Source organism: Pseudomonas sp. MYb185, assembly GCF_002979975.1.
In the GTDB taxonomy this organism is placed as follows: domain Bacteria; phylum Pseudomonadota; class Gammaproteobacteria; order Pseudomonadales; family Pseudomonadaceae; genus Halopseudomonas.
The window spans coordinates 1-56,739 of the sequence record NZ_PCQD01000016.1 but is presented as its reverse complement, the minus strand read 5'-3'; the positions used below and the strand labels follow the sequence as shown (position 1 = coordinate 56,739).

Here is a 56,739-nt window from a genome sequence, read left to right as displayed (position 1 = left end):
TATAGCGCGCTGACCAGGCGCTCGATCTGTTCGCGTTTCATCCGTGCATTGTTCAGGAACAGGCTGGCCACCAGTGCCGGCAATGCCACCAGGTGCAGGATGTTGTTGCGGTACCAGGTCATCAATACCGCTTGCGGCTCATCCAGATAGAGGATCTCGCCCAGGGCGTCGGACTGGCGGTCGATCATGCCCATGGCTTCGACATGGCGGATCTGCTCGGCGCCACTGATGCTGGGCAGGGTGATATTGGCGCTGTAGGGTACATCGCCCAGCAGGCCGGTGAAGGTGTCCAGGGTGCGGGCCAGGGTGGCTTCGTCCAGGGCCAGCCGGCGGGTGGAGAGCATCACCAGGGCCACCAGGTTGACCGGGTTGGCATCCGCCGCCGCATTGATCGAGGCACCGAGGGTGCGCGCCAGTTGCCGGGTGGTTTCGGACAACCATTCGGGCTTGTACTCCGGTGCGCCAGCCTGGCTGCGCCAGTCGGGTTGCTGGCGGTCGAGAAAGTCATTCAGCGCCAGGGGTTCGCCGAAGTTCACCGCCACCTGGCCGAACTGTAGCTTGAGCGCTGACAACACGCGGAAGATGTCGAAGAAGGACTCCTTCTTCTTGGCCTTGCCGCGCAGCTCTCCCAGGTAGGTACGGCCTTCCAGCACCCGTTCATAGCCGATATACACCGGCATGAACACGATCGGGCGCCGCGATGAGCGCAGGTAGCTGCGCAGGGTGATCGCCAGCATGCCGGTCTTCGGGTCGAGCAGGCGACCGGTACGCGAGCGCCCGCCTTCGATGAAGTACTCCACCGGGAAGCCGCGGCTGAACAGCGTGTGCAGGTACTCGTTGAACACCGCGGTATACAGCTGGTTGCCGCGGAAGCTGCGGCGCATGAAGAAGGCGCCGCCGCGGCGCAGGATGCTGCCGATGACCGGCATGTCCAGATTGATGCCGGCGGCGATGTGCGGCGGGGTCAGGCTGTGGCGGAACAGCAGGTAGGAGAGCAGCAGGTAATCGATGTGGCTGCGGTGGCAGGGCACATAGATGATCTCCTTGCCGCGGGCGATGTCCTGCACGTTGTCCAGGTTGTTGACCTTGATCCCGTCGTACAGCTTGTTCCAGAACCAGGACAGGACGATTTCCAGGAAACGGATGATGGTATAGGTGAAGTCCGAGGCGATTTCATCGGCATACCGCGCCGCGCGCCCGCGTGCCCGTTCCAGACTGATGTTCTGCTCGGCGGCTTCGCGCTCGATCGCCTCGCGCACCAGCGGGCCGTGCATCAGCCCCTTGAGCAGCGTGCGGCGATGGGACAGGTCCGGGCCGACCACGGCGCCGCGCTGTTCACGGAAGTGCACCCGCAACAGCCGGTGGATCTTGCGCAGGTTGCGGTCATGCCCGAGGTTCTCGTCGGTCAGTTGGCGCAGCGACAGCGGCTGGCCGAAGCTGACGCGGATCTTGCGCCCATGCAGCATGATCGCCAGGCTTTTGCGCAGCTTGCCGCCGACTCCCCAGTTATGCGCGAACAGCAACTTCAGCGGCGAGGATTCCACATCCGGCGACTGGCCCCAGAACACGCTGACCGGCACCACCTTGACGTCCGGGGTGACCCGCAGCTCCACCGCGGTCAACGCACGTAGCAGGCGTGGCGATCGCTGGCGCGGATCGGGGCGACCGCTCCAGGCCAGTTCATTGGTCAGGTGAAAGAAGGAGGCCTCTTCTTCCAGGGTGCCGCCCGGTTCGAGAGTCGGCCGCGGCAGGCCCAGGCGGGTACATTCGTGATCCAGCACCAGCAGGTCGGAGAAGGAGCGGCCGGGCAGTACATAGAGAATCGACTGATCGCCGGACGGCGCGATTTTCGCCAGCGGATCACCAATGCTTTCCGAGCGGGCCCACAGGTACAGCAAGCGACGCATCAGGCCAAAGCGCAGGCGGCTGAAAAGCGAAGAATTGGCAGATGACATGACTATTCTCTGAACAGGGCGGGCATGTCCAGATTCTACCTTTTTTAATACGCTGTTACATTCCGCTACCCATGCGATTACCTTGAAACCGGTAGGCTCGATTCTTATATTCGCAAGCAGCAGGATGCATTGCCTGCTGCGCACGGGCGCAGCAGGTCAGTGACTGGTTTGGAAGTTTGCGGGCATTTACGGAACACCGGCATGTCTCGATTGTCCTTTTCCCGTGCGCTGGTAATCAATGTATCCTTGCGCTTTGCGGTGCCCCGCCTGATTGCGGTGCGCCAGTATTCCGGGGGAAGTGGAAGAGGCCATGATAAAGATAAACAGCCTGACCAAACGTTTTGGCGAGCACGTCGCCGTGGACAATTTGTCCTTTGAGGTAAAACCGGGGGAAGTACTGGGGTTTCTCGGCCCCAATGGTGCCGGCAAGTCCACCACCATGAAGATGCTCACCGGTTTTCTGACGCCGGACGGCGGCAGCGCCTCCATCTGCGGTTTCGATATCCGCAGCCAGATTCTTCAGGCCCAGCGGCAGATGGGCTACCTGCCCGAAGGCGCGCCCTGCTATGGCGACATGCGGGTCAAGGGATTTCTCGAATTCATTGCCGAGGTGCGCGGCCTGCGCGGTGCCGACAAGCAGCGTCATGTGGCACGCGCGGTCGAGCAGGTGGAACTGCAAGGGGTGCTCGGGCAGAGCATCGACACCCTGTCCAAGGGCTTCAAGCGTCGGGTGGGCCTGGCCCAGGCGATTCTGCATGACCCGCAGGTGCTGATCCTCGACGAGCCCACCGATGGGCTGGACCCCAACCAGAAGCACCAGGTGCGCCAACTGATCCAGCAACTGGCCAGCGGCAGCAACAAGATCGTGGTCATCTCCACGCACATCCTCGAAGAAGTCAGTGCCGTATGCAGCCGGGCGGTGGTGATTGCCCGTGGCCGTCTGCTGGCCGATGGTACGCCCGACGAGCTGGAAGCCCGCTCGAAATACCACCAGGCGGTGACCGTGTCGTTGCAGCAGCCGGTGGACAGCCAGCCGCTGCTGGCGCTGCCCGGGGTGAAGGAGGTCGAAGTCGAGCGCGAGGGACACCAGCTGACGGTGATTGCCGAGCCGGATGCGGTGATCTTTCCCGTGGTCGGCGAATATGCCCGCCAGCATCAGTGGCAGGTCAAGGAACTGTCGGTCGAGCGGGGGCGCCTGGATGAGGTCTTCCGTCGCCTGACTGCGGAGGAGGCCGCATGAAAAGTCTTGGTGTGATCTTCAAGCGCGAGCTGGGCAGCTACTTCGCGACCCCGCTGGCGTATATCTTCATCGTCATCTTCCTGGTGCTGTCGGCGGTCTTCACCTTCTACCTCGGCGGCTTCTATGAAGGCGGCCAGGCGGACCTGATCCCGTTCTTCAATTTCCATCCCTGGCTGTACCTGTTCCTGGTGCCGGCGGTAGCCATGCGGCTGTGGGCCGAGGAGCGCAAGTCCGGCACCATCGAGCTGCTGATGACCCTGCCGGTGTCGCGTGCCGACATGGTGCTGGGCAAGTTCCTCGCCGCCTGGGTGTTCGTCGGTATCTCGCTGGTGCTGACCTTCCCGATCATCATCACGGTCAACTACCTGGGTTCGCCGGACAACGGTGCGATCTTCACCGGTTACCTGGGCAGCTGGCTGCTGGCCGGGGGGTACCTGGCCATCGGCTCGTGCATGTCGGCGCTGACCAAGAACCAGGTGATCGCCTTCATTCTCAGTGTAGTGGCCTGTTTCGTGTTCATTGTCAGCGGTTTTCCGCTGGTGCTGGATTTGTTCAGCGGCTGGGCTCCCCAGTGGCTGCTGGACGGCATTGCCTCCCTCAGCTTCCTGATTCGTTTCGATGCCATCAGCAAGGGCGTGCTGGACCTGCGTGACCTGCTGTATTTCATATCGTTGATGGCAGTCTGGTTGCTGGCCACGGCGATTGTCATCGACCTGAAGAAGGCCGATTGAGGCAAAGGAGAACAACAATGAAACGATTGATGTATTCAGGTACCGGTCTGCTGGTACTGCTGCTGGCCTTCGTCGCCTTCAATATCACTACCGGGGTGTTGCTGCCCGGGGCTCGGATCGACCTGACCGAGCAGAAACTGTTCACCATCTCCGATGGCACGCGCAAGATCCTGCGCGATCTGGATGAGCCGGTAACCCTGTACTTCTTCTTCTCCGACCGTGCCAGCAAGGACATGGTGGTGCTGCGCAACTACGCCCGCCGGGTCGAGGAAATGCTCCGCGAATACGAGCGCGTGGCCGATGGCAAGCTGAAACTGCAGATCATCGATCCGCAGCCGTTCTCCGAGGCCGAAGACCGTGCCGCCGAGTTCGGCCTGCAGGCGGTGCCGCTGACGCAGACTGGCGAGCAGCTGTATTTCGGTCTGGCCGGCACCAACGAACTGGCCCAGCGTGAGGTTATCCCGTTCTTCGCCCTGGAACAGGAAGGCCTGCTCGAATACGAGCTGAGTCGTCTGATCAACAGCCTGGCGCAGCCGGAAAAACCGCAAATCGGCCTGATCTCCGGGCTGCCTCTGGCCGGCGGCATGAACCCGATGACCGGCCAGCCCAGCGCGCCCTGGGTAGCCTTCGAGCAGATGCAACAGATGTTCAGCGTGCAGGAGCTGGACAGCGATATCGATACCGTGCCGGACGACATCGAGGTGCTGCTGCTGGTGCATCCCAAGACGCTTAGCGAGGCGGCCTTGTTCGCCGTCGACCAGTTCGTGCTGCGCGGCGGCAAGCTGCTGGCCTTCATCGACCCACTGGCCGAGTCCGACCAGAGCATGGAAGCGATGATGGATGGCATGGCCGACGGCAAGTCCTCCGATCTCGGGCCGCTGCTGGCGGCCTGGGGCGTGGCCTACGACCCTGAGCAGGTGGTTCTGGATGCCCGCTTGGGCATGTCGGTCAGCAGGGGGCAGGGGCAATTGCCGGCACGACATATCGGCTGGCTGGAAGTGGAGCAGCAGTTCATGAGCCGGGATGATACCGTCACCGCGCCGCTGCAACTGCTGAACGTCGCCACCGCCGGTGCGCTGCAGCCTGTGGAAGGCGCCAGCACGCAGTTCCTGCCGTTGCTGTCGAGCAGCGCCAACAGCGCGCTGACGCCCAGCAGCCGGTTCAGCGGTATGCAGGACCCGGAGGCGCTGCTCAACGGCTTCAAGGCCGATGATCAGGTCTACCATTTTGCCGCGCGTCTGCAGGGGGCGGCACGGACTGCCTATCCCGACGGGCTGGAAGGCCGCGAGGCGGAGCTGACCGAGGCGGACAACATCAACGTGCTGCTGATCGCCGATACCGACATGCTCACCGACCGCATGTGGGTGCAGGTGCAGGACTTCTTCGGCCAGCGCATTCCCCAGCCCTGGGCGGACAATGGCGGCCTGCTGATCAATGCGCTGGACAACCTGTCCGGTTCCGAGGCACTGATCAGTGTCCGTTCGCGCGGTGATTTCAGCCGTCCGTTCACCGTGGTCGAGGAGCTGCAACGCAAGGCCGAGCGCCGCTACCGCGCCAGTGAGCAGCGTCTGCAGCAGCAACTGGAGCAGACCGAGCAGCGCCTGCGTGAACTGCAGCAGGGCCAGGACCCGTCGCAGTTGACCGAACTGAGCGCCGAGCAGGAAGCAGCGATCCAGGGCTTTCTCGATGAGAAGCTGGCGATCCGCAAGCAGCTGCGCGATGTGCGTTATGAACTGAACGCCGATATCGAGCGCCTGGGCAATCTGCTCAAGGTGATCAACATCGCCCTGGTGCCGGCCCTGCTGACGCTGGGTGTGCTGCTGTGGTGGTTGATCGGCCGGGCGCGTCGCCGCACTACCTGAGGAGAATCGACATGCGTAACAAACCGTTGATTTTCACGGTGGTCCTGACGCTGGTGCTGGCTGCTCTGGCCCTGCAGATGCGCGGCAAGGATCGGGTCGAGGAGCTGTCCAGCCGTAACCTGCTGTCACCGATGCAGGAGAAGCAACTGGCGCAGCTGGAGCGAATCAGCCTGGCGCGGGGCGAAGGGCAGGTCGAACTGGCCCAGCATGATGGCAGTTGGGGCGTCGTCAGCCACGCCGGTTTCCCGGTCCAGCGCGAGCGCCTTGCCGCGCTGCTGCATGCGTTGCGCGGGGCGCGGGTAGTCGAGGAGAAGACCAGCAATCCCGGACATCATGCACGGCTGGGGCTGGATGTCGGGCCGGCGGACAGCGAAGCACTGCAGGTCAGCCTGCACAGTCCTGCCCTGGATTTCGGCGTGATCTATGGTAACCGGGTGGGCAACGGACAACTGGTGCGCTTTATCGACGAGGACCAGGTCCTGTTGGTCAACCGCCCATTGAGCATCTCGGTCAGCCCGCATGACTGGCTGGCACTGGATGTCATCCGGATTCCCATGCCAGAGGTGGCTACGGCCCGCTGGACCCATGCCGATGGCGAGACCCTTGAGCTCGACAAGCAGTCCGAGGGCGATTACAACCTGCGCCTGGCCGGCCTGGACGCGTCGCAGCAGGGTGGCAACGAACGCTGGATCAACAGCATGGTGCTGGCGCTGGTCAACCTGACGGCGCAGAACGTGGTGCCGCGCGACGAGCTGACGTTGCCCGAACCTATGCTGCGCATGCAGGTGAGCACCTGGTCTGGCGCCGAGCTGGAGGCCTCGTTGCACGACATCGACGGGCGCTACTGGTTGCTGATCGACGGTTTCAACACCCCGCAGACCGATGACGAACAGCTGCAGGTCTATGCCGATCCGCGCTGGGCCTATCAGATCGGTATCGGCCAGATGGAAAATCTCAACAAGCGGCAGGCGGATATCGTACGTTCGCCGTAGCAAAATCCTCTTGCAGCGCTGCGGTGTTTGACTAGAATCGAGACACGGCCTCTATAAACAGTATTCCAGGTGGGGCGCGTCCGGTTGTCCGGCAGCGCCCCCCTTACCGGGAGCATTGCCGCGTCAGGTTCGCACCAGGTACCGAATCAAGGTTGAACGGAGTGTCGCTATCGCCACTTCGGACTTCCCGGGTGGTGGGATCATTGGTGATGGAGATTGTGGGAATGACTGATCGGCAAACCGGTACGGTTAAATGGTTCAACGACGCCAAGGGGTTTGGCTTCATTCAACGCGAGTCGGGCCCGGATGTATTCGTGCACTTCCGCGCCATCCGTGGCGATGGGCACCGCACGCTGGTCGAGGGCCAGAAGGTGGAGTTCAATGTCACCCAAGGGCAGAAGGGCTTGCAGGCTGAGGATGTAAGTACCCTTTGAGTGCCGAGGCGAGATCGTCCTGGTATTGTCTTGCGCTGGGTGATGGGCTGCTGGCCAGTGTCCCGCTGAACGATATCGAAGACGCTTTCAGGCAGCTGTATCCGGATGCGCAGGCGCCACCGGATACAGCTGTTTTCAGCCGTCACCGGCTGGATGGCCTGCAATGCCAGGTCACCGTGTTCTTTTCCCCTGCGCTTGCCGAGCTGGCGCGCAGCTTCCATGCACACCCGTGCGCCAAACCCGGCTCGCATGAGCTTGAGTTGCTGGTGGGCTCGGCACAGGCGCTGCAGCTCTGAATGATGCGCCGTTACAGTTTCGGCAGATTGCCGCTCAGCCAGCGCTGAAATTCCGCAGGCGGTAGCGCGCCATTGAGGCGGGCGATTTCCTTGCCCCTGTGCATGATCAACAGTGTCGGAATACTGCGAATGGCGAAGCGGGCGGCCAGCTCCTGAGCCTCTTCGGTGTTGACCTTGGCCAGACGCGCCCGGGGTTCCGCCGTACCGGCGGTCTGGGCGAATACCGGGGCGAACTGCTGGCAGGGCCCGCACCAACTGGCCCAGAAGTCGACCACCAGTGGCAGGTCGGCATTGGCGTGGGCATTGAAGTTACTGTTTAGAAGGTCCACCGGGGCGCCGGTAAACAGCGCTTCCTTGCAGGCTCCGCAACGCGGAGCCTGATCGAGACGTTCCGTCGCCAGCCGGTTGCGGCGGTGGCAGTGTGGGCAGGCCAGCGTCATCGGTTCACTCATGTGCAGGCTCCTGTTGTCAAATCGGATGGGGCAATCCGGCGGGCAGCGTCACGCCTCAGGGCTTCAGCGCCCAGGTGAACTCTTCCTCACCTTCGGTCGTCACCTTGTACCAGCGATCGGCATCCGCCTCGCCCTGTGCCTCTTCCCAGCCGCCGATGGAGCACCGTACTTCCCGGTTGATGCCTGCGGCCACCGCACGGGCGCAGTCAAGGTCGGTGGCCCAGGGCGTCGCTTCACTCTCGAACCAGATGCTGGCCCACTTGCCGGCCGCCTTGCGGACGATCATCAGCGGAATCGCGGCGTCGCCATGCAGCGTGCCGCGGCGGGTGGTGCCGGACCAGGGGCCGAGGTCGACGCGGCCGACATGCTGTTCCAGCCAGCCATTCAGCTCGTCCAGAAAGTCTTCCTTCAGATAAATCTCGATATCCGGTTGGCGCACGCAAATTCCTCTCAGTGGCGTTGCAGCATCACCATGCGCATGGCGACTTCCAGCCCGGCCAGGCCGCTCTCACGCAGTGCTTGCTGGCGTTCGGGGCGGCTGCGAAAGCCATGGGGCGTCATGCCGATCAGGTTATCCAGCGCGGCTGGTTCCAGCTGCAGAGCATAGCGCAGGATCTGGTCATTGACGATTGTCATGCCCTCCGGCAGCGCCTTGATCAACTCGGGGGTGGGGTGGATGCTGTCGTACAGCTTTTCCCGCAGCGCCAGCAGGTGATCGGCATGCGGGCCGACCAGCAGCAGGTGGCCGCCGGGCTTGAGCACCCGCAGGCACTCTTCCCAGGACCAGGGGCTGAACACGCACAGCGCCGCATCCAGGCTGGCATCGGCCAATGGCAGCCGGGCACTGGAGCCGACCAGCCACTGGATGGCACGGTTGCGGCGGCAGGCCCTGATCACCGCGTCCTTGCTGATATCCAGTCCGGTGCAGTCGAGCCCGGGCAGGGCGCGGGCCAGGCGATCGGTGTAGTAGCCCTCGCCACACCCCATATCCAGCAGCGCTGCCGGAGCCTGTTCGGCAAACAGCCGGTTGATTGCATCGCTCACCGGCTGGTAATGGCCGCCATCCAGGAAGGCCTGGCGGCAACCGAGCATGGCCGGGGTGTCGCCGGGCTGGCGGCTGTTCTTGTGCTGCACCAGCAGCAGGTTCAGATAGCCCTGGCGAGCCTGATCATAACTGTGGCCGTTGGCGCAGGACCAGGTGCGGCCTTCGGCGCTCAGCGGGCCCTGGCAATGTGGGCAGAGGAGCTGCGGCATCAGGCAAGCAACCGTTGCAGGGTGGTGAAGTAGATATCGGTCAGGGTATCCAGATCGCTGGCGCTGACATGCTCGTTGAGTTGATGGATGGTGGCGTTCACCGGGCCCAGCTCGACCACCTGGGTACCCATGGTGGCGATGAAGCGGCCGTCGGAGGTGCCGCCGGAGGTGGACGCCTGGGTGTCGCGGCCGGTGACCTGACGGATCGCCGCGGCCACTCCATCCAGCAGTTCACCGGGTTCGGTGAGAAACGGCAGGCCGGACAGGGTCCAGTCCAGTTCATAGTCCAGGCCATGTCGGTCGAGAATGCCGCGCACCCGCTCCTGCAGGCCCGCGACGGTGGACTCGGTGGAGAAACGGAAATTGATCAGCGCCTCCAGTTCACCCGGCACCACATTGGTGGCGCCGGTGCCGGAATGGACGTTGGAGATCTGGAAGCTGGTCGGTGGGAAGAAGTCGTTGCCCTGGTCCCACACCTCATCGGCCAGCTCGGCCAACGCCGGTGCTGCCAGGTGGATGGGGTTGCGCGCCAGATGGGGATAGGCGACGTGACCCTGACGCCCCTTGACCAGCAGCCGGGCATTCAGCGAGCCGCGCCGGCCATTCTTCACCACATCGCCGACCAGCTCGGTGCTGGACGGCTCGCCGACGATGCACCAGTCGACCGGTTCGTTGCGGGCGACCAGCGTCTCCACCACCTTGACCGTACCCTCGGTGGCCGGACCTTCCTCGTCACTGGTGATCAGCAGGGCGATTGAGCCGCGGTGCGTCGGGTGCGCGGCGACAAAACGTTCTATTGCCACCACCATGGCGGCCAAACTGCCCTTCATGTCCGCCGCGCCGCGGCCATACAGCATGCCGTCGCGGACTACCGGCTGGAAGGGGGCGCTGTCCCAGCGCTCCAGTGGGCCGGTCGGTACCACGTCGGTATGCCCGGCAAAGCACAGTACCGGCTGCGTTGTACCCCTGCGCGCCCACAGGTTATCCACCTCACCAAAGCGCATGGGCTCCAGATGGAAGCCGCAGGCGGCCAGGCGCTGACCGATCAACTGCTGGCAGCCGGCATCATCCGGGGTTGTGGAGTCGCGGGCGATCAGCTCGCAGGCAAGGGAAAGAGTCGCGGATTGGGGTGTGGTCATAGTGGCCGGCCAGGTCTGAAATCGGCGGTCATGATAGCAGAAGTGGCCGGCGTATTGATGGGGCTGGCGCTTGGCAACAGCCCCTAGGGATTGTGCGGATCGCGTTCGTGGCCCATCGGCGTGGTGTCTGGCAGGCCGGTCTCGGGGTCCCGGAAATCCGGACTGCGCACTTCGGAGTCGAGTGGCATATGGCTGTAGCGGGCGATATCGTTGTCCGGGTCGTCATGCTGCGCGCATAGCTTGTCCTTCAGCTCGCAATGGCCGGTAGCGCCGCGCAGCAGCGCCATGCCACCCACGGCGATCTGCACCAGGCCGGCCCAGCCGCCATGGCGCAGACCGCAGCCCACCAAAGCCAGGCCACCAATCACGGATACGGCGCGTTCCACGCCTGCTACATTCTTCACTGTGCTGTGCTGCATGATGACTGGTCCTCGGGCAGGATATGAACGGGGTGTGGTCCCGCGCCGATCAGGCGCGGGTATGGTCCGGTTGGTTTATCGACGGGCTGGCACAGCCTTGGCGTCATGGGAGATGGTCACTTCGACGCGGCGGTTCATGGCCCGTGAAGCAGCTGAGTCATTGTCGGAGACCGGATGCGCCTTGCCCAGCCCGACAGTGCTGATACGGCCGGGGTCGACACCTTCGCGCACCAAGGCATGCCGCACGGAATCGGCACGTGCCTGCGATAATTGCAGGTTGTACGAGTCGGAGCCGGTGCTATCGGTGAAACCTTCGATCATCACCTTGCGCTGGGGGTTTTCCTGGAGAAATGTTGCCAGGCTGCGGATATCGGACATGGCGGCCGGTTTCAAATCAGCCTTGTTCAGGTCGAACAGGACATTACCGAAGGGGACCACCGAGCCGCGCTCGGTCTGCTTGGCGTTCAGCTCTTCCTGTAGTTTGCGGATCTGCGCATCGCGTGCCTCCAATCGAGTGCGGGCGCGCTGTTCGGAGATGCCCTCCAACTGCTGCTCCGTTGAGCGCAATGCGATGGTCTGGCGCGCCAGTTCGACCCGGCGCTCGGCCAGATAGGACAGGTGGTCGACTTCGTGGGGCTTGGCACCTTCCTTCATGGCGAACTCGGCGCGGCCCAGGGCCTTTTTCGCGTCTTCGGTTTCGACAGCGGCCAACTGGCGGGCCTGCGGATGGTTCTGCAGTTCGGTTACCTGCGCGCGCGCCTGTTCCAGATTGGGGTTGATGTCATTGGAAGCACAGGCCGTCAGCAACAGGCCCATGGCCAGGCAGGCGGGTAAGGTGAGATGAGTACGCATGGGACTACTCCTTGCTATTGAACAGGTTGCCTGGTGATCACTGGAGATTGCGCAGACTTTCTTCGCGCAATTCCTGAGTGCCGCGCTCGGCTGATTCCAGGCCGCGTCGCGCTTTTTCCGCCTGGGCTTTGCGTTCGGCGACGCGGGCATCCCATTCGGCCTCCTCGGCAAGATAGCGGGCCCGATCGTATTCTTTCTCGACGTTGGCCTGCTCGGCCTGCAGCAGTTTTTCCCGGGCGGTACGCAGCTCGAGTGGCGCATATTCGGCACCCTGTGCAGTATCGGCGGCATTCAATGCCTGCTGGGCAGTTGCCAGTTGGCTGGTCGGCGGGGGAGTGCTTGCGCAGCCGGTAAGGGCTGCGGCCACACCAAGGGTGGCGATGACAAGCAGATGCTTGGGAACATGCAAAACGTGTCTAGACATAGTTACAGCTCCAGTTTGAACATTGCATCAACATCCACAATGACTGCGGACAACTGCACTGTGCTTCGCTTACTGGCGGGCCCCTGTCCAGGCCATGGCATGCTTTGCCGATGGACTGTAATTGACCAGCTTGAAACTGTTGCAATCACAGTACGTACTCAAGTTCTGACCGCGGGCGATTGCGACTGTTCAACAAAATGTTTCCGCGCCCCGTCATTAGTTTCGCTCATGAGCGTGACTGGTCAGTCTTTGTACAAGGCAGGTCAGTTGTGAGGAGCGGCGTCCCAGCGAGCCCGACGCCAGGCGCGGCGTTGTTTCTTGTCGAGGAAGGTCCAGGCCAGCAGGCGGCTGTGCTTGTTTCCCTGGGCCATGGGGATGAGGCGGACATCCCGGGCCGAGAATGTCGCCAGTTGTTGTTGTAGCGCGGGCAGGTTGGCGGCTTTGGATACCAGGGTGGTGAACCAGAACACCTGCCCGGCGATCTGTGCGCTGTCTTCGATCATGCGTTCCAGAAAGCCGGCCTCGCCGCCGTCGCACACCAGTTCGTTGGCCTGGCCACCGAAGTTGCGCTGTGTCGTGGCAGCGGCGCGGACCTTGCCCAGATTGCGCCATTTGCGCTGGCTGCCGCTATTGGCCACGGCATGGCTGGGATGGAAGGGCGGATTGCACAGGGTGAAGTCGACGCGCTCCTCGGCACCGAGGATGCCGCGCAGCACGCTCGATGGCGTCGGTTGCTGTCGCAGCTCGATACCCGAGGCCAGCCCGGGATTGGCCGCCAGAATGCGTGCCGCGTTATCCAGCGCCAACGGATCGATATCGACGCCGATGAAGCGCCACTGATATTCCACCCGGCCCAGCAACGGATAGATCAGATTGGCGCCGGTGCCGATATCCAGGCCGGTCAAACCCTCGCCTGTGGGTATGTTACCGCCGTGGCTTTCGCCAAGCAGATCGGCCAGGGCATGGATGTAGTCGGCACGGCCGGGCACCGGCGGGCACAGATAGCCCTCGGGAATATCCCACTCGGTGATCCGGTACTGTTGCTGCAACAACGCCCGATTCAATAGCCTGACCGCCTGTGGGTCAGTGAAGTCCAGCGTCGAGGAACCGTCGGCAGCCCTGATGATATGGGGCTTCAGTGCCGGGCAGGCGCGTGTCAGGGCGTTCAGATCGTAGCGGCCCTGATGCCGATTGCGCGGGTGCAGGATGGTTGCTGTGGTGCGGTGAGGAGATGGTTTGCGGGGCATGTTGTGGTCCGGGCGCTGGGCCGGTGGATTGTCCCACAAATGGCGCGGCGGGATCATCCGGGTTGTGCACAATTGGCGTGGATAGTTCTGTGGATAACCTCAGGGTAGAGTGGAGTAGCGCACAGCCGGCCTGGCTTTGCCAGGTCTGGTCATTTATTGAGCAGCGCCGGGTAATGCCGGCATGGGGTATACTGCGCCGCCTGATTTCTGCGAGGTTGACATGTCCGTTGATGATCCCCGGTTCGGTGGCATAGCCCGGCTCTATGGCCGCGACGCCCTGGCGCGCCTGCAGGCCAGCCATGTGGCGGTGGTCGGTATTGGTGGTGTCGGCAGTTGGGCAGCCGAGGCGCTGGCACGTACCGGGCTTGGTCGCATCACGCTGATCGACATGGATGATGTCTGTGTGACCAACACCAATCGCCAGTTGCCGGCGATGAAGGGCAATATCGGACGCCTGAAGGTGGAGGTCATGGGCGAGCGTCTGCAGGCGATCAACCCGGGCTGCGAGGTGCGTCCGATCATGGGCTTCGTCACGCCCGATACGCTGGCCGAGTACATCACCGGGGATATCGACTGTGTGGTGGACTGTATCGATAGCGTGGCTTCCAAGGTGGCGCTGATCGCCTGGTGCCGTCGCCAGCGCATCCAGATCGTCACCACCGGCGGTGCCGGCGGGCAGATCGATCCGACCATGATCACCGTGGCCGACCTGTCGAAGACGGTGAACGATCCGCTGGCAGCCAAGGCGCGCTCGCTGCTGCGCCGCGACCACAACTTCCCCCGGGCGCAGAGCAAGCGCAGCTTCGGGGTGCCCTGCGTGTATTCCACCGAGCAGCTGCGCTATCCGAAGCCGGATGGTTCGGTGTGCCAACAGAAGGCGTTCGTCGGTGAGGGCGTGAAGCTGGACTGTTCCGGCGGCTTCGGTTCGGTGACCATGGTCACTGCGACCTTTGGCATGGTAGCGGCATCGAAGGCGGTAGAGCGGATTTTGCGCTGAGCGTGGTAGCTGGAATAAAAACCCGGCGAACCGTAGTGAAGTTATCGGAGCAGCTCTACGGTTCACCGGTAAACCGGTTTGGGTATCTTCACTGGCTCTGGTTTTGTACACCTGAGGTGGTGATCCCGTTAACAGGGGCAGCAAGCCAGATGGCGTCGCACTGGTGGAAGGTATCGAACTGCGCTGCGGGCACGCTGCCGGGCTCCGGTGGCACCAGATTCAGCATGGTCTCGCTCGAACCGGCTACGAAGGCGTTCCACATCGGTGAGGTGCCGGAGGTCGGGTTCGGGTCGCCATAGGTGGCGAAGCTGGTCCAATAGTCGGCCATGTGCTCGGCCAGCTCGATCTGTGCGTCGGTGGCGCCGAACTGGGCCATTAAGTCCTCGCTGGCCAGCAGGTAGCCGATTTCCAGCGCATGCGCCGCGCCGAAATCGAAGCCCGGCACAGGCGCCACGGTCAGGGGCGCATTGCGGTCGGCGAACTCGTAGAAGTAGGTATCCACATCCGCCGCCAGATGGCGTACCTGGGCCAGGGTATTGCAGGCGAAGATGGCGTCCGTGCCCAGCGCGCTGAGCGCCTGGGCGGCACTGTCGTAGCTGGCTGCCGGATAGGCCAGGGCCAGTTGCGCGGCGGTGGCCGGATCGACGCCGAGGGTGATCTGGATGAAGGTCTCATAGGCCGGTTCGGGAACCGAGCCGCCGCTGGCCAGATACAGCCCGACGAAGAACCGCCACTCATCCAGGTTGCCGCCGATCAGTACCGGCTTGCGGTTGAAGCTGCCGGCCTGCAATGCCTCGGCGATGGACGCCGGCAGCAGGCTGGTGCCCGTGACCGGCAGGTGGCGCGTGGGCATGAAGCCGGTATTCAGCGGCGTATCGCTGGTAGACATCCATTGTTGCAGGGCGATGAGCTGATCGGCGCTAAGTGCGCGCAAGCAGGCCGCGACCTCGTTGTCCCCGGTGCAACCGGCATGCTCGGCGAGGATTTCGCCGCGCGCCAGCGCCTCGGCCAGCGTGCGCTGGTTCGGGGCATAGGAGCCGCTTTGCACGATGGCCTTGTCGAACAGCTCGCTGGAGCCCGGCGATACCAGGTGGGTCAGTACGCTGTGACCACCGGCGGATTCGCCGAACAGGGTGATATTGGCCGGATCGCCGCCGAACTGGCCGATGTTGGCGCGCAGCCAGGCCAATGCCGCCTGCTGGTCCATGATGCCGTAGTTGCCCGACTCGTTCTCCGGCGATTCGTCCGACAGGGCCGGGTGGGCGAGAAAGCCCGGCACGCCCAGACGATAGTTGATGGTCACCGCGGTGATCCCGCGTTCTACCAGGCGCTGCGGGTCATAGGTCGGCCCGCCCGAGCCGTTCTCCAGTGAACCACCGTGGATCCAGACCATGACCGGATACTCGCCATCCAGGTCCGGCGTGTAGACGTTCAGGTACAGGCAGTCTTCGGAGGAGGGCGCTGTTTCAAAGAGATTGGGGGCCTGGAGGCAGGGCGTGGCGTACTGGTCGGCGACCAGCAGCGCGTCGCGCTCCGGGGGCGGCTGGGGTGCCGAGAAACGCAGCTCTCCCAGCGGGGCGGCGGCGTAGGGAATGCCCTTGAAGCTGATCAGCGTCTCCTGCTGCACACCTTGAACCTGGCCTTGCGCGGTGTCGGCCCGCGGTTCGCCCGCCGTGACGGGATTGCTGCCGCCTCCACCTCCGCCGCCGCCCAGGCAGCCAGTGAGGGTGAGTGCGGTCAGCACGGGAACCAGGTGATAGCGCATACGCTGGGCGCGTTTGGTGATTGGAACCATGTGGATACCCTCCATTGTCCGCCTTTGGCCGGTCGCAAGACCTGGCCAGGCAGTTTTTGTTGTTGTGTTCTTGTTGTTGCTAGCGGTTGCCGGCCAGGGCGCCGGCGATCAGGGCGTCGGCCAGTTCGCCATAGGGCGCGAACATGGCGGCGACCAGATCGTTCTGGCCACGCTCGACCACCGAGCGCAGGTTGGAGAATTCGAGGAAGCCTTCGTAGCCATGATGGCGGCCATTGCCGCTATCGCCCACACCGCCGAACGGCAGCGAGGGTACGGCGGCGTGCAGGGCGGCGGTATTGATGCAGGCGCCGCCGGAGACGGTGCGGTTCAGCACCTGATTGGCGTTGTCGGCGCTGCCGGTGAACACATAGATACCCAGTGGGCGCGGCTGGGCGTTGATATGGTCCACCGCCTCATCCAGTGAACGATAGGTTTTGACCGGTAGGATTGGGCCGAATATCTCCTGTTGCATCAGCGCCATGTCGTCGGCCACATCGAGCACCAGGGTGAATGGCAGGCGCCGGGCCTGTTGGTCGACTTCGCCGCCGATACTGACGAGGGTGGCGCCCTTGGCCTGGGCGTCTTCCAGGTAGCCGAGCAGCCGGTTCAGGTGCCGTTCATTGATGATGCCGGTGGTGTCCGGGTGCTGGGCGTAGTGCGGCAGCACGGCTTCTAGGTGTTTCTCGACCATCTCGCCGAAGGCGGCGCGATCCGCCTCATGGACCAGCACATAGTCCACGGTCACGCACATCTGGCCGCTCTTGATCGTCTTGCAGCCGACGATCTGTTCCACCGTCGCCGGATTGAGTCCGTCCGGGGTGATCAGCGCCGGACACTTGCCGCCCAGCTCCAGGGTGACGGGCACCAGGTTCTGCGCGGCGGCGACCGCCACCGAGCGACCGACCTCGGTGCTGCCGGTGTACATCAGGTGGTCCCAGGGCAGGGTGGGGAAGGCCTTGGCCAGCTCCAGGCCGCCGGTGACCGCCGCGACCTGTTCGGGGTCGAAGGTGGCCTTGATCATTTCCAGGGTCAGCTCGGCACAGGCCGGGGTCAGGTCGGAGGGCTTGATGATCGCCCGGTTGCCGGCGGCCAGCATCTCGACAATGGGGCCGAAGCCGATGTCGAACGGGAAGTTCCACGGCGCCATGTTGCCGACCACGCCCTTGGGTTGCGGCAGCACATAGGCCTTGGCCGAGCCGTAGACCGCCGGGTCCATCTGCCGGCCCTGGGGCGCCATCCACTCAGCCAGGTGTTCGGCGACATACTGTGCGCGGCCCGCGACACCGAGACATTCGACCAGATCGGAAAACTGCTTCGGATGCGAGCCGAAGTCGGCGGCGACCGCTTCCTGGATACGGGTACGGTTGCTCAGCATCATCTGCGCCAGCGCTCCGATCAGTTCGAGCCGCTGCTCCAGGCTGGAAAAGGGGCTGGCCTGGAAAGCCTTGCGCTGGGCATTGAACAGTGCGTGCAGTTGGGCAATCGCGACGTCATCCGAGGTTGCCTGGGTATCCCGTTCGATAAAGGTCATGCCGATCCCACCGTATTATTGTTGGTTGCTCGACATTCGAATATAAGGTGATCACCTTATTTCGTCAATCGTTCAGCGGTGGCTTGCTACGGCAGGTTCCAATATTCGCTAAGGTTCTGGCTTGCGTTCCAGGCCGTTCAGGCTGGCTATGCCGATCGCCTGCATCAGGCTGTCCACCGTCACGTCTTCGATCGTGGGAACCCACTTGGATAGCCAGATCAGCATGCCGAGGATGAGCTGCACAACCAGGCGGGTATCGCAGGGGACCATGGAGCTGTCCGCCACGCCTTCATCCAGGAAGCCTTGCAGGACCGCCTCCAGACGCGTTACCCATGCATCGACCTGGGCCCGTTCGGCCGCTTCCAGATAGGAATAGTCACCAAAATACAACTGCGGTCCATGCCGCTCGCCATCTATCAGCAGGCCGCGAATAAAGCGCCGAAGCTTGTCCAGGCCGTTGGCGCCTGAATGGTCGGCCTCGTCGAGCAAACGCTCGAAGCGCTCCAGCGAGTTGACATGGCAGGCGTAAGCCAGGGCCTGTTTGCTGGGATAGTAGTAATACAGCGTTGCATCACGCAGCCCGAGTTCGGCGGCAATATCGGTCATGGTCGCCAGCGCATAGCTTTTCCGGTTGATGATCTCTATGGCCACCCGCACGATTTCAGCGCGTTTTCTCGTTGATTTCGTGCTTTTTGCCATGGGTTTATCGGAGTTTGCGCGCTCACGTTCAACGCCTGCCGTTGGCTGCTGCTGCTTTTTCATTCATCCCCCCCCCCCGGTTGGTTTTGCACTTGGCGCAGGATACCAGTTGGAATAAATTCTAGCTTGCACTAGAAAAAAGTCTGTGTCATTTTGCGCCACAAGATTCAAACACTGACCTCCGGACATTCCCCAAGGAAAATGACATGAACGACGGCATGGCCAACACTGCGCAGGCAATCAACATCGAGGCGCTGAGAGAGCGTTATCGCATCGAGCGAGACAGGCGCACGCCTGACAAGGCGGCGCGTGCCTATCTGGACATGTCCGCCGACTTCTCCGACATGCTTGACGATCCCTATACCGACGTGACGCCGCGCGCCCCGGTTGAGGATGAGGTTGACGTGTTGGTCGTCGGCGGCGGTTTCGGTGGTTTGATGACCGCCGCGCGCCTGCGCGAAGCCGGGGTTAAACGGATTCGCCTGATCGAAGCCGGTGGCGACGTGGGTGGCACCTGGTACTGGAACCGCTATCCCGGCGCAGCCTGTGACGTGGAGTCCTATGTGTATTTCCCGCTGCTGGAAGAGACCGGCTACATGCCCAGGGAGCGCTATTCCAAGGCGGCGGAAATCCTCGAGCATTCGCGGCGTATCGCGCGCCACTTCGATCTATACGACCTCGCGCTCTTCTCTACCCAGGTGACGTCGGTGATCTGGGATGACTCGGCAGCGCTTTGGCGGGTCGAGACCAACCGCGGTGATCGGATGTCCGCTCGCTTCGTGGTACTGACCACCGGCCCGCTCAACAAGCCAAAGCTGCCGGCGATTTCCGGTATCGAAAGCTTCGCCGGGCACAGTTTTCACACCAGCCGCTGGGACTACGACTACACCGGGGGCAGCGCCACCGAGCCGATGACAAAACTGGCCGACAAGCGGGTAGCCATCATCGGCACCGGCGCTACCGCGATCCAGTGTGTGCCGCCGCTTGGCCGCGACGCCAGGCAGCTCTACGTATTTCAGCGCACGCCTTCCTCGGTGGATGCGCGCAACAATTCGCTGACGGACCCCGAATGGGCCGCCGCTCTGACGCCCGGCTGGCAACAAAGGCGTATCGAGAGCTTTACCGCGCAGTTCACCGACCGGCTCGATATCGCCAACGAGGTCGGCGATGGCTGGACGGCCCTCGCCGATGCGGTACGCCAGAAGTTTGCCCAGGGTCGTCCGGTTGCCGAAGCCCCGGCATTGCTGGAAGAAGCGGACTTCGAAAAGATGGCCGAGATTCGCCAACGGATCGACGGCATCGTTCAGGACAAGGACACCGCAGAAGCACTGAAACCGTGGTTCAGCCTATTCTGCAAGCGTCCGTGTTTCCATGACGATTACCTGCCAACCTTCAACCGCGAGAATGTCACGCTGGTCGATACCCAGGGCCTGGGTATCGAGCGGATTACCGAAAAGGGGCTGGTGGTTGACGGCAAGGAATACGAAGTCGACTGCATCATCTACGCCACCGGTTTCGATGTATCTTCCGATTTCGCCAAACGTGCGGGCTTCGACCTGCGCGGAGCCGACGGTATTACCCTGCGCAGCAAGTGGCGCGGCGGTATGTCGACCTTGCATGGCATGCATGTACGCGGTTTTCCCAACCTGTTCTTCATCAGTCAGGCGCAATCCGGCATGTCGGTCAATTTCCCGCACATGCTCTCTGTCCAGTCCGAGCATATCGCGCATATCGTTGCCCGCTGCATGAGCGACGACATACGCAGGATCGAGGCGTCGGAACAGGCCGAGCAGGTGTGGACCGACAAGATCGTCGAACTGAGCGGCGAACGGATCAACTTCCTCGAAGCCTGCACCCCTGGCTATTACAACAACGAGGGCGGCCGGCTGGATTTCGCCGCCCGAAGCATGCCCTATGGCGGCGGCCCGCTGGCGTTCACGCAGATCCTCGAGGACTGGCGCGAGCAGGGTGAGTTCGATGGCCTGGAGCTGGACGGCAAACTCACCAGGAAAGGGGATGCATGATGAGCCAGAGCAACGGACGTAAATCCATTTTCATTACCGGAGCCGGCTCGGGCATGGGGCGGGCGACCGCGATCAGGTTCGCCCGCGAGGGCTGGTTTGTCGGCGCCTTCGATATTTCCCAGGCTGGGCTGACGGCGCTGGAAGGGGAAATCGGCAGCGGGAACGGCCTGTTCCAGACGCTCGACGTGGCGGACGCCGCGGCCTTTGCCGCGGCAATGAACAGCTTTGGCGAGGCGACTGGCGGCCAACTTGATCTGATGTTCTCCAACGCCGGGATCAGCGGTGCAAGGGGCTTGTTCGATGAGATGTCATGGGACGACATCATGCAGGTGGTCAACATCAACTTCCTCGGTGTGATGATCGGCATCCGCGCGGCGACCCCGCTGCTGAAACAGACGCCCGGCTCGTTGTGTCTGGTCAACGCCTCCTCTTCCGCCATCTGGGGTACGGCTGGTATCGCCATCTATTCGGCGACCAAGCATGCGGTGCGCGGGCTGGTTGAGGCGCTGTCCATCGAGCTCAAGCGCTATGGCGTGCGCGCCGCCGATTTGCTGCCCGGCCTGATCGACACCCCGATACTCTCCGACAGCATGCGGGAGATGGCGCCCAAGGCCGGCATGTGGCGGCTGGTGCCGCCGTCCGAGATCGCCGATACGGTATTTGCCGCCTATTCGAGCGACCGGCTGCATTGGTATGTGCCGGAGGAATTGCGCGATTTTCATCGTCAGGTCGTTGACGACCCGGAAGGGGTGCGTGAGGAGCGTATCTTGCTTGCGGCGCAAATGACTGCCCTGAACGGAAAATAGTACACGCCAAACTCACCCGGAATACGGTGAAAGTCGTCGAGCTTTAGTTTGAGTTGGTACCTTATTTTTTAATTCTTGATTAAAGCTATTAAATAAGAAGTTTTTTATTGGTAATGGTGCCTGGATACTCCTGTTTAGAGCCTTGCTAATCCTTAAGTATGAATAGGTTGAGAATCATACTTAAGGTGGCCGAAATGGTTTGGAGGTCATGGTACTGTCGTGTCGGTATTACCAACACTCAATGGAGAGCCGTATGAAAAAAACAACATGGCCCGGGGTATTCAAATTGAATACCCTTGCTCTAGGGATCGCTCTTGGCAGTGCTGCACCTGCGTATGCGGTGAATTTCGATATCGGGGAAATTGAAGGGCAATTCGACTCTTCGTTGTCGGTCGGTGCCAGTTGGTCCACTGCCAGCCCAGACAGAAAGCTTATTGGTATGGCCAACGGTGGGACGGGCTTTACCCAAACCAACGATGATGGGCGTCAGAATTTCAAGAAAGGTGAAACCTTTTCGAAAATCTTCAAGGGAATCCATGACCTGGAACTGAGATACGGTGATACCGGCGTATTTTTGCGTGGCAAGTACTGGTATGACTTCGAACTCAAGGATGAGGGGCGTATCTGGAAGGATATTGATGACAGCAATCGCAAAGTCAGCTCTAAATCTTCCGGTGCCGAACTGCTTGATGCGTTTGTTTATCACAACTATAGCCTGGGAGATATGCCAGGTAGTGTGCGTTTGGGCAAGCAGGTGGTCAGTTGGGGCGAAAGTACCTTTATCGGCAACAGTATCAATTCGATAAACCCTGTGGACGTATCAGCCTTTCGCCGCCCGGGGGCTGAAGTTAAGGAAGGTCTGATCCCGGTCAACATGTTTTATGTGTCGCAAGCGCTCACAGACCAACTCGCGGCTGAAGCTTTTTACCAGTTGGAGTGGGATCAGACCATTCTTGATAACTGCGGCACTTTTTTCTCCTCGACCGACGTGGTGGCTAATGGTTGTAACAACAACTATCACATCCTGGATCCGGACACTATCAGCCAGGTCCAGGCGGCTTCAAACGCTGGCTTGCTTCCGGGCGTGGAAGTTGACGGGGAGGGACTGGTAGTACAGCGAGGTGCTAATCGGACTGCCAAGGATTCCGGGCAATGGGGCCTGGCTCTGCGCTGGATGGGGGCAGACACCGAGTACGGCGCCTATGTCATGAATTACCATAGTCGTACGCCAATCGTCAGCATGCAAAATGCCAATCGTGCCGGGATCATGGATGCTTTGACGGCCATCAATATTATAGGCGATGACGCAGCGCTGCCGATGCTGCTGGGCCGGGGGAGTTACTTTCTGGAGTACCCGGAAGACATTCGCCTGTATGGTTTGAGCTTCTCCACTACGTTGCCCACCGGCACCTCGTGGGCAGGTGAGATCAGCTACCGGCCGAATATGCCATTGCAAACCAACACTTCGGATCTTACCCCGAACCTTGCCACTACGGTGGTCGATGGCTTTATCTCTGGTGGTGTGGACGGAGCGCTGGCCCAGGCAGGTGTAGACACACATGGCTACCAGCGCAAGGAAGTGACCCAGCTGCAAACCACCTTTATCCACTTCGTGGAGCAGGTCTTCGGTGCCAGCCGCTTGTCGCTTCTGGGAGAGCTGGGATACACCCGAGTGGGGGGGATGACCAATGAAGTCGGCAATCGCTTTGGGCGTGACGCCGTCTTTGGTACGCCAGAAAACCCGCTGGCCCAGCAACGCTATGGTTCGCATGGTTTTTTCACCTCATCATCGTGGGGTTACCGCGCACGCGGTGGGCTCGATTACGACAACGTTTTTGCCGGAATCAACCTCAGACCAAGTGTGGCCTGGTCCCATGATGTCGATGGTTACGGGCCTGTGTTCACTGAAGGCAACAAGGCGATCAGCATCGGAGTAGAAGCCGAGTACCTGAACACCTATACCGCCAGTCTCAGCTACACCAACTTCTTCGGTGGTGACTACAACGTCCAGAGCGACCGTGACTTTGTCGCCCTGAGCTTCGGCCTGAATTTTTAATTCCCTGGTATGAGAATCAGTCAAATGAAAAAAACAAGTACACTGATCATGGCATTCGGCCTCGGCCTGTCGCTATTACCTTACTCAGTGCTGGGGGCCGTGCCTGCGGCAGAAGTAGCCAAACTGGGCGTCACCTTGACGCCGCTGGGCGGAGAAATGGCAGGCAACGCTGAGGGGAGCATTCCAGCATGGACGGGTGGCTTGCCGGTGGATGCCGCTCCTGTGACGAGCAATGGTTTCCCGGGAGACCCTTTTGCCGATGAGCAGCCTCTTTTCATCATCACCGCACAGAATATGGAGCAGCACGAGGACAAGCTTTCTCCTGGCATGATTGCCATGTTCAAACGCTATCCGGACACCTTTAAAATGCCGGTGTACCCTAGCCACCGCACAGCTAGCGTACCCAAAGACATTGAGGAAAAAGCCAAGATCAGTGCGGCCAACACCACCTTGATCGAGAGCGGCAACGGTTTGAACAACTTTACCGAGAGCCGCTATTACGCTTTCCCGATCCCGCAGAATGGCCTGGAGGTTATTTGGAACCACTTGACGCGTTACCGCGGTGGCAATCTCAGGCGCATGTATGTGCAGGCTGCCCCCCAGGCCAACGGCGCATACAGCTTGGTCAGCTTTGTGGATGACGTAGCGTTTCCGGACTTCATGCCCGATCTGTCTGCGGAAAACGCTGCCAACCTGTTGCTGATGTTCAAGCAGCGTGTCACGGCGCCGTCGCGTCTGGCGGGTAATGTGCTGCTCGTGCACGACTCGCTCGACCAGATCAAGAGCCCGCGTATGGCCTGGGTCTACAATGCTGGCCAGCGCCGTGTCCGCCGTGCGCCGCAGGTAGCTTATGACGGCCCAGGAACCGCTGCCGATGGTATGCGCACTTCCGATAACTTCGATATGTACAACGGTGCTCCGGATCGCTATGACTGGAAACTGGTAGGGAAGCGTGAGATGTACATTCCGTACAACAACTTTCGTCTACTGGACCCTTCGCTGAAATATGCTGACCTGCTCAAGGTGGGCCATACCAATCAGGATCTGGCGCGTTATGAAATGCATCGTGTCTGGGAGGTGGAAGCCACGCTGAAAGCCGGTGAGCGTAACATCTACGCCAAGCGCACCTTTTACGTTGACGAAGACACTTGGACCATCGTGCTATCTGATTTGTACGACGGCCGCGGTCAACTCTGGCGTGTAGGGGAGGCGAAGGCAATGCCCTACTACCAGCGGCAGATTCCGGCGTTTGCATTCGAGGCGCAGTATGACTTGCAGGCTGGCCGTTATATTGCAACTGGCCTGAGTAACGAGGAGAAGGAGTTCGTGCAGTTTGATATCAAGGCGACGGCTGCCGACTTCACCCCCGCAGCTTTGCGTAGCACTGGCATTCGCTGAGGTTGTTGCATCCGTACCTCGGGGGCGGCTCAGGTAGCCGCCTGTCGATTTCTGAATGGCTTCTGGATGGAGGCGCGTGAGCGTCTCCATCTGCTGTTTGAAAAGTGAGGCTGACTGATCCCATGCACGATAATATTCGTGTGTTACCCGGAGGCCATTCGCGGTCGACAGGGGCCTTATTGCCGAGCTTACCTGCTGCGCATGTCCCTCGACCGCGTTTATCTCGTAGTCTATTGACCAGTAATCATAGACTTTCCTTGATCTGTGCTCCTGCTGGTTACGGCAAAAGCGTATTGCTTGCCGAATGCATGCGACAAACGGACCCGAATATTCGCGTTATTTGGTTGGATCTGTTGGGCCATGGGTTAACCCCTGGAGAATTGTTGAGCCGCCTTGCGATTGCGCTGGAACTACCCCATAGCGATGGCGAGGCAAGTGGTGAACTTGTTCAACTGGTCGGGCGACTGGTGCGCCCAACCTGGATTGTCCTGGACGATTATCCACGCGCTGCGAGCGCCGAGCTTGACGCTTGTCTTGAACAGTTGCTGGAGCGCTCCCCACATATTCTGCGCTGGTGGGTCGGTACACGCCGCCGACCGGACTGGCGTCTGCCGCGGCTACTGCTGCAGGGCAGTGTGCGTGAGCTTAACGCCCAGGATCTTGCATTCAATGAGCAGGAGTTGCAGGAACTGCTGATATTGCGTAAGCAGGATCTGACAAGTTCTCAGATTAACCAATTGCTTCAGCACAACGATGGTTGGCCAGCGGGTATTTGTCTGCAGTTGATGGGAAGTGAAACGTGCGATCTGGAGCCGCACCAGCACGTCGGTACACAACTGATAGAGGAATATATTGAGAGAGAGGTACTGGCTGATCTTTCACCGCTACAGCGCCAGTCCTTGTACTTGCTGGCCCAGATTCCACGTTTTACCGATGACTTGTGTCGGCATTTGCTTGTCAACGATGGAGGCGAGCAGATACTCGTCCAGTTGGTACAGCGGCAACTGATCATTTCCACGCGGGGACTGGATGGGCGCTGGTATCGCTTGGCGCGGCCGCTAGCCAGTAGCCTGCGGTTGCCAGCGGTTGAGCCGCTGGTCATCCGTGCGCATACCCTGGCCTGCCAATGGTATGCCCAACATGGCATGGTGCGGGAGGCGGTGGAGCATGCACTGCTGGCGGGCCAGCCGGAAACAGCAGCGATATACCTGCAGCGTTACGGCGAGGATCAGTTGCTGATCGGCCAAAGTGTTGCTCAATTGCTGTGTTGGCGAGAAGAGCTGCCGATTGATCTGTTCTTTTGCACGCCACGCCTGATCTTTCTGCAAGCTTGGGCGCTGATTATCTGTACGCGCCTGGATGAGGTGGAGCCATGTATCGCCGAACTGTCCAGGTTTCTGCCGCAGCGCAATGCCTACCATCAACAGCGACTATTAGCCCATTATCAGGTGGTGATGGGGGTGCTGCATCGTCAGCGCGGGCTGCGCACGGCCAAGAAACATTGCCAGGAAGCCTTGCCGATGCTGGATGATACGGGCTGGCCGCAGAAGATTCTGTGTCACCAGACGCTGGCTCAGCAGGCAGCTGCCGAACTCGACCTGAGCCTGGCGCAAAATCACTGCCAGGAAGCCTTGCGTCTGGCGCAGCAACACCAGAACCTGGTGTTCGAGGCCCTTCTGAGCATTGATCATCTGCAATTGTTGATGATGTATGGTGAGTGTGAGACGGCTAAAAGCCGCGTCACCCACACTTTGCAGCGCGTCCGTGATGCCGATGTGCGCGGCCCGGTTTACGCCCGTCTGTTGATACTGAGCGGTTGCTTTCTGACCAGTTCAGGGGACTATACCGATGCACGTGCGCTTCTGGAGGAGGGGATACGGGAAGCCGAAAGCTGCGAGGATGCATACCTGTTATTTGGTTACCTGGGCTTGGCTCAGTTGGCTACCGAAGATGGTCGCCTGGAGCAGGCTGATAAACTGCTGCAGGATGCCGAACAGCAGATGCAGTGTTATCAAGTACCCGACGTCTATTACAGTGGGGTACTGGGCTTCGCTCGTGGTGAACTGCATCTGCATGCTGGTCGTGCGGAGCAGGCTCTGACTTGCTTTTCCACAGTGCGTCAGCGGCTGGAGACCGGCATGCTGATGGCCCCTTCAGGGTTCTATGATTTGCTGCTCAAGACCCGCCTCAGCCAGGCGACTGCCGAGCTGGCGCTGGACAATCTGAAGCCGGCCATCGCCAGCTTGCAAGAGTTATTACAAGAGTGCCTGCAGAGCGGCCACTTACTGCTCGCCACCCAGATCCGTATTCGCCTGGCCGAAGCCCTTGAGCTGACCGGCGAGAATGACCTGGCGGATGAGCAACTGCTTGGCGCGTTGTTCGAGGCTCAACGTCAACAGCAGATCAGGCCTGTGGAGCTGCTACAACGCCATGAGGAACAATGGCTGGATCAGTTATTGCTGGCACATGAGGATTTGTTGCCCCTTCGTCAACGCTTGTTGCGATTCGATGAGCGGGCCAGTAATAGCCTCTCGACCATGCACGTCCTGAGCAAGCGAGAGCTGATGGTGCTCGAGTTGATTGCCAAGGGGTATTCCAATCAACAGGTGGCGGATGCGCTTTTTATCTCGCTGCATACGGTGAAGTCCCATGCCCGGCGAATCAACGCCAGGCTGGGTGTGGAGCGGCGAACTCAGGCTGTTGCTCTGGCCAAGGAACTAGGATTGATTGACTAGTTGTCTGGTGCGAACGTCGGGGTGATGGGGCAGCTAGGCGAAGCGATACCGGCGAAGGTGCACCGCGAGCCCCTCGGCCAGCTCCTTCAGACTCCCGCTCGTATGCAGCGCCTGCTCGGTTTCCTCCAGTGTTGCCCTGGAGGCGTCATGGATATGGACGATATTGCTGTCCATGTCTTCTGCCACACGGCTCTGCTCCTCGGCGGAGGTCGCAATGCCGGCGTTGAGCTCGGAAATCTGGGTTATGCCGGCCATGATTGAGCGCAGCGCCTCAGCCGTTGCTTCGGAGCTGATCGCAGTGGCTTCGCTCTGCTTGACTGCCGCCGAGGCCACGTCAACAGCCGAACTGGCGCTCTGCTGTAGTCGTTCGATAACCTCAATGATCTTGCGCGTCGACTCCTGTGTGCGCGAAGCAAGGGTGCGCACTTCATCTGCCACCACTGCGAAGCCACGGCCCCGCTCGCCGGCACGTGCAGCCTCAATGGCTGCGTTGAGCGCAAGTAGATTGGTCTGCTCGGCCACGCCACTGATGACATCAATGACCGCGCCGATTTCCTTGCTGCCTATACTGACCTCATGGATTTTCTGCGAGACTTGCCCAACGCGTTCGCTCAGCTGACGCATTGCATGGCTACTCGCCTCGACTTGTCGTTGTCCCTCCCTGGCGCGTACATCTGCTTCGCTGGCAACGCCGGCGGCATTATCCGTGCTGCGCGCTACCTCTCTGACTGTGGCGGTCATCTCATTCATCGCCGTAGCTACAGCATCCATCTCTATTTGCTGTTCCCGTGCGCGACCCGCTGTGCGCTCGCAGCCGCCGGCAAGCTCGGTGCCTGACTGGCGCAGTTCATCGACTGACCGATGAAGATGGTGAAAGACTTCACGCAATCCGAGCGTAACACCGTTGAAGTCGCGTGCGAGTTGAGCTAACTCGTCCCTACCAGCCGACGGAATGGCCACCGTAAGGTCTCCCTCACCAATGCGTGCAAAGGCCCTTTGCAGCTCGCGCACGCGTCCCAGGATGGAGCGGATAACCCACCAGCCCATGCCAATCGTCAACACTACCGCCAAAGCGAGCAGAGTAGCGGACATGCTCAAGGCTTGTCGCTGCCGCTTGGCCACGTTGCCGGTTCCGACCTGGGTGGCAGCGGCCAGATAGGCATCTACGCTCTGCATGATCTCGTCAGCATTGGCGAGGATCACAAAGCCCTCACCCTCAAGCAGCTGTCGAGCCACCTGGTTGTCATTCACACCCAGCACATGCTCGATGCGTGATGCGAGCGCCACGTAGGTGCGCCATGCTTCCTGTAGCTCGAATACAAGTTCCTGGGAGTGTTGGTCCCCTGCGATACTGGTCAAATACTTCAGTTTGGTATCTACCTCCGTTCGCAGTGCCTCCACATCCGACTGAGCGTCAACGTCACGACCCTCCGTGGCGACCCAGCGACCGAGCGCGGTGTGATAAGCGTAGATGCCCCGATGCACGTCCTTGACCAGAATCGTACCGGGCAGCAGGGATTGGCCGAAACTTTCGGTTTGGAGACGCATCATGTTCATGAAGAAAATCGACATTCCGGAGGAGATCAGCAGGAGAACCAGAAGCGCGGCGAAGGCGCCTATGAGCTTGGTGCGTAGTTTCATGGTAGGTCTCAGTGTTTTTATTATGTGACGATCAGCGTTCCCGCTCCTGACAGCGCGTCCAGCGATCACTGCTTCGTCCAGCTCCTCGCAGGGCGTGAACCAGGCCTGTTGTCAGACCTGGCGGTGAGTGCAGTGAGTCTGGCTTCAAGGCAAAGCGGTATCAATAACCGCGTTCGCCATACCAGGACATGAATTCTTCGATGCCTGGCATATCGGTAGTATTTGCCAGCCCATCCATTACCACCTGCACTACCGCAGGCTTGTTGCTGGCTAGCGCGCGTTGCACGGCCGGAGCGATATCTTCGGCCTTGTCGACATACTCGCCGTGCGCGCCAAAGCCCTGAGCGATCAGGTCAAGGCGTAGTTGCTTACCCCAGTGCGCCTCGGTTTCGGGTGAATCCATACCGAACGAATTGCGGTAAACGGCCACTTCAAGACCCCAGGCAAAATCACAGCCGACCACGCAGACGATCGGCAAGTTCTTGCGTACCGCCGTCTCCAGCTCGGAAATATGGAACAGGAATGCGGAGTCCCCCGACAGCAGCATTACCCGGCGACTGTCGCCGACCATCAGTTGCGCCCCGATTGCGACCGGTAGACCCATGCCGAGGTGGCCAAAGTTCTGGCTCCATAGCACGTCGCTGGAGCGGGTCTGCGTATAGGCTCCAGCGAACATGGCGAAGCAGCCACCGTCGCGAACCATCAGCATATCCTTGGGCAGACCTCTGGTTGCCTCGACTACCAGACGTGCCGGATGCACTGGTTGCGACGTGACTGGTACGTGGGCCAGCATACCTTTACGCATTTTGTTCGCTGCGCCTTCCAGCTCAATCAGTCGCGCGCTCACCTCTCGCTTGAAAGGGCGTACCGCGGCATTCAGCTGCGGCACCACATCACGCAAGTCACCAACCAAAGGCACATCAATCGGTCGATTGACGCCAATTGCCAGCGCATCACGCTCGATATAGATCCATTTGCGTTCCGTATTGCCCTCGGCCCAATGACGGCCGACGCCATAATGCACTTGCTCACCAATTTCAGTACCAATTGCGATCACTACATCGGCTTCCGCTACCGCGCAGATGCCGGCCGGGGAAGGGTACGGAAAAGTACGGTTTTCCACACCTGGCAGCACGCCGCTGCCCCCCGGGGTCTGAATCACGGGGCATGCCAGCGTTTGTGCCAGTTCAGCGACTAGCGTATGGGCGCGCGAAACGTGCACACCCTGGCCGACCAGGAGTATCGGCGCCTGGGCGTTGCCAAGCAGCTCGACTGCCTCGGCAATGCGCTGCGCATCGGCAGCCTGACGCACCAGACGATACTGCTCCGGTTTCAGCAGTGGGCCGAGGTCTATCTGCTTGTCGAGCACATTCATCGGGTATTCGATATAGACTGGGCCCGGCGTACCGGACAGCGCTCGGCGGAAGGCTTCACGGAATATCTCATCCACCTGCTCGGCGTACTCAATGATGCCGACATATTTCATCGACTCATCAAAATGGCGCGGTTGGCGGGTGTACTGGAACTGCCCACGCTTGACGCGCTGGTCGAATACCCGTTCGCGTTGTCCGGCAATGAATATGGTGGGTACATTTTCCTTGGCTGCGCAGATAGCGGCCGCTGCCAGATTGGCCACCCCAGGACCTTGATTACCAACCACCACACCGGGAATCCCGGTAGTTCGCCAATGGGCATCAGCCATGAAGGCGCCGGCCTGTTCGTGGTGGGGAGCCACCACCGTCCAGCCACGCTGTTCAGCGGCGGCAAACAGACCAATGAAACTTGGATCGGGAATGCCGAACAAGGTCATGATTCCCTCAGCTTCCATCAGCTCCAACATGCGGTCATGCACCAAGTAACTCATACCTGCCTCCTGTACCAGCGCTGTATGCCCTGGCTGTGCAGCGTGCCACCGAGCTTTTGCACACATGCTCTGGCATGCGTCTGTTTAATTGGCTCAAGCGTCGCTATGATGTGAGAAGAAAACAATCCACTTATAAGGTGTTTGCCTTACACCAAATCTAAGGTCGGCACCTTACAGTTGTCAATTGATTTACAAGGCGAGCATATGAAGCTGCGCAATACACGCGATAAAATCCTGGTGACCTGTCGCAAACTGCTTAATGCCAAGGGTGTGTCCATGGTCACGACTGCCAGCATTGCCGAGGCGGTCGGCATCAACGAGGGCAATCTGTACTATTACTTCAAGAGGAAAGCCGATATCGTCAATGCGCTGTTCGAGCAATTCACCGCAGAACAGTTGACGTTGCTGGAAGGCGAGCAGGATATGCGTCTATGGTTCCAACTGATGTGGGACTGGCGGTTCTTCTACCGGGACAGCATGGCGCTGTTCACCCTGGAACCATTGTTACGGCAGCGATTGCGGGAAATGTCCAACCTGGTTCAGGAGCGTGCACTGGCTCGGTTGCTTGAGTTGGTCGAAGAAGGCCAATTGAAAGCCAGTGAAGAAGAGCTCAAGGTGCTGCTGGAAAACAGCTGGATCATTTCGACCTACTGGATCGAATACCTGCATTCGCGACATGGCATCACCCGCGTCACACGCAAGCACCTGGAATGGGGCTATCAGCAGATGCTCTCGTTGTACCGGCCTTATTTGTCAGCGCATGCCCCCAGTTTTTTCAAGGAGCTGAACGAAGGCTAAGGGGCTATCACAGCAATACAGGCCCGGCTCCTGTCACTTGGACTTAACGCCTTCAACGTGATTCATGCGGGCGCGCATTATCCGCTGCATGAGCCTTGGAGATAAGCGCATGAGAAACCATCCCAGGCCAACTTCCCTGCGCGGTGTCACACAGAAAAGTTTGCCCTTGATCACGGCAGATAGCACATCGGCGGCTACCTGCTCAGGAGATGTTCCCTTCCTGGTGTAATGTTCAATGGCTTGGGCTTGCCGCTCCCGGGCAGTAATGCCACTCATCCTGGTGTTCTTGATAATCGCCGTGTTGATTGTTCCGGGGCAGAGAATGGTCAGTCCCACATTGCTGCCGTGTAGTTCGCCGGCCAGCGACTGTGACAAGCCAACCACCGCATGTTTGGATGCGCAGTAGGGTGCTGTGCGTGGCATTGGGATGATGCCCGCACCGGAAGCAGTATTGATGATGTGAGCGGCATCGCCCTGCTGCAGCATGCGCGGCAGGAACGCATGCAGACCATGTACGACACCCATTACGTTGATATCCATTACCCACTTCCAGTCGGCCAGCTCTGTATCGACGACAGCGCCGGCATGGCCTACGCCTGCGTTATTGAACAGCAGGTCGACGCGGCCCTCGCGGGTGAACACCTCATCGGCAAAGCTCCTGACTGCTGCGGCATCGGCCACATCGAGCTGATGGGCGCAGGCGTTGCCAAGCTCGCCTGCAACAGTCATTGCAGCAGCCAGGTCGATATCGGTGCAGTAGACCTTGCAACCATGGGTGTTGAGTGCATGCGCGATGGCCCGGCCAATGCCTGAACCGGCGCCAGTTACCACGGCAATCTTATTGTTGTAGTAGGACATTTTTGACAAGGAAGTACTCCTGAAGATGGAATGGACAACACGCCATACGCACGACTGGACCTTTTCTCACAGACTCCGGTCGCTCACAGCAATGCTTCCTTTATCCGTTGACAGGCGGCTCTGGTATTGGAACGAAAGCCGGTTGCACGAGGCTGGATGGCGAACATAAAATAAGGTATTAACCTTAAACTGTCTATGCTAACCTGCTTGCACAGTCTGGCTCGGCTCATTGTGGTGCTTCGTTTTCTTACGCGCCTGCGGCGGCCTGTTACAGACATTGGTGCCCTGATAACAACAACGGAGTTTCCTTCAAACATGCCGCACCCCCCTGCGCAGGCCAGCAACGCCTGGCGAGTTCTATTTCTGCTATTTCTAGCCAATCTGTTCAATTTCTTTGATCGGACCATTCCCGCCATCATCATCGAACCGATGCGAATGGAATGGAGCTTGAGCGATTTGCAAGTGGGTCTTGCCGGTACCGTGTTCACCATCGTTTATGCGCTGGCGAGTCTGCCCCTTGGGCGCATGGCCGATACTGGCTCACGTAGCCGGGTCATGGGCTGGGGGTTGGTTGTGTGGAGTGGGCTCACCGGACTGACCGGAATGGCCTGGAATTTCTGGAGCTTTCTGGTGGTTCGCATGGGTGTGGGGATGGGCGAGGCCAGTTATGCTCCAGCCGCCAGCTCACTGCTGGGTGACTTGTTCCCGGCCCATAAACGTGCGCGAGCCATGGGCATCTTTATGCTTGGTTTGCCGATCGGCCTGCTGCTGGCCTATTTTACCGTGGGTGCCATGGTCAAGGCATTCGACAGCTGGCGCGCGCCGTTCTTTATCGCGGCGGTGCCCGGCCTGTTGTTGGCATTGTTCATTTTCAAGATCAAGGAACCGGTGCGTGGTGCGGCGGAGAGCACGCAGATAGCTAGCGGTACTGTTGATCAACCACTGCGCAAGATTCTAACTATTCGCACTTTCTGGTGGCTGCTGCTGGCGGGGCTCGCATTCAATTTTGCTTCATATGCCTGCACGACTTTCATGGTGCCGATGTTGCAACGCTATTTCCTGCTACCCCTGGAACAGGCCGCGGTAGCGACGGGAGTGATAGTTGGTGTCACTGGCCTGCTTGGTCTGACGTTGGGAGGGTGGCTGGCGGACCGTGTACATCAACGATGGGCCGCGGGGCGTTTGTTGCTTGCCGCCCTGAGCATGTTGGTGGCGGCCTTGGCAACCGGTGCGGCTCTCTATGCCGGACGTATCGAGGTGGGAATATTCGTCGCGGTGTTCAGCATCGGCTGGCTGTTCTCCTATAACTACTTTACCTGTGTCTACACCGCGATTCAGGATGTGGTCGAGCCGCGCCTGCGAGCTACGGCGATGGCCCTGTTCATGGCTGGCCTGTATCTGTTGGGTGGCGCCATGGGACCGATAGGTGTTGGCCTGCTTTCGGATTATTTCGCCCATGCCGCCATGCTGGAAGCGGGGGCCAGTGAGATGAACGAGACATTCAAGGCCGTGGGTCTACACGATGCTATGTACCTGATTCCGATTGCATTCATGCTGACCATGCTGGCGCTGCTGAAGGCCACGCGCTGTTTTGGCGATGATGCTGCGCGTATGTCACAGCAGATATCCAGCGTAGCGCCGACTAGTGAGCAGAGTATCTGACATACAGAGAGCCTCAGTCGCTAGCGCTGACTGACTTGGGCGAAACAGCTGTCGGGGCATGCATGGTTTTAGTCCGAAGCCAGGAGCTCTCTGGGCGGTCTATGCTTAGGCCTCGAAACGGTAACCGATGCCGTAAACTGAATGAATCCAGTCTGCCCTCCCAGCCTTGTCGAGCTTGCGGCGCAGATTCTTGACGTGGCTATCGACGGTGCGGTCGGTAACGATGCGGTGGCTGGTATACAGCTGGTTCATCAACTGCTCGCGTGAAAAGACACGCCCAGGCGACTCGGCCAATGTCCGCAGCAAACGGAACTCGACCAGCGTCAGGTCCAGTGGGATGCTGTTTGCGCTGGCGCGGCAGGCGGCCTCGTCAATGTGCAGCCCCGGCACGGACATTCCGCCCGGTGCCTGGCGATGGCGGCGGAGCACAGCGTGGACGCGTGCGACGACCTCACGTGGGCTGAACGGTTTGCAGATATAGTCATCGGCTCCTATCTCCAGCCCGAGCAGCCGGTCGATCTCCTCGGTGCGTGCGGTCACCATGATCACCGGCACTGTCCCGAGGCGGTGTAGATCGCGGCAGATGTCCAGTCCGTCGCGGTTGGGCAGCATCAGGTCGAGCAGCACAAGATCCGGCGCCTGCGCCTGGAACGCACTCATCGCCAGCGCACCGTCGCCAACCCAGTGGTGCGTATAGCCGGCCGCGTGCAGATACTCGCCGAGCACTGCGGCCAGCCGTGGCTCATCTTCGATGATCAGAATGTGTCCGAGAGCGCTTTGCATCAGCCCACCAGTGCCGGTAGCGTCAACACGATGCGCAAGCCCCCGAGTGCCGATACCTCGGCATTGATATCACCCTCATGCGCTTCGACGATGTTGCGGCAGATCGCGAGCCCCAGGCCGCTGCCGCCCGCGGTGGCCATGGAATTGTCCAACTGGCACTGCCGGTTGTTGCCGATGCCCTGCAGGCCGGGCAGCTAGTTCCGGTGCTGGAGGAATTCTCGTTGGTGGAACGTTGGGTGAAAATCATGGTGCCGACTGCCCGGTTGGAACTGAAGCGGGTAAAACTCCTGTTCGATAGAATGGCGATGCATCTGGCCGCTGGCGGTGCAGAATGAACCCGGTGCCTCAGTGATGTTGTGTACAAGGATACATCACCAAGGATATTGGTGGCGGCGGGCAGATCGACCCGCTAGAGGCCAAGGCGCGCTCGCTGCTGCGCCGTGACTACAATTACCCCCGGGCGCAGAGCAAGCGCAGCTTCGGGGGGGCTGCGTCTATTCCACCGAGCAACTGCGCTATCCGAAGCCGGACTGTTCGGTGTCTCAGCAGAAGGCGTGTCGCAGGCAGGTCGCTCCCGGTGCGAAGGATACTCTGAACGTGACACGGATGATGGAAGGGCTGTTTGCACCGAGCCTGGAAGCCCGGCGAACCGGGCTTTTTCTGCGTCAGTTATGCGCGTGCAGCATATCGTTGAGGGCGATTGCGCTCTTGTTGGTCTTGCACTCGATCGAGCCGGTCTGCGAATTGCGGCGGAATAGCAGGTCGGGTTGATTGGCCAACTGCCGAGCCTTGACGATCTTCACCAGGTTGTCGTCATCATCCAGCAGCGCGACCTTGAGGCCGGCGGTGATGTACAGGCCGGCTTCCACGGTGCAGCGGTCACCCAGCGGGATGCCGATCCCGGCGTTGGCGCCGATCAGGCAGCCTTCGCCGACCGAGATGACGATGTTGCCACCGCCGGAGAGGGTGCCCATGGTCGAGCTGCCGCCACCCAGGTCCGAGCCCTTGCCGACGAACACGCCCGCCGAGATGCGCCCTTCGACCATGCTGGTGCCAGCGGTGCCTGCATTGAAGTTGATGAAGCCTTCATGCATCACCGTGGTGCCTTCACCGATGTAGGCGCCCAGACGCACCCGTGCGGTATCGGCGATGCGCACGCCGGTGGGTACCACGTAGTTGGTCATGATCGGGAACTTGTCGACGCTGTGCACCTGCAGGTCGTGGCCTTGCAGGCGAGCGCTGAGCTGGCGCTGGGGCAGCTCGCGCAGGTCGATGGCGCCCTCGTTGGTCCAGGCGACGTTGGGCAGCAGCGGGAACAGGCCGGCCAGCACCACTTCGTGGGGCTTGACCAGGCGGTGCGACAGCAAGTGCAGCTTCAGATAGGCGCCGGGGGTGGTGGTAGGGGCGTCATCGGTTTCCAGGATGGTCGCCACCAGCGGGCGGCTGCTGTCCTTGAGTTGGGTGGCCAATGCGCCGAGCTCGGCAAAGCCTGCATCGGTGAGGGCTTTGCCCAGTACGGCGCACTGACTGGCGGACAGGCTGATGGCCTGGTTGCCGCCGTTGTAGCCGATCTGGCTGGCGACCACTGCGACCAGCTCGCGCTCGGGGTTGAGAATGGGTTGGGGATAATAGACTTCCAGCCAGTCACCGGCAGTATTCTGCGTGCCGATACCCAGGGCCAGACTGAAATGCTCACTCATCGGGTGTTCCTTCGTGCATGGTGTCAGAGGGCAGCTGCATACAGGTCGGGTTTGAAGCCGACCAGGCGCTGTGAGCCGATATCCAGTACCGGTCTTTTTATCATTGACGGGTTGGCCTGCATCAGGGCGATGGCCTTGTTCTGGTCGATATCCTGTTTGTCCGCTTCGTCGAGTTTGCGGAAGGTGGTGCCCTGGCGGTTGAGGATCTTCTCCCAGCCATGTTCCTGACACCAGTTGCGCAGACTGTCGGCGTCGATACCTTCCTTCTTGTAGTCATGGAAGTGGTATTCGATGCCCGCCTCGTCCAGCCAGGTGCGGGCTTTCTTCATGGTGTCGCAGGCTTTGATGCCATACAGGGTGATCATCTTCACAGACTCCTGATAAAGGTGCGGATGCGCTGGGCGGCTTCGATGCAATCGGCCAGCGGCGCGACCAGCGCCATGCGTACCCGGCCGGCGCCGGGATTGTGGCCATCGATGTCGCGTGACAGGTAACGGCCCGGCACCACGGCGACGTTCTGTTCGGCCAGCAGGCGCCGGGTGAAGCTTTCGTCATCCAGCGGCGTGGCCGGCCACAGGTAGAAACCGGCATCGGGGCGCTGGATATCCATGACCTCGCCGAGAATACCCAGTACCGCATCGAACTTGCTCTGGTACATCTCACGGTTGGCGGCGACGTGCTGCTCGTCCTGCCAGGCGGCGATGCTGGCCAACTGGGTCGGGATCGGCATGGCGCAGCCGTGGTAGGTACGGTAGGTCAGATAGGGACCCAGCAGGCGGGCGTCGCCGGCGACGAAGCCGGAACGCAGGCCGGGCAGGTTGGAGCGCTTGGACAGGCTGTGGAACACCACGCAGCGTGCGAAGTCATCCCGGCCCATGGCAGCGCAGGCCTGCAGCAGCCCAGGTGGTGCGCTCTGGCCCGGACGGTAGATCTCGCTGTAGCACTCGTCCGAGGCGATGACGAAGTCATGGCGGTCGGCCAGGGCGATGAGCTTCTGCAGGGTCTCCAGCGGGATCACGGCGCCGGTGGGGTTGCCGGGGGAGCAGAGGAACAACAGCTGGCAGCGTTGCCAGATATCCTCGGGCACCCGGTCGAAATCGGGGATGAAGCCGTTGTCCGCATCACAGGCCAGGTAGTGCGGTTGCGCTCCGGCCAGCAGTGCGGCGCCTTCGTAGATCTGATAGAAGGGGTTGGGGCTGACCACCAGACCCTGCGGGTCGCGTTCGACCACGGCCTGGGTGAAGGAGAACAGGGCTTCGCGGGTACCGGTGACCGGCAGTACATGCCGGTCGGCATCGAGTATGCCGGCAGGCAGCTGGAAACGCTGGTTCAGCCAGTCGGCGATGCTCTGCCGCAGGGCCGGCAGGCCGGCGCTGGTGGGATAGACGGCGGCCTGTTCCAGGTTGGCGGCCAGGGTATCCAGCACGAAGGCTGGCGCGGCATGCTTGGGTTCGCCGATGGACAGGGAAATCGGCGTCAACTCGGGGTTGGGCGTGACGTCAGCGAGCAGCGCCCGCAGTTTTTCGAACGGGTAGGGCTGCAGCCGTTGCAGATCGCTGTTCATCCGGTCCTCAGATATCCATGGATTGCGGCATGCCGGTGTCCGGCTGGCCGGTGTTGTAGCTGAGCGTACGGATAATGGTGTTCTGCAGGCGCTGGCACAATTGTGGGTCGGACAACGGCTGGTTGTCCGCATCGGTTAGCACGAAAACATCATCCACGCGTTCGCCCAGCGTGACGATCTTGGCATTTTGCACGCTGATGTCGAAATCCAGAAATATTTTTCCCATTTTCGCCAGCAGACCGGGCCGGTCGGGGGCGCTGAGTTCGAGGATGGTGTGCTGGCCGCCGTGGTCGGTGAAGATGGTGACTTCCGGGGCGAAGGCGAAGTGCTTGAGCTGGCGCGGTACCCGGCGCTGGATGATCGCCGGATAGGCGTCCGGGTCGGACAGCGCGTCGACCAGTTCGCGCTTGATCTCGCGGGTGCGTTCGGGATTGTCACCAATCGAGCCGCCATCGGCATCCAGCACTATGTAGGTGCCCAGATTGATATGGTTGGTGGTGATCACCCGGGCGTCCTGAATGCTCAGGTTGAGCTGGTCCATGGCCGCCACCGTCACCGCGAACAGGTCGTGCTGTTCGGCGGTATAGAGGAATATCTGGGTGGCGCCCTCGAACTCGCGCTGGGCGGTTTCCTTGATCAGCACCAGCGGTCCGCGGTGCAGCGGGTGCTGGACGATGGCCTCGGTGTGCCAGGCGATGTCGCTGGCGGTGTGGCGCAGGAAGTAGTTGTCGCCCAGCTGTGCCCACAGCGCTTCGGTGTCGTCCTCGTCGATACCGCTGCGTACCAGGATGTCCATGGCGGCGCGCTGGGTGTCGGCGATCTGCTCGGCGCGGTCGGGCGGATTGTCCAGGCCGCGGCGCAGGGCGCGCTTGGTTTCGGTGTACAGCTGGCGCAGCAGCGAGGCCCGCCAGGAATTCCACAGGTTCGGGTTGGTGGCGTTGATATCGGCGATGGTCAGCACGTACAGGTAGTCCAGGCGCACCTGGTTGCCCATGTGCGTGGCGAAGTCGTGGATCACCTGTGGATCGGAGATGTCCTTGCGCTGGGCGGTGGTGGACATGATCAGGTGATTTTCCACCAGCCAGCAGACCAGGTGGGTATCCCAGGCCGGCAGCTGGTGGCGCTGACAGAAGCGGCTGGCATCGACCGCACCGAGTTCGGAGTGATCCCCGCCGCGGCCCTTGGCGATGTCGTGATACAGCCCGGCGATGTACAGCAGGTCCGGCTTGGGCAGGCGGCAGAAGATCTTCCAGGCCAGCGGGTACTTTTCCTGATAGTCGGGGCGGCCGAGTTTGCGCAGGTGCTTGATCAGGTTCAGCGTGTGCGCATCCACCGTATAGATGTGGAACAGGTCGTGCTGCATCTGGCCGACGATGCGGCCGAACTCCGGCAGGTAGCGACCGAGAATGCCATAGCGGTTCATCCGCCGCAGGTTGCGATGGATGCCTTCGCGACAGCGCAGCAGTTCGATGAACAGGCTGGTATTGCGGATGTCGCTGCGAAACTCGTCATCGATCAGGTGTCGGTGGTCGCGCAGCAGGCGGATGGTGTCGGCCCGTACGCCGCGGATTTCCGGGTGCTGGGCCATCAGCAGGAAAATCTCCAGCAGAGCGAAGGGGGTGCGTTTGAATACCTGCGGATGGGTCACTTCGATGTAGTGGTTGCGTACCTGAAAGCGTGCATTGAGCGGCTGGATGTCCGCCGCCTCGGCATTGCGCAGCAGGATCTCCTCGAAATGCTGCATCAGCAGGTCGTTGAGTTCCGACAGCGACATGACGATGCGGTAGTACTTCTGCATGAAGCGCTCGACCGCCAGCTTGGCGTCGTTGTCCTCGAAGCCGAACAGTCGCGCCAGGGCCCGCTGGTGATCGAACAGCAGCCGGTCTTCGGCGCGCCCGGCCAGGGTATGCAGGGCAAAGCGCACCTGCCAGAGAAAGGCCCGGCCGCCGGCGAGGATGTTGTATTCGGGCTCGTTGAGAAAGCCCTGATCCACCAGTTCGCGCAGGTTGCTGGTGCCGAAGTGGCGCAGCGCCACCCAGCCGATGGTCTGGATATCGCGCAGGCCGCCAGGAGAGCTCTTGACGTTGGGCTCGAGGTTGTACTCGGTATCGTTGAACTTGGCATGGCGGGCGTGCTGCTCGGCCCGCTTGGCGCGGAAGAACTCGGCGCTGGTCCACATCTGCTGCGGGCCGAGCGCATCGATCATCGCCTGGCGCAGTTGCTGGTCACCGACCAGGATGCGCGATTCCATCAGGTTGGTGATGACGGTAACGTCGCCCCGTGCTTCATGCTGGCATTCGCTGATGCTGCGCACGCTCTGGCCGACCTCCAGGCCGATATCCCAGAGCAAGGTGAGGAAGCGGCTGATGGCCTCGTGGTAATGTTCGCCGCTGCTGCCGTCGCGCAGCAGGATCAGCAGGTCGATGTCCGAATGCGGGTGCAGTTCACCACGGCCGTAGCCGCCGACCGCCAGCAGGGCTATGTCGGCTTCTTCAGGGCAGGCCAGGGTGGTCCAGGCCTGGCGCAGGATCTGGTCGGTGAGCCAGGCGCGATCATGGATCAGCTTGTGAATGTCCCGACCACCCTCGAAGCGCGCCTGCAGAACATCAGCGGCGTGCTGGAGGGCCTTCCTGAAAGCGGGAATCGGGCTGCGCGCTAGTGCCAGATCGGCCTTGAACTGGCTCGGGTCAAACAGTTCGTGATCCACAGTGCTTCCTCGACTCCGGTAACAGACCTCAGCGGAAGGTTTCTTCCTTGCGCAATGTCAGGATCTCGTAGCCATCGGCGGTGACCAGAATGGTGTGTTCCCACTGGGCCGACAGCTTGCGGTCCTTGGTGATGGCGGTCCAGCCGTCCCCCAGCAGGCGGGTTTCCGCGCGCCCCTGGTTGAGCATCGGCTCGATGGTGAAGATCATGCCTTCCTGCAGCTCCAGGCCGGTCCCCGCCCTGCCATAGTGCAGTACCTGGGGTTCCTCGTGGAAGACCTTGCCGATGCCGTGACCGCAGTAATCGCGTACCACGCTGTAGCGGTTGGCATGGGCATGATCCTGGATGATCTGGCCGATATCACCCAGCCGGGCGCCGGGGCGGACCACCGAGATGCCTTTATACAGGCATTCCTGGGTGACGCGCGAGAGCCGGGTGACCCATTCGGGAGTTTCGCCGACATGGAACATCTTGCTGGTGTCGCCGTGATAGCCGTCCTTGATCACGGTGACGTCGATGTTCATCGCGTCGCCGCTCTTCAGCGGCTTGTCATTCGGGATGCCATGGCAGACCACATGGTTGAGCGAGGTGCAGATGGACTTGGGGAAAGGGATGCGGCCATGGCCGCCGCCGTAGTTCAGCGGTGCGGGAATGGCCTTCTGCTCATTGACGATATAGTCATGGCAGCGCTGGTTCAGCTCATCGGTGGTCACGCCCGGCTTGACGTATTCCCCGATCATCTCCAGCACTTCGGCGGCGAGCCGGCCGGCCACGCGCATACCGGCGATGTCTTCGGGGGTCTTGATGGATACGCTCATGTAGGGAAATTCTCTCGTGTTGCCACGCCAGCCGGCGTGCAGAATGGATGGATCTGGCGAGAGTTTATCAGAACTGGCCAGGCGTCTGCTGCATCGGGGCGGGTGCGCCGTCCGGCACACCGGTCTTTATTCAGCCCGGCATTATGTGGTATAAAGCGCCGCGCCTGAACGAACGCGGGATTTTTCCGCCGCAGGCACTACTGAAACCGCACACATATCGACACGTTGCCCTGGGTGCCCTGCGGGGTTGGACAGCGGGATATGTGGAGGCTCAACCCAATCTATCTATGGAGTTATCATGACCCAAGTTTCCATGCGTGACATGCTGAAGGCCGGTGCGCACTTCGGCCACCAGACCCGTTACTGGAACCCGAAAATGGGCAAGTTCATTTTCGGCGCGCGTAACAAGATTCACATCATCAACCTGGAAAAAACCATGCCCATGTTCCACGAAGCCCTGAGCTTTGTGGAGAAGCTGGCCAGCGGCAAGAACAAGCTGCTGTTCGTCGGCACCAAGCGCGCTGCCAGCAAGATCATTGCTGAAGAAGCCACCCGCGCCGGCATGCCCTATGTTGATCACCGTTGGCTCGGCGGCATGCTGACCAACTACAAGACCATTCGTCAGTCGATCAAGCGTCTGCGCGATCTGGAAGTCCAGGCCGAAGACGGCACTTTCACCAAGCTGACCAAGAAAGAAGCGCTGATGCGCACCCGTGATCTGGAAAAACTGGATCGCAGCCTGGGCGGTATCAAGGACATGGGCGGCCTGCCCGATGCCATCTTCGTGATCGACGTCGAGCACGAGCGCATTGCCATCACCGAAGCCAACAAGCTGGGCATTCCGGTTATCGGCATCGTCGATACCAACAGCAGCCCTGAAGGTGTCGACTACGTGATCCCCGGCAACGATGACGCCATCCGCGCCATCAAGCTGTACGCCGGCGCCATGGCTGATGCGGTACTGCGCGGCAAGAACAGCGGCGGCGTCGACGAGTTCGTCGAGGAGACCGCTGCAGCCTCCGAGGCCTCCGAAGGCTGAGTGGGAATCGGCGTGGTCTGAAAGCCGTATTCAAAAAGGGGGCCATGCCCCCTTTTTGCACTATCTTGAATGCAACATCTTGAAAGCAACATGATGAGGCTGTCCTGTGGTTCGGATGGTCCCCAATCAAGCAAGTCAGAGGAATAGTTCATGTCACAGATTACTGCAGCCATGGTCAAGGAACTGCGTGAGCGTACCGGCCAGGGCATGATGGATTGCAAAAAGGCACTGGCCGCAGCCGGTGGCGATATCGAGAAAGCCATCGATGACATGCGTGCCGCCGGTTCGATCAAGGCCGCCAAGAAAGCCGGCAACATTGCTGCCGAAGGTTCTATCGCGGTCAAGGTGGCTGACGACAACAAGTCCGCCATCATCATCGAAGTCAACTCCCAGACCGACTTCCTGGCTCTGCAGGACGACTTCAAGGGCTTCGTCAACGAGAGCCTGGAAAAAGGCTTCGCTGCCGGTTACACCGACGCTGCTCCGCTGATCGCCGATCAGGAATCCGCCCGTGAAGCGCTGGTCGCCAAGTGCGGCGAGAACGTCAACATCCGTCGTCTGGCCCGTGTGGAAAGCGACGTGGTGGGTGCCTACCTGCACGGCCACCGCATTGGTGTACTGGTTGCCCTGAAAGGTGGCGACGCCGATCTGGCCCGTGACATCGCCATGCATGTGGCTGCCAGCAACCCGCAACTGCTCGACCCGTCCCAGGTATCCCCTGAGGTGATCGAGAAGGAAAAGGAAATCTTCCTGGCGCTGAACGCCGACAAGATCGCCGGCAAGCCGGAAAACATCGTCGAGAACATGGTCAAGGGCCGCATCAACAAGTTCCTGGCGGAAGCCAGCCTGGTTGAGCAAGCCTTCGTCAAGGACCCGGAAGTCAAGGTCGGCGAGCTGGCCAAGAAAGCCGGTGCCGAGATCGTTTCCTTCACCCGCTTCGAAGTGGGCGAGGGTATCGAGCGTGCCGAGGTCGACTTCGCTGCCGAAGTGGCTGCCCAGGTGGCTGCGTCCAAGCAGTAATGGCACGGCGTGACCGACGCTTCTGCAGACTCCCGTTGCGGAGTCTGCAACCAGGTTACCCAGGAAGGCTTCACGCGCAGGCGTGAAGCCTTCTTTTTAAGAAATACTGAACAAGTCAGCGCTCCGGTTGTCTGGGAGTGACTCGTTGAGTGTTTCACCCCACAGCAGGAGAGTGATGAATGGCCCAGGTACCTAGCAGCCGTCAGCCCAAGTACAAGCGAATTCTTCTAAAACTCAGCGGTGAGGCCCTGATGGGCACCGAGGACTTCGGTATCGACCCGAAGGTACTGGATCGCATGGCATTGGAGATCGGTCAACTGATCGGCATCGGTGTCCAGGTGGGGCTGGTTATCGGTGGTGGCAACCTGTTCCGCGGTGCCGCGCTCAGCGCTGCCGGCATGGACCGGGTCACTGGCGACCATATGGGTATGCTGGCCACCGTGATGAACGCGCTGGCCATGCGCGACTCGCTGGAGCGTTCCAATATCCAGACCCGCGTGATGTCGGCGATTGCCATGGAAGGGGTCACCGAGCATTATGATCGGCGCAAGGCGATGCGCTATCTGGCGGGTGGCGACGTGGTAATATTTTCTGCTGGCACCGGTAATCCGTTCTTCACCACCGATACCGCAGCCTGCCTGCGCGGCATCGAAGTGGATGCCGACGTGGTGCTCAAGGCGACCAAGGTCGATGGCGTGTATGATCGCGATCCGATGAAGGACCCGAATGCCGAACGTTTTGACCGCCTCAGCTATGATCAGGTACTGGATCTGAAGCTGGGCGTAATGGATCTGACGGCTATCTGTCTGATTCGCGATCACAAGATGCCCCTGCGGGTATTCAACATGAACAAGCCCGGCGCGCTGCTCAATGCAGTGGTAGGAAGCGCCGAGGGCACATTGATCGAGGGCTGAGTAATGATCAACGAAATCAAGAAGGAAGCGCAGGAGCGCATGAAGAAGTCCGTCGAGTCGCTGGATGGCGCTTTCGCCAAGATCCGCACCGGACGGGCGCACCCGAGCATCCTGGACAGCGTCATGGTGTCCTACTACGGTGCCGACACGCCGCTGCGCCAGGTTGCCAACGTCACCGTCGAGGACTCCCGTACCCTGGCGTTGAGCGTGTTCGACAAGAGCATGATCCAGGCAGTGGAAAAGGCCATCATGACCTCCGATCTGGGCCTGAACCCGGCTACCGCGGGCACCACCATCCGGGTGCCGATGCCGGCGCTGACCGAGGAAACCCGCAAGGGCTATACCAAGCAGGCGCGTGGTGAGGCCGAGAATGCCCGGGTAGCGGTGCGCAACATCCGTCGCGATGCCCTGGGCCAGCTCAAGGATCTGCAGAAGGACAAGGAAATCAGTGAGGACGACGAGCGTCGTGCCGCTGACGAAGTGCAGAAGCTGACCGACAAGTACGTTGCCGAGATCGACAAGGCGCTGGAAACCAAGGAAGCGGATCTGATGGCGATCTGATGCTGTCTGCTTCCCGACCAGCCAGAGTCCCTTGCCATGACCGATAACAAAGCTGTAACCGCAGCAGTGCCCCGTCACGTTGCCATCATCATGGATGGCAACAACCGCTGGGCGCGCAAGCGTTTCCTGCCGGGGGTGGCGGGGCACAAGGCTGGTGTCGACGCCGTCAGGGCGGTGATCGAGGTGTGCGCCCGCGAAGGTGTCGAGGTGCTCACCCTGTTCGCCTTCTCCAGTGAGAACTGGGCGCGGCCTCAGGAAGAAGTGGGCGCACTGATGGAGCTGTTCCTGTTCGCCCTGCACCGGGAGGTGCGCAAGCTGCGGGACAACAACATCCGTCTGAACATCATCGGTGATCGCAGCCGGTTCGATCCGGTATTGCAGCGGGCGATGGCCGATGCCGAGGCGCTGACCGCCAACTGCAGCGGCCTGCAACTGCTGATCGCCGCCAATTACGGCGGTCAGTGGGACATAACCCAGGCGGCTCGGTCCCTGGCTCGGGATGCCGTCGCCGGTGTCATCGACGCCGAGGCGATCAGTGCCGAAGAGGTCGGTGCGCGGCTGTGCACCGGCGATTTCCCGATGCCGGATCTGTGCATCCGCACCGGTGGGGAGCGGCGTATCAGCAACTTCCTGCTGTGGCAGCTGGCTTACGCCGAGCTGTATTTCTCCGATCTTTTCTGGCCTGATTTCAAACACGACGCCATGCGCGCAGCCCTTGCCGATTTCGCCTGCCGTCAACGGCGCTTCGGCAAAACCAGCGAACAGGTGGCAGCGGAGTCCTGATGCTCAAGCAACGTATTATTACCGGCGTCATCCTGGCGCCTCTGGTTATTGCCGGCTTCGTGCTGCTCGACCATCTGTGGTTCGCGGTGATGATCGGTTTCATCGTCACCCTGGGGGCCTGGGAATGGGCGCGGCTGGCTGGAGAGCAGACGCACAAGGGGCGGGTCATCTACGCGCTGGCGGTGGCGTTGCTGCTGGTGGGCCTGTACCGCGATGCCTGGCCACCACATTTCATGCTGGCACCGGCGCTGGGCTGGTGGTTGCTGGCAACCTCGATGATCATCCGCTATCCCAATGGCCGTGGGCTGTGGTCCGGTTCGCTGATCGCCCAGCTGTTCGGGCTGCTGGTGCTGCTGCCGGCCTGGTACGGGCTGGTCTGGCTGCGCGCCCAGGAAGCCGGGTTGTGGTTGATCCTGGCGCTGGTGGTGATGGTCTGGGCGGCGGATATCGGCGCCTATTTCGCTGGCAAGACCTTCGGTCGTCACAAGCTGCTGCCCCGGGTCAGTCCTGGCAAGACCATCGAGGGGCTGCTCGGCGGTGTGCTGCTGACCCAGTTGCTGGCGGTGGCGGCGATGCTCTATCTGGACTGGTCGATGCAGTCGGTACTGATCGGCATGCTCGGTACCCTGGTGGTGGTGCTGTTCTCGGTGGTCGGTGATCTCACCGAAAGCCTGTTCAAGCGCGAGCAGGGGCTCAAGGACAGTAGCAACCTGCTGCCCGGGCATGGTGGCATCATGGATCGTATCGACAGTCTCACCGCAGCGGTACCGGTATTCGCGCTGGGTTGGTACCTGTTCGGGAGTCTGCTCGGGTGAGTCGCGCATGGATAACGGTGCTGGGTGCTACTGGTTCGATCGGTGTCAGCACCCTGGATGTGGTGGCGCGACATGCCGATCGCTATGCTGTCTTCGCCCTGACCGGCCACAGCCAGATGGCCGTGCTGGAGGCGCAATGCCGGCAGCATGACCCGCTGTTCGCGGTGGTTGCCGATGCTGCGCAGGCGGAGCCGTTGCAGCAGCGGCTGCAGGCCACCGGTCTGCAGACCCGGGTGTTGCATGGGGTCGAGGCGCTGGCGGAGGTGGCTGCCGACCAGCGGGTCGATGTGGTCATGGCGGCCATCGTCGGTGCTGCCGGACTGTCGCCCACACTGGCGGCGGTACGTGCCGGCAAGCGCGTGCTGCTGGCCAACAAGGAAGCACTGGTGATGTCCGGCGCGCTGTTCATGCAGGCGGTGCGCAACTCCGGCGCCCAGTTGCTGCCGATCGACAGCGAGCACAACGCGATCTTCCAGTGCATGCCGCGCAACTACGCGAACGGGCTGGGCCAGGTCGGGGTGCGGCGCATCCTGCTGACCGCCTCCGGTGGTCCGTTCCGCGATTTCGCCCTGGAAGACCTGGCTGGCGTCACTCCCGCCCAGGCCTGCGCCCATCCGAACTGGTCGATGGGGCAGAAGATCTCAGTGGACTCGGCCAGCATGATGAACAAGGGGCTGGAGCTGATCGAGGCCTGCTGGCTGTTCGATGCGCGTCCCGAGCAGGTCGAGGTGGTGGTGCATCCGCAGAGCGTGGTGCATTCGCTGGTGGACTACGTCGACGGCTCGGTATTGGCCCAGTTGGGCAATCCGGACATGCGCACGCCGATCGCCCATGCCCTGGCCTGGCCGGAGCGTATCGACTCCGGGGTCAGCGCGCTGGACCTGCTGAGCACCGCACGGCTGGACTTCCAGGCGCCTGATCCGCAGCGCTTTCCCTGTCTGTGGCTGGCCCGCCAGGCATTCGATGCAGGGGGCACCGCCTGCGCGGTATTGAATGCGGCCAACGAGGTGGCGGTACAGGCCTTTCTCGATGGGCGCATTGGTTTCACCGATATCCCTGTTATCATCGAGTACACATTGAACTGCCTGCCACCGGTGCAGGTCGAAGAGCTGGCTCAGGTCATGCTGGCTGATCGTCAGGCACGCGAGCACGCGCACAGGTGGCTGGCAAACCGGGCATGACAGGCGGGCGCAGGCCTGCCTGCAGGGTCCCCGAGTGAGGCGTTGAATGGATCTATTGTTTACTCTGCTGGCCACCATAGTGGCGTTGGGACTGCTGGTCACCATTCACGAATATGGCCATTTCTGGGTCGCACGTCGTTGCGGCGTCAAGGTATTGCGTTTTTCCATCGGCTTCGGCCCCGCGCTGTACAGCTGGCACGACCGCCATGGCACTGAATTCGTCATCGCTGGTATTCCCCTGGGTGGCTACGTCAAGATGCTCGACGAGCGCGAAGCCCCGGTCCCCGAGGCCGAGCTGGACCAGGCCTTCAATCGCAAGGATGTGAAAAAGCGCATTGCCATCGTAGCCGCCGGTCCCCTGGCCAACTTCCTGCTGGCGATCGCCGCCTTCTGGCTGATCGCGGTGCTCGGTATCACCACGGTGGCGCCGGTGATCGGCCCGGTCGAGCCCGGTAGCATCGCTGAGCGTGCCGGCCTGAGCGAAGGCCTGGAAATCCTCGAGATCGACGGCAACCAGACTCCCAGCTGGCACGATATCAACCTGCAGTTGATTCGCCGGCTGGGCGAAACCGGGCAGTTGCAGGTGCTGGCCCGGGACGGCGAGGGCACGCCGCAGAGCTACACGCTGCAGTTGCACAACTGGCTGCGCGGCGTCGATCAGCCGGACCCGGTGACCGCGCTCGGCCTGACCAGCTGGAAGCCGGCAGTGCCGCCGTTGCTCGGCCAGATCAGCCCGGGTGGCGCCGCCGAGCAAGCCGGCCTGCGTGCCGGCGACCTGATCGTGACGATCGATGGGCAGCCGGTCAGCGACTGGCTGGGCGAGGTGGTACCGCGCATCCAGGGCAGTGCCGGCCAGCCGCTGGAGCTGGGTGTCGAGCGTGACGGGCGACTGCGCATGCTGAGCATCACGCCGGAAGTACGTGAGCAGGATGGCAAGTCGGTCGGCTTTATCGGCGCCGGCATCGAGGCCTTCGAGTGGCCCGAGCACATGATCCGCAGCATCGACTACAACCCGTTGGCGGCAATCCCGGTAGCGCTGGTGAAAACCTGGGATATGACCGCGCTGACCCTCGATTCGCTGAAAAAGATGGTCACCGGCCTGGTCTCGGCAAAAAACTTGAGCGGCCCGATAACCATTGCTAAAGTGGCGGGCGCCTCGGCCAAGTCCGGAGTGGAAAGCTTTCTCAGTTTCATTGCTTATCTGAGCATTAGCCTGGGTGTGCTGAACCTGCTGCCGATCCCGGTGCTCGACGGTGGTCATCTGGTTTACTACGTGACGGAATGGATCAGAGGCAAACCCCTGTCCGAGCGTATCCAGGGCTGGGGATTGCAGATAGGCTTGACCCTGATCGTCGGGGTGATGCTGTTTGCCATCTATAACGATATAAGTCGGTTGGGTAACTGAGCGGCAGAGAAATACGGGGAGCTGGGGAAACATGCGCGTGTGCTGTTGTCCGACTCCTATTACCGAACTGCCGCGCGCGGCAGATAAGATATTAACCAGTCAGCCAGAACGGATTTCATGAAACGTTACCTATTGCCTGCGCTATTGCTGATACTCCTGGCGCCGGGAGTTTTTGCCGATGCCTTCCAGATTTCCGACATTCGCGTCAATGGTCTGCAACGTGTTTCCGCTGGCAGTGTCTTCAGCGCCTTGCCGCTGAACATCGGTGACCAGGCGGATGACCAGGCCCTGGTCGAGGCCTCGCGTTCGCTGTTCCGTACCGGCTTCTTCCAGGATATCCAGCTGGGTCGTGAAGGCGACGTGCTGATCATCAACGTGGTCGAACGCCCCTCCATCTCCTCCATCGAGCTGGAAGGCAACAAGGCGATCAAGAGCGAGGATCTGCTCAACGGCCTGCGCATGGCCGGGCTGGCCGAGGGCGAGATCTTCCAGCAGGCGACCCTGGAAGGGGTGCGCAACGAGTTGCTGCGCCAGTACGTGGCCCAGGGCCGCTACTCCGCCGATATCGAAACCGAAGTGATCGCCGAGCCGCGCAACCGCGTGGCGCTGAAGATCGTCGTCGACGAGGGCTCGGTGGCCTCGATCAAGCACGTCAACGTGGTCGGCAACTCGGTGTTCTCCGATGACGAACTGATCCCGCTGTTCGAGCTGAAGACCACTGGCTGGCTGTCGTTCATCCGCAACGATGACAAGTATTCCCGGGAAAAGCTCTCCGGTGACCTGGAGCGTCTGCGCTCCTGGTACCTGGATCGCGGCTACATCAACATGGATATCGCCTCGACCCAGGTGTCGATCACCCCGGACAAGAAGCACGTCTACGTCACCGTGAATATCGACGAGGGCGAGCTGTACACGGTCAACGAGGTCAAGCTGTCCGGTGACCTGGTGGTGCCGGAGCAGGATATCCGCCGCCTGCTGCTGGTCGAGCCGGGCCAGGTCTTCTCCCGCCAGGTGATGACAGCCACCTCCGACCTGATCGGTCGCCGGCTGGGTAACGAGGGCTATACCTTCGCCAACGTCAACGGCATGCCGCAGGTCAACGAACAGGATCGTACCGTGGATGTGACCTTCGTCGTCGATCCCGGCCAGCGTGCCTACGTCAACCGCATCAACTTCCGCGGCAACACCAAGACCGATGATGAAGTGCTGCGCCGGGAAATGCGCCAGATGGAAGGTGGCTGGGCTTCCACCTATCTGATCGACCAGTCCAAGGTGCGTCTCGAACGCCTGGGCTTCTTCAAGGAAGTCGACGTCGAGACGGTGCCTGTGCCTGGGGCCGATGACCTGATCGACGTCAACTACACGGTGGAAGAGCAGCCCTCGGGCTCGGTGACGGCCAGTCTCGGTTTCGCCCAGGGCACCGGTCTGATCCTCGGCGGTTCGATCAGCCAGAACAACTTCTTCGGTACCGGTAACCGGGTGAGCTTCAGCGCCAACCGCTCCGCCTACCAGACCGCGCTGTCGTTCGGTTTCCTCAATCCCTATTTCACCGCCGATGGGGTCAGCCTCGGTTACAACGCTTTCTACCGTACCACCGACTACGATGAGCTGGACGTGGATATCTCCAGCTACTCCGTCGACTCCTATGGTGCCGGTATCAATATCGGCTATCCGATCAGCGATACCTCGCGCCTGTCGTTCGGCATGTCGCTGCAGCGTGACGAGATCAAGGAGGGTGTCTACACCGTCCAGGAAATCCAGGAGTTCCTGAGGAACGAGGGTGACAGCTTCTTCAACCTCAAGGCCAACGTCGGCTGGTCGCAGTCCACTCTCAACCGCGGCATGTTCCCGGATCGCGGCTATTCCCAGAGCCTGAGTCTGGAGACCACCGTTCCCGGTAGCGACCTGTATTTCTACAAGCTCGGTTATCGTGGCCAGCGCTTCTTCCCGATCAGCCAGGACTGGACCCTGCGTGTGCATACCGACAGCGGTTTTGCCCGGCGCTTCGGTTCGACCAAGCAGATGCCTTTCTATGAGCACTACTTCGCCGGCGGGATCGGCTCGGTGCGTGGCTTCGAAGACAGTACCCTGGGGCCGAAAAGTACCCCCCACGCGAACGACCCGGATCAGGACCCACTGCCGTTCGGTGGTAACGTCAAGATCACTGGTGGTCTGGAGCTGATCTTCCCGGCGCCCTTCGTCCAGGATAGTCGCTCGCTGCGTACGGTACTGTTCCTGGATGCCGGTAACGTGTTCAACACCTATTGCAGTGATTGTCCTGATGTGACTGCCAGCGAAATCCGTTACAGTGCTGGGGTCGGCCTGTCGTGGCTGACGGCGCTGGGTCCGCTGGGCTTCAGTCTGGGCGTGCCGTTGAACGACAAGTCTGACGATGACAGGCAGGTCTTCCAGTTCACCCTGGGTCAGACGTTCTGAAGCCGGGAACCCATTTTTCATCAGGAGTGTCAAGAGTGCGCAAGTATGTTTGCATTGCAGTGATGTCGGTCATGGCGCTGGCCAGCCTCCCGGTTGCGGCCCAGACCAAGATAGCGGTACTGGACTACCAGATGGCGCTGCTCGAATCGGATGCCGCCAAGCGCTATTCGGTGGATGCGGAGAAGAAATTCGGCAGCCAGCTGCAGCGTCTGAAGAATCTCGAGGCCGAGGCCAAGCGTCTGCAGGAGCGCATGCAGCGTGATGGCGACAAGCTGGGCCAGACCGAGCTGGAGAAGATCGAACTGGAGTTCCGCCAGAAGGCCCGCGAGTTCCAGGTCCAGTCCAAGGAACTGAACGACGCCAAGGCGCAGTCTGATCGGGAAATGCTCGAACAGCTCAAGCCGAAGCTGGACAAGGCGGTGGAAACCGTACTGCAGGCCGGCGATTATGATCTGGTCATCGACCGCAGCGCGGTCATCGATGTCAAACCGGCATTGGATATCACCCGTCAGGTCATCGAGCGCCTGAACAGCACGCGTTGATCGGCATGGCGGACTCTAACGGAGTGACCCTCGCGCAACTGGCCGAGCGGCTGGATGCGCGTCTGTCCGGTGATGGCAGCAAGCTGATTCGCGGCCTGGCGGCATTGCACGATGCCGGCCCGGACCAGCTGAGCTTCCTGGCCAACCGGCAATACCGCAAGCAGCTCGCCGGCACCCGTGCCGGCGCGGTGCTGTTGACCGAAGCCGACGCGGCGGACTATGCCGGCAACGCCTTGATCGTCGCCGATCCCTACCTGGCCTATGCCCGACTGTCGCACCACTTCGATCCCAAGCCGCGTGCCGTGCCGGGGGTTCATCCCAGTGCGGTGATCGCCGACTCGGCCAGTGTGGATGCCTCTGCATCGATCGGCGCCGGGGTGGTGATCGAGGCCGATGCGGTGATCGGTGCCAACGTGACCCTGGGCGCCCAGTGCTTCGTCGGCGCCCGTTGCCGTATCGGCGCAGGCAGCTGGCTGGCGCCGCGGGTGACGCTGTATCACGATGTGCGCATGGGCGAGCGGGTGGTGATCCAGTCCGGTGCGGTGGTTGGTGGCGAAGGCTTCGGCTTTGCCAAGGACCAGGGCAAGTGGCAGAAGATCGCCCAGATCGGCGGTGTGCTGATTGGCGATGATGTCGAGATCGGTGCCAACACCACCATCGACCGTGGCGCCATCAACGACACGGTGATCGGCAACGACGTCAAGCTGGATAACCAGATCCAGATCGCGCATAACGTGCAGATCGGCGATCACACGGCCATGGCCGCCTGTGTCGGTATCTCCGGCAGTACCCGGATCGGGCGTAACTGCACTATCGCCGGCGGTGTCGGCATGGTCGGGCATATCGATATCTGCGATAACGTATTCGTCAGCGGCATGACCATGGTCACGCGCTCCATTACCGAGCCGGGTGCATACTCCTCCGGTACGGCGATGCAGCCCGCCGCTGAATGGAAAAAGAGCGCTGCACGTATTCGTCAACTCGATGCCTTGGCCAAACGCGTGCAGCAACTGGAGAAACAGTTGCCAGCGGTGACCCCGGCGCCGCAGGACTCATCTGAGTCCTGAGCTGTGCGCTTTGCGCATTCAACCTTTCACTGCAAGGCCTTGCGAAATAATGGATATCAACGAAATCAAAGAATACCTGCCCCATCGTTACCCCTTCCTGCTGGTGGATCGGGTGGTCGAACTGGATCTCGAGGGCAAGCGTATTCGTGCCTACAAGAACGTCTCGGTCAACGAGCCCTTCTTCAACGGGCACTTCCCCGGCCACCCGATCATGCCGGGCGTGCTCATCATCGAGGCCATGGCCCAGGCCGCTGGCCTGCTGGGCTTCAAGATGATGAACACCAAGGCCGAGGACGGTACGCTGTACTACTTTGTCGGTTCGGACAAACTGCGCTTCCGCCAGCCGGTGGTACCGGGTGACCAGCTGCAGCTGGAAGCCACCTACGTCAGCAACAAGCGCGGTATCTGGAAGTTCGCCTGCCGTGCGCTGGTCGACGGCAAGGAAGCCTGTTCCGGTGAAATCATCTGTGCGGAACACAAGGTATGAGTCGGATTCATCCTCAGGCGATCGTTGACCCTGCCGCGCGGCTGGCCGATGACGTCGAGGTCGGCCCCTGGTCGCTGATCGGCCCGGATGTCGAGATTGGCGCGGGCACCGTCATCGGCCCGCACGTGGTGGTCAAGGGACCGACCACCATTGGCAGTGGCAACCGGATCTTCCAGTTCGCCTCGGTCGGCGAGGATTGCCAGGACAAGAAGTATCGTGGCGAGCCCACCCGCCTGGTGATCGGTGACAACAACATCATTCGCGAGGGCTGTACCCTGCATCGTGGCACGGTGCAGGACCAGGGCGTCACTACCATCGGCAGCAACAACCTGTTGATGGCCTATGTGCATATCGCCCATGACTGTGTGGTCGGTGACAACATCATCATGGCCAACAATGCCACCATCGCCGGCCACGTGCATGTCGGCGATGGCGTTATCCTTGGTGGCTACACCACTGTGCACCAGTTCTGCCATATCGGCGCCTGGTCGATGAGTGCCGCCAACAGTGCGGTGTTCAAGGATATTCCGGCGTTCGTCATGGTCGGTGGCAATCCGGCCAATGCCCATGGCATGAACTTCGAGGGCATGCGCCGCCGGGGCTACAGCCCCGAGCTGATCACCGCGCTGCGTCGCGCCTACAAGGTGGTCTATCGTCAGGGCAAGACCCTGCAGGAAGCACTGCAACTGCTCGATGACGAGGCCGCCCAGTATCCGGAAGTGGCGTTGTACCGCGACTCTATCCTGGCCTCGACCCGCGGCATCACCCGCTGATCATGAGCGCCTCGGCAGTTTCTCCGAACAAACCCCTGTGTATCGCCTTGGTCGCCGGTGAGGCGTCCGGCGATACCCTGGGTACCGGCCTGATCCGCGCTCTGAAACAGGTGCATCCCGATGCCGAGTTCATCGGTATCGGCGGCCCGCGCATGCAGGCCGAAGGGCTGGTCAGCCAGGTGCCGATGGAGCGACTGTCGGTCATGGGGCTGGTCGAGGTGCTGGGGCGCCTGCGTGAGTTGCTGCGTATCCGCCGTGAACTGGTGGCGTTTCTCAAGCAGCGGCGGCCGGATGTGTTCATTGGCATCGATGCCCCGGACTTCACCCTCGGCGTCGAGCAGCGACTGCGTGAGGCGGGCATCCCCACGGTGCACTATGTCAGCCCCTCGGTCTGGGCCTGGCGCGAGAAGCGCGTGCAGGGTATCCGCCAATCCACCGATCTGATGCTGACCCTGTTTCCCTTCGAGGAAGAGGTCTATCGCAAGCACGGGGTGGCGGTGCGCTGTGTCGGCCATACGCTGGCCGACCGGATCCCGCTGCAGCCCGACCGCCAGGCCGCCCGTCAGACCCTGGGGCTGGCCGGGGAGGCCCCTGTGGTGGCACTGATGCCCGGTAGCCGCAATGGCGAGCTGCGCAAGCTCGGCCTGCTGTTTCTGCAGACCGCCGCCTGGTGTCTGCAGCGCAATCCGCAACTGCGTTTCATCCTGCCCTGCGCCAACCCCGAGCGGCGCCAGCAGATGGAGGCGATTCTCGCCGACAGCGGCTTGCAGTTACCACTGACCCTGCTCGATGGCCAGGGTCACGAGGCCTTGGCGGCCTGCGACGCCGTGCTGATAGCCTCGGGTACGGCGACGTTGGAAGCGATGCTGTTCAAGCGACCGATGGTGGTCGCCTATCGCATGGCCTCACTGACCTTCAGGATTCTCAAGCGCCTGGTCAAGGTCGGGCATGTGGCCCTGCCCAACCTGCTCGCCGGGCGCGAAGTGGCACCGGAATTTCTCCAGGATGCCGCTACTCCTGCAGCCATGGGGCAAGCCCTGCTTGACCGGCTGGGCCCGACACCCGAGCGTGAGCAGGCCGAGGCGGTGTTCATGCAGCTGCATCAGTTGCTGCGCCGTGACGCCGATCAGGCTGCCGCCGAGGCGGTGCTGGAGCTGCTGCGCAGCAAGGGGCGGCTGGCATGACCCAGATGCTGATGGACTGGAATCTGCCCGAGGGTGACGAGCTGGTCGCCGGGGTCGACGAGGTGGGGCGCGGTCCGCTGTGCGGTGCGGTGGTTACCGCTGCGGTGATTCTCGACCCGCTGCGCCCGATCGAAGGGCTGAACGATTCCAAGAAGCTGACCGAAGCCCATCGTGAGGCACTGTTTCCCATCATCCAGGAACGGGCGCTGGCCTGGGCCATCGGTCGTGCGGAAGTGGCCGAGATAGATCAGTTGAATATCCTGCATGCCACCATGCTGGCCATGCAGCGCGCCGTTGCCGGGCTGGCGCTGCGTCCCGATCGGGTGCTGGTCGATGGCAACCGCTGCCCGGTGCTGCCGGTGCCGGGTGAACCGGTGGTAGGCGGTGATGCGCGGGTACCAGCCATCGCCGCAGCCTCCATTCTTGCCAAGGTGGCGCGTGATCGGGAAATGCAGGAGATGGAATTGCTGTATCCCGGCTACGGTATCGGCAAGCACAAGGGGTATCCGACACCCGCCCATCTGGCTGCCCTCAAGCTGCTCGGCGCCACGCCGATTCATCGCCGCTCCTTTGCACCGGTACGCCAGGCGCTGGCGGTTGGCTCCGTGCATAAGTACTGTTGAGGTTTCATCTGGCGATTTCGAGTCTCCTATGCGCCGGGAGCCGCCAGTCTGCGACACGCCGTAAATACATCCCTGTAGGCTCGTTGATGTATAGACCGGAGACATAGGTAACAAAACGTTCGGAGACATGGGTAACAGTTAATACTCTTCGGCATTACGTCCTCTTTGGAGATCGCT

52 protein-coding genes (1 of these 52 only partly in view) are annotated in these 56,739 nt (G+C 61.2%); 30 read left to right on the top strand and 22 right to left on the bottom strand.

The genetic code is table 11. The features are described 5' to 3' along the window. Positions 1-1,955, bottom strand: partial view of a glycerol-3-phosphate 1-O-acyltransferase PlsB gene (gene plsB, locus CQ007_RS17410; RefSeq protein WP_105647107.1) — the 5' portion only. The gene continues 514 nt to the left of window position 1, outside the view; the window shows 1,955 of its 2,469 coding nt (coding positions 1-1,955); the start codon lies at positions 1,953-1,955; its stop codon lies beyond the left edge, outside the window. Positions 1,956-2,265: 310 nt separating this feature from the next. Between plsB and CQ007_RS17405 the strand changes: the two genes are divergently transcribed. The 6 genes from CQ007_RS17405 to CQ007_RS17380 all read left to right on the top strand — a co-directional run bounded on the left by CQ007_RS17405 (position 2,266) and on the right by CQ007_RS17380 (position 7,510). Further along, positions 2,266-3,195, top strand: coding sequence for an ATP-binding cassette domain-containing protein (locus CQ007_RS17405; protein ID WP_105647106.1), 930 nt, complete (start codon positions 2,266-2,268; stop codon positions 3,193-3,195). Next, positions 3,192-3,926, top strand: a complete 735-nt coding sequence (locus CQ007_RS17400; protein ID WP_105647105.1) for an ABC transporter permease subunit — start codon at positions 3,192-3,194, stop codon at positions 3,924-3,926. Before CQ007_RS17405 ends, CQ007_RS17400 begins: the two co-directional genes overlap by 4 nt. Before the next feature lie 17 nt (positions 3,927-3,943). Beyond that, complete coding sequence (locus CQ007_RS17395; protein ID WP_105647104.1) at positions 3,944-5,788, top strand: Gldg family protein; 1,845 nt, start codon at positions 3,944-3,946, stop codon at positions 5,786-5,788. Positions 5,789-5,799: 11 nt separating this feature from the next. Next, positions 5,800-6,780: a DUF4340 domain-containing protein gene (locus tag CQ007_RS17390; RefSeq protein ID WP_105647103.1), complete on the top strand. Its 981-nt coding sequence runs from the start codon at positions 5,800-5,802 to the stop codon at positions 6,778-6,780. Positions 6,781-7,004: 224 nt separating this feature from the next. Next, the gene (locus CQ007_RS17385) at positions 7,005-7,214 is read left to right on the top strand and encodes a cold-shock protein (protein WP_105647102.1); all 210 of its coding nucleotides are present in this window, start codon (positions 7,005-7,007) and stop codon (positions 7,212-7,214) included. Beyond that, a complete protein-coding gene (locus tag CQ007_RS17380; protein ID WP_105647101.1) occupies positions 7,211-7,510 on the top strand; it encodes a hypothetical protein in 300 nt (99 codons plus the stop codon). The genes CQ007_RS17385 and CQ007_RS17380 overlap by 4 nt, the downstream gene beginning before the upstream one ends. A gap of 11 nt (positions 7,511-7,521) precedes the next feature. Here the strand turns inward: CQ007_RS17380 and trxC are convergent, their stop codons facing one another. The 8 genes from trxC to rlmF all read right to left on the bottom strand — a co-directional run bounded on the left by trxC (position 7,522) and on the right by rlmF (position 13,297). After that, positions 7,522-7,962, bottom strand: a complete 441-nt coding sequence (trxC, locus tag CQ007_RS17375; RefSeq protein WP_218278913.1) for a thioredoxin TrxC — start codon at positions 7,960-7,962, stop codon at positions 7,522-7,524. A gap of 55 nt (positions 7,963-8,017) precedes the next feature. Continuing rightward, on the bottom strand, positions 8,018-8,401 hold the full coding sequence (locus CQ007_RS17370) for a hypothetical protein (protein ID WP_105647100.1): 384 nt from the start codon (positions 8,399-8,401) through the stop codon (positions 8,018-8,020). 11 nt (positions 8,402-8,412) lie between these two features. Next, on the bottom strand, positions 8,413-9,216 hold the full coding sequence (locus tag CQ007_RS17365) for a putative RNA methyltransferase (RefSeq protein WP_105647099.1): 804 nt from the start codon (positions 9,214-9,216) through the stop codon (positions 8,413-8,415). Next, entirely contained in the window at positions 9,216-10,355 is a 1,140-nt protein-coding gene (gene dapE, locus CQ007_RS17360) for a succinyl-diaminopimelate desuccinylase (protein ID WP_105647098.1), read from the bottom strand. Before dapE ends, CQ007_RS17365 begins: the two co-directional genes overlap by 1 nt. A gap of 83 nt (positions 10,356-10,438) precedes the next feature. Next, entirely contained in the window at positions 10,439-10,774 is a 336-nt protein-coding gene (locus CQ007_RS17355) for a DUF2892 domain-containing protein (RefSeq protein ID WP_105647097.1), read from the bottom strand. A gap of 75 nt (positions 10,775-10,849) precedes the next feature. Continuing rightward, complete coding sequence (locus CQ007_RS17350; RefSeq protein ID WP_105647096.1) at positions 10,850-11,626, bottom strand: OmpA family protein; 777 nt, start codon at positions 11,624-11,626, stop codon at positions 10,850-10,852. A gap of 37 nt (positions 11,627-11,663) precedes the next feature. Then, positions 11,664-12,050: a DUF4398 domain-containing protein gene (locus tag CQ007_RS17345; protein ID WP_105647095.1), complete on the bottom strand. Its 387-nt coding sequence runs from the start codon at positions 12,048-12,050 to the stop codon at positions 11,664-11,666. A 263-nt stretch (positions 12,051-12,313) separates the two neighbouring features. Continuing rightward, positions 12,314-13,297: a 23S rRNA (adenine(1618)-N(6))-methyltransferase RlmF gene (gene rlmF, locus CQ007_RS17340; protein ID WP_105647112.1), complete on the bottom strand. Its 984-nt coding sequence runs from the start codon at positions 13,295-13,297 to the stop codon at positions 12,314-12,316. A gap of 220 nt (positions 13,298-13,517) precedes the next feature. On the opposite strand from rlmF, the gene tcdA reads away from it, so the two are divergent. Continuing rightward, a complete protein-coding gene (gene tcdA, locus CQ007_RS17335) occupies positions 13,518-14,294 on the top strand; it encodes a tRNA cyclic N6-threonylcarbamoyladenosine(37) synthase TcdA (protein ID WP_105647111.1) in 777 nt (258 codons plus the stop codon). An 88-nt stretch (positions 14,295-14,382) separates the two neighbouring features. Here tcdA and CQ007_RS17330 read toward each other — a convergent pair whose 3' ends face one another. The 3 genes from CQ007_RS17330 to CQ007_RS17320 form a co-directional block, all read right to left on the bottom strand. Further along, the gene (locus CQ007_RS17330; protein WP_158256799.1) at positions 14,383-16,089 is read right to left on the bottom strand and encodes a carboxylesterase/lipase family protein; all 1,707 of its coding nucleotides are present in this window, start codon (positions 16,087-16,089) and stop codon (positions 14,383-14,385) included. A 79-nt stretch (positions 16,090-16,168) separates the two neighbouring features. Then, complete coding sequence (locus tag CQ007_RS17325; protein ID WP_105647093.1) at positions 16,169-17,620, bottom strand: aldehyde dehydrogenase family protein; 1,452 nt, start codon at positions 17,618-17,620, stop codon at positions 16,169-16,171. Between the two features lie 108 nt (positions 17,621-17,728). Beyond that, positions 17,729-18,382 carry a TetR/AcrR family transcriptional regulator gene (locus CQ007_RS17320; RefSeq protein WP_105647092.1) on the bottom strand — a complete coding sequence of 218 codons (654 nt, stop codon included), beginning with the start codon at positions 18,380-18,382 and terminating at the stop codon, positions 17,729-17,731. Between the two features lie 143 nt (positions 18,383-18,525). On the opposite strand from CQ007_RS17320, the gene CQ007_RS17315 reads away from it, so the two are divergent. From CQ007_RS17315 to CQ007_RS17295, 5 genes are all read left to right on the top strand, one after another. Then, complete coding sequence (locus tag CQ007_RS17315; RefSeq protein ID WP_105647091.1) at positions 18,526-20,343, top strand: NAD(P)/FAD-dependent oxidoreductase; 1,818 nt, start codon at positions 18,526-18,528, stop codon at positions 20,341-20,343. Beyond that, on the top strand, positions 20,343-21,149 hold the full coding sequence (locus CQ007_RS17310) for an SDR family oxidoreductase (protein WP_105647110.1): 807 nt from the start codon (positions 20,343-20,345) through the stop codon (positions 21,147-21,149). The genes CQ007_RS17315 and CQ007_RS17310 overlap by 1 nt, the downstream gene beginning before the upstream one ends. A gap of 253 nt (positions 21,150-21,402) precedes the next feature. Next, positions 21,403-23,205 carry a DUF1302 domain-containing protein gene (locus CQ007_RS17305; RefSeq protein ID WP_105647090.1) on the top strand — a complete coding sequence of 601 codons (1,803 nt, stop codon included), beginning with the start codon at positions 21,403-21,405 and terminating at the stop codon, positions 23,203-23,205. A 24-nt stretch (positions 23,206-23,229) separates the two neighbouring features. After that, positions 23,230-24,603: a DUF1329 domain-containing protein gene (locus CQ007_RS17300; protein WP_105647089.1), complete on the top strand. Its 1,374-nt coding sequence runs from the start codon at positions 23,230-23,232 to the stop codon at positions 24,601-24,603. Between the two features lie 383 nt (positions 24,604-24,986). Beyond that, positions 24,987-27,338: a LuxR C-terminal-related transcriptional regulator gene (locus CQ007_RS17295; protein ID WP_105647088.1), complete on the top strand. Its 2,352-nt coding sequence runs from the start codon at positions 24,987-24,989 to the stop codon at positions 27,336-27,338. Positions 27,339-27,371: 33 nt separating this feature from the next. On the opposite strand, the gene CQ007_RS17290 is transcribed toward CQ007_RS17295, so the two are convergent. Both CQ007_RS17290 and CQ007_RS17285 read right to left on the bottom strand, forming a co-directional pair. Continuing rightward, positions 27,372-28,979 (bottom strand): methyl-accepting chemotaxis protein, encoded by a 1,608-nt coding sequence (locus CQ007_RS17290; protein WP_105647087.1) that lies wholly within the window; start codon positions 28,977-28,979, stop codon positions 27,372-27,374. A gap of 160 nt (positions 28,980-29,139) precedes the next feature. Next, the gene (locus CQ007_RS17285; protein ID WP_105647086.1) at positions 29,140-30,843 is read right to left on the bottom strand and encodes a thiamine pyrophosphate-binding protein; all 1,704 of its coding nucleotides are present in this window, start codon (positions 30,841-30,843) and stop codon (positions 29,140-29,142) included. A gap of 204 nt (positions 30,844-31,047) precedes the next feature. Here CQ007_RS17285 and CQ007_RS17280 point away from each other — a divergent pair, with 204 nt between their 5' ends. Next, entirely contained in the window at positions 31,048-31,641 is a 594-nt protein-coding gene (locus CQ007_RS17280) for a TetR/AcrR family transcriptional regulator (RefSeq protein ID WP_105647085.1), read from the top strand. A 33-nt stretch (positions 31,642-31,674) separates the two neighbouring features. Here the strand turns inward: CQ007_RS17280 and CQ007_RS17275 are convergent, their stop codons facing one another. Beyond that, positions 31,675-32,499: an SDR family oxidoreductase gene (locus tag CQ007_RS17275; protein WP_105647084.1), complete on the bottom strand. Its 825-nt coding sequence runs from the start codon at positions 32,497-32,499 to the stop codon at positions 31,675-31,677. Between the two features lie 315 nt (positions 32,500-32,814). On the opposite strand from CQ007_RS17275, the gene CQ007_RS17270 reads away from it, so the two are divergent. Beyond that, positions 32,815-34,161 carry an MFS transporter gene (locus CQ007_RS17270; protein WP_105647083.1) on the top strand — a complete coding sequence of 449 codons (1,347 nt, stop codon included), beginning with the start codon at positions 32,815-32,817 and terminating at the stop codon, positions 34,159-34,161. Positions 34,162-34,266: 105 nt separating this feature from the next. On the opposite strand, the gene CQ007_RS17265 is transcribed toward CQ007_RS17270, so the two are convergent. Further along, positions 34,267-34,944: a response regulator gene (locus tag CQ007_RS17265; RefSeq protein ID WP_105647082.1), complete on the bottom strand. Its 678-nt coding sequence runs from the start codon at positions 34,942-34,944 to the stop codon at positions 34,267-34,269. After that, complete coding sequence (locus CQ007_RS19435; protein ID WP_218278912.1) at positions 34,944-35,084, bottom strand: ATP-binding protein; 141 nt, start codon at positions 35,082-35,084, stop codon at positions 34,944-34,946. Before CQ007_RS19435 ends, CQ007_RS17265 begins: the two co-directional genes overlap by 1 nt. On the opposite strand from CQ007_RS19435, the gene CQ007_RS17255 reads away from it, so the two are divergent. Continuing rightward, positions 35,022-35,279 carry a hypothetical protein gene (locus tag CQ007_RS17255; RefSeq protein WP_256582328.1) on the top strand — a complete coding sequence of 86 codons (258 nt, stop codon included), beginning with the start codon at positions 35,022-35,024 and terminating at the stop codon, positions 35,277-35,279. The two genes, CQ007_RS19435 and CQ007_RS17255, sit on opposite strands and share 63 nt — an antisense overlap. Positions 35,280-35,609: 330 nt before the next feature. On the opposite strand, the gene dapD is transcribed toward CQ007_RS17255, so the two are convergent. The 5 genes from dapD to map are packed head-to-tail and all read right to left on the bottom strand — an operon-like array spanning position 35,610 to position 41,732. Then, the gene (gene dapD / locus CQ007_RS17250) at positions 35,610-36,644 is read right to left on the bottom strand and encodes a 2,3,4,5-tetrahydropyridine-2,6-dicarboxylate N-succinyltransferase (RefSeq protein ID WP_105647081.1); all 1,035 of its coding nucleotides are present in this window, start codon (positions 36,642-36,644) and stop codon (positions 35,610-35,612) included. Between the two features lie 23 nt (positions 36,645-36,667). Then, positions 36,668-37,009 carry an ArsC family reductase gene (locus tag CQ007_RS17245; protein WP_105647080.1) on the bottom strand — a complete coding sequence of 114 codons (342 nt, stop codon included), beginning with the start codon at positions 37,007-37,009 and terminating at the stop codon, positions 36,668-36,670. Between the two features lie 2 nt (positions 37,010-37,011). Further along, positions 37,012-38,208: a succinyldiaminopimelate transaminase gene (dapC, locus tag CQ007_RS17240; RefSeq protein ID WP_105647079.1), complete on the bottom strand. Its 1,197-nt coding sequence runs from the start codon at positions 38,206-38,208 to the stop codon at positions 37,012-37,014. 7 nt (positions 38,209-38,215) lie between these two features. Continuing rightward, entirely contained in the window at positions 38,216-40,915 is a 2,700-nt protein-coding gene (locus CQ007_RS17235) for a [protein-PII] uridylyltransferase (RefSeq protein ID WP_105647078.1), read from the bottom strand. A gap of 28 nt (positions 40,916-40,943) precedes the next feature. After that, positions 40,944-41,732 carry a type I methionyl aminopeptidase gene (map, locus tag CQ007_RS17230; protein ID WP_105647077.1) on the bottom strand — a complete coding sequence of 263 codons (789 nt, stop codon included), beginning with the start codon at positions 41,730-41,732 and terminating at the stop codon, positions 40,944-40,946. Positions 41,733-42,030: 298 nt separating this feature from the next. Here map and rpsB point away from each other — a divergent pair, with 298 nt between their 5' ends. From rpsB to rnhB, 15 genes are all read left to right on the top strand, one after another. Further along, positions 42,031-42,771 (top strand): 30S ribosomal protein S2, encoded by a 741-nt coding sequence (gene rpsB, locus CQ007_RS17225; protein ID WP_105647076.1) that lies wholly within the window; start codon positions 42,031-42,033, stop codon positions 42,769-42,771. Positions 42,772-42,921: 150 nt separating this feature from the next. After that, a complete protein-coding gene (gene tsf / locus CQ007_RS17220; protein ID WP_105647075.1) occupies positions 42,922-43,791 on the top strand; it encodes a translation elongation factor Ts in 870 nt (289 codons plus the stop codon). 179 nt (positions 43,792-43,970) lie between these two features. Continuing rightward, positions 43,971-44,705, top strand: coding sequence for a UMP kinase (pyrH, locus tag CQ007_RS17215; protein ID WP_105647074.1), 735 nt, complete (start codon positions 43,971-43,973; stop codon positions 44,703-44,705). Between the two features lie 3 nt (positions 44,706-44,708). Next, positions 44,709-45,266 (top strand): ribosome recycling factor, encoded by a 558-nt coding sequence (frr, locus tag CQ007_RS17210; protein ID WP_105647073.1) that lies wholly within the window; start codon positions 44,709-44,711, stop codon positions 45,264-45,266. 36 nt (positions 45,267-45,302) lie between these two features. Next, positions 45,303-46,049 carry a polyprenyl diphosphate synthase gene (uppS, locus tag CQ007_RS17205; RefSeq protein WP_105647072.1) on the top strand — a complete coding sequence of 249 codons (747 nt, stop codon included), beginning with the start codon at positions 45,303-45,305 and terminating at the stop codon, positions 46,047-46,049. Beyond that, complete coding sequence (locus CQ007_RS17200; RefSeq protein ID WP_105647071.1) at positions 46,049-46,864, top strand: phosphatidate cytidylyltransferase; 816 nt, start codon at positions 46,049-46,051, stop codon at positions 46,862-46,864. The genes uppS and CQ007_RS17200 overlap by 1 nt, the downstream gene beginning before the upstream one ends. Continuing rightward, a complete protein-coding gene (gene ispC, locus CQ007_RS17195) occupies positions 46,861-48,045 on the top strand; it encodes a 1-deoxy-D-xylulose-5-phosphate reductoisomerase (protein WP_105647070.1) in 1,185 nt (394 codons plus the stop codon). The genes CQ007_RS17200 and ispC overlap by 4 nt, the downstream gene beginning before the upstream one ends. 46 nt (positions 48,046-48,091) lie before the next feature. Further along, entirely contained in the window at positions 48,092-49,450 is a 1,359-nt protein-coding gene (gene rseP / locus CQ007_RS17190; protein WP_105647069.1) for a sigma E protease regulator RseP, read from the top strand. 117 nt (positions 49,451-49,567) lie between these two features. Continuing rightward, complete coding sequence (gene bamA / locus CQ007_RS17185; RefSeq protein ID WP_105647068.1) at positions 49,568-51,886, top strand: outer membrane protein assembly factor BamA; 2,319 nt, start codon at positions 49,568-49,570, stop codon at positions 51,884-51,886. Positions 51,887-51,921: 35 nt separating this feature from the next. Then, positions 51,922-52,428 carry an OmpH family outer membrane protein gene (locus CQ007_RS17180; RefSeq protein WP_105647067.1) on the top strand — a complete coding sequence of 169 codons (507 nt, stop codon included), beginning with the start codon at positions 51,922-51,924 and terminating at the stop codon, positions 52,426-52,428. A 5-nt stretch (positions 52,429-52,433) separates the two neighbouring features. Further along, on the top strand, positions 52,434-53,495 hold the full coding sequence (lpxD, locus tag CQ007_RS17175; protein ID WP_105647109.1) for a UDP-3-O-(3-hydroxymyristoyl)glucosamine N-acyltransferase: 1,062 nt from the start codon (positions 52,434-52,436) through the stop codon (positions 53,493-53,495). Between the two features lie 46 nt (positions 53,496-53,541). Next, entirely contained in the window at positions 53,542-53,982 is a 441-nt protein-coding gene (fabZ, locus tag CQ007_RS17170; protein ID WP_105647108.1) for a 3-hydroxyacyl-ACP dehydratase FabZ, read from the top strand. After that, positions 53,979-54,755, top strand: coding sequence for an acyl-ACP--UDP-N-acetylglucosamine O-acyltransferase (gene lpxA / locus CQ007_RS17165; RefSeq protein ID WP_105647066.1), 777 nt, complete (start codon positions 53,979-53,981; stop codon positions 54,753-54,755). Before fabZ ends, lpxA begins: the two co-directional genes overlap by 4 nt. 2 nt (positions 54,756-54,757) lie before the next feature. Next, a complete protein-coding gene (gene lpxB, locus CQ007_RS17160; RefSeq protein WP_105647065.1) occupies positions 54,758-55,939 on the top strand; it encodes a lipid-A-disaccharide synthase in 1,182 nt (393 codons plus the stop codon). A gap of 5 nt (positions 55,940-55,944) precedes the next feature. Beyond that, positions 55,945-56,562 (top strand): ribonuclease HII, encoded by a 618-nt coding sequence (rnhB, locus tag CQ007_RS17155; protein ID WP_371919841.1) that lies wholly within the window; start codon positions 55,945-55,947, stop codon positions 56,560-56,562. Positions 56,563-56,739 lie beyond the last annotated feature (177 nt).

What these genes read in the sequence shown, in the direction of transcription:
- CQ007_RS17405 (WP_105647106.1), top strand. Translation starts at nt 2,266, where the DNA reads ATGATAAAGATAAACAGCCTGACCAAACGTTTTGGCGAGCACGTCGCC.
- CQ007_RS17400 (WP_105647105.1), top strand. Translation starts at nt 3,192, where the DNA reads ATGAAAAGTCTTGGTGTGATCTTCAAGCGCGAGCTGGGCAGCTACTTC.
- CQ007_RS17395 (WP_105647104.1), top strand. Translation starts at nt 3,944, where the DNA reads ATGAAACGATTGATGTATTCAGGTACCGGTCTGCTGGTACTGCTGCTG.
- CQ007_RS17390 (WP_105647103.1), top strand. Translation starts at nt 5,800, where the DNA reads ATGCGTAACAAACCGTTGATTTTCACGGTGGTCCTGACGCTGGTGCTG.
- CQ007_RS17385 (WP_105647102.1), top strand. Translation starts at nt 7,005, where the DNA reads ATGACTGATCGGCAAACCGGTACGGTTAAATGGTTCAACGACGCCAAG.
- trxC (WP_218278913.1), bottom strand. Translation starts at nt 7,962, where the DNA reads ATGAGTGAACCGATGACGCTGGCCTGCCCACACTGCCACCGCCGCAAC.
- CQ007_RS17365 (WP_105647099.1), bottom strand. Translation starts at nt 9,216, where the DNA reads ATGCCGCAGCTCCTCTGCCCACATTGCCAGGGCCCGCTGAGCGCCGAA.
- dapE (WP_105647098.1), bottom strand. Translation starts at nt 10,355, where the DNA reads ATGACCACACCCCAATCCGCGACTCTTTCCCTTGCCTGCGAGCTGATC.
- CQ007_RS17355 (WP_105647097.1), bottom strand. Translation starts at nt 10,774, where the DNA reads ATGCAGCACAGCACAGTGAAGAATGTAGCAGGCGTGGAACGCGCCGTA.
- CQ007_RS17350 (WP_105647096.1), bottom strand. Translation starts at nt 11,626, where the DNA reads ATGCGTACTCATCTCACCTTACCCGCCTGCCTGGCCATGGGCCTGTTG.
- CQ007_RS17345 (WP_105647095.1), bottom strand. Translation starts at nt 12,050, where the DNA reads ATGTCTAGACACGTTTTGCATGTTCCCAAGCATCTGCTTGTCATCGCC.
- rlmF (WP_105647112.1), bottom strand. Translation starts at nt 13,297, where the DNA reads ATGCCCCGCAAACCATCTCCTCACCGCACCACAGCAACCATCCTGCAC.
- tcdA (WP_105647111.1), top strand. Translation starts at nt 13,518, where the DNA reads ATGTCCGTTGATGATCCCCGGTTCGGTGGCATAGCCCGGCTCTATGGC.
- CQ007_RS17330 (WP_158256799.1), bottom strand. Translation starts at nt 16,089, where the DNA reads ATGGTTCCAATCACCAAACGCGCCCAGCGTATGCGCTATCACCTGGTT.
- CQ007_RS17325 (WP_105647093.1), bottom strand. Translation starts at nt 17,620, where the DNA reads ATGACCTTTATCGAACGGGATACCCAGGCAACCTCGGATGACGTCGCG.
- CQ007_RS17320 (WP_105647092.1), bottom strand. Translation starts at nt 18,382, where the DNA reads ATGAAAAAGCAGCAGCAGCCAACGGCAGGCGTTGAACGTGAGCGCGCA.
- CQ007_RS17315 (WP_105647091.1), top strand. Translation starts at nt 18,526, where the DNA reads ATGAACGACGGCATGGCCAACACTGCGCAGGCAATCAACATCGAGGCG.
- CQ007_RS17310 (WP_105647110.1), top strand. Translation starts at nt 20,343, where the DNA reads ATGAGCCAGAGCAACGGACGTAAATCCATTTTCATTACCGGAGCCGGC.
- CQ007_RS17305 (WP_105647090.1), top strand. Translation starts at nt 21,403, where the DNA reads ATGAAAAAAACAACATGGCCCGGGGTATTCAAATTGAATACCCTTGCT.
- CQ007_RS17300 (WP_105647089.1), top strand. Translation starts at nt 23,230, where the DNA reads ATGAAAAAAACAAGTACACTGATCATGGCATTCGGCCTCGGCCTGTCG.
- CQ007_RS17290 (WP_105647087.1), bottom strand. Translation starts at nt 28,979, where the DNA reads ATGAAACTACGCACCAAGCTCATAGGCGCCTTCGCCGCGCTTCTGGTT.
- CQ007_RS17285 (WP_105647086.1), bottom strand. Translation starts at nt 30,843, where the DNA reads ATGAGTTACTTGGTGCATGACCGCATGTTGGAGCTGATGGAAGCTGAG.
- CQ007_RS17280 (WP_105647085.1), top strand. Translation starts at nt 31,048, where the DNA reads ATGAAGCTGCGCAATACACGCGATAAAATCCTGGTGACCTGTCGCAAA.
- CQ007_RS17275 (WP_105647084.1), bottom strand. Translation starts at nt 32,499, where the DNA reads ATGTCCTACTACAACAATAAGATTGCCGTGGTAACTGGCGCCGGTTCA.
- CQ007_RS17270 (WP_105647083.1), top strand. Translation starts at nt 32,815, where the DNA reads ATGCCGCACCCCCCTGCGCAGGCCAGCAACGCCTGGCGAGTTCTATTT.
- CQ007_RS17265 (WP_105647082.1), bottom strand. Translation starts at nt 34,944, where the DNA reads ATGCAAAGCGCTCTCGGACACATTCTGATCATCGAAGATGAGCCACGG.
- CQ007_RS17255 (WP_256582328.1), top strand. Translation starts at nt 35,022, where the DNA reads ATGCGCTTCGACGATGTTGCGGCAGATCGCGAGCCCCAGGCCGCTGCC.
- CQ007_RS19435 (WP_218278912.1), bottom strand. Translation starts at nt 35,084, where the DNA reads ATGGCCACCGCGGGCGGCAGCGGCCTGGGGCTCGCGATCTGCCGCAAC.
- dapD (WP_105647081.1), bottom strand. Translation starts at nt 36,644, where the DNA reads ATGAGTGAGCATTTCAGTCTGGCCCTGGGTATCGGCACGCAGAATACT.
- CQ007_RS17245 (WP_105647080.1), bottom strand. Translation starts at nt 37,009, where the DNA reads ATGATCACCCTGTATGGCATCAAAGCCTGCGACACCATGAAGAAAGCC.
- dapC (WP_105647079.1), bottom strand. Translation starts at nt 38,208, where the DNA reads ATGAACAGCGATCTGCAACGGCTGCAGCCCTACCCGTTCGAAAAACTG.
- map (WP_105647077.1), bottom strand. Translation starts at nt 41,732, where the DNA reads ATGAGCGTATCCATCAAGACCCCCGAAGACATCGCCGGTATGCGCGTG.
- rpsB (WP_105647076.1), top strand. Translation starts at nt 42,031, where the DNA reads ATGACCCAAGTTTCCATGCGTGACATGCTGAAGGCCGGTGCGCACTTC.
- tsf (WP_105647075.1), top strand. Translation starts at nt 42,922, where the DNA reads ATGTCACAGATTACTGCAGCCATGGTCAAGGAACTGCGTGAGCGTACC.
- pyrH (WP_105647074.1), top strand. Translation starts at nt 43,971, where the DNA reads ATGGCCCAGGTACCTAGCAGCCGTCAGCCCAAGTACAAGCGAATTCTT.
- frr (WP_105647073.1), top strand. Translation starts at nt 44,709, where the DNA reads ATGATCAACGAAATCAAGAAGGAAGCGCAGGAGCGCATGAAGAAGTCC.
- uppS (WP_105647072.1), top strand. Translation starts at nt 45,303, where the DNA reads ATGACCGATAACAAAGCTGTAACCGCAGCAGTGCCCCGTCACGTTGCC.
- CQ007_RS17200 (WP_105647071.1), top strand. Translation starts at nt 46,049, where the DNA reads ATGCTCAAGCAACGTATTATTACCGGCGTCATCCTGGCGCCTCTGGTT.
- rseP (WP_105647069.1), top strand. Translation starts at nt 48,092, where the DNA reads ATGGATCTATTGTTTACTCTGCTGGCCACCATAGTGGCGTTGGGACTG.
- bamA (WP_105647068.1), top strand. Translation starts at nt 49,568, where the DNA reads ATGAAACGTTACCTATTGCCTGCGCTATTGCTGATACTCCTGGCGCCG.
- lpxD (WP_105647109.1), top strand. Translation starts at nt 52,434, where the DNA reads ATGGCGGACTCTAACGGAGTGACCCTCGCGCAACTGGCCGAGCGGCTG.
- lpxA (WP_105647066.1), top strand. Translation starts at nt 53,979, where the DNA reads ATGAGTCGGATTCATCCTCAGGCGATCGTTGACCCTGCCGCGCGGCTG.
- lpxB (WP_105647065.1), top strand. Translation starts at nt 54,758, where the DNA reads ATGAGCGCCTCGGCAGTTTCTCCGAACAAACCCCTGTGTATCGCCTTG.
- rnhB (WP_371919841.1), top strand. Translation starts at nt 55,945, where the DNA reads ATGCTGATGGACTGGAATCTGCCCGAGGGTGACGAGCTGGTCGCCGGG.